Origin of the sequence: Paenibacillus humicola, from assembly GCF_028826105.1 — a bacterium.
Taxonomy (GTDB): domain Bacteria; phylum Bacillota; class Bacilli; order Paenibacillales; family Paenibacillaceae; genus Paenibacillus_Z; species Paenibacillus_Z humicola.
Genome location: NZ_JAQGPL010000001.1, coordinates 5,392,844 through 5,450,514, shown reverse-complemented (window position 1 = coordinate 5,450,514; position 57,671 = coordinate 5,392,844). Strand labels below are relative to the sequence as shown.

The 57,671-nt window shown below is 56.7% G+C and carries 52 protein-coding genes (2 of these 52 running past the window's edge); 51 read left to right on the top strand and 1 reads right to left on the bottom strand.

Annotation, left to right across the window (positions count from 1 at the left end; genetic code table 11):
* The 48 genes from PD282_RS24985 to argH form a co-directional block, all read left to right on the top strand.
* Positions 1-1,765, top strand: the 3' portion of a protein-coding gene (locus tag PD282_RS24985) for a hypothetical protein (RefSeq protein WP_274654232.1). The gene continues 839 nt to the left of window position 1, outside the view; the window shows 1,765 of its 2,604 coding nt (coding positions 840-2,604); its start codon lies off the left edge, out of view; its stop codon occupies positions 1,763-1,765.
* Positions 1,766-1,833: 68 nt separating this feature from the next.
* On the top strand, positions 1,834-2,337 hold the full coding sequence (locus PD282_RS24980; protein ID WP_274654230.1) for a hypothetical protein: 504 nt from the start codon (positions 1,834-1,836) through the stop codon (positions 2,335-2,337).
* Positions 2,338-2,424: 87 nt separating this feature from the next.
* The gene (locus PD282_RS24975) at positions 2,425-2,691 is read left to right on the top strand and encodes an alpha/beta-type small acid-soluble spore protein (RefSeq protein ID WP_274654228.1); all 267 of its coding nucleotides are present in this window, start codon (positions 2,425-2,427) and stop codon (positions 2,689-2,691) included.
* Between the two features lie 210 nt (positions 2,692-2,901).
* Positions 2,902-4,104 carry a methionine adenosyltransferase gene (gene metK, locus PD282_RS24970; RefSeq protein WP_274654226.1) on the top strand — a complete coding sequence of 401 codons (1,203 nt, stop codon included), beginning with the start codon at positions 2,902-2,904 and terminating at the stop codon, positions 4,102-4,104.
* Positions 4,105-4,318: 214 nt separating this feature from the next.
* The gene (locus PD282_RS24965) at positions 4,319-6,496 is read left to right on the top strand and encodes an Ig-like domain-containing protein (RefSeq protein WP_274654224.1); all 2,178 of its coding nucleotides are present in this window, start codon (positions 4,319-4,321) and stop codon (positions 6,494-6,496) included.
* Positions 6,493-8,691 carry an S-layer homology domain-containing protein gene (locus tag PD282_RS24960; RefSeq protein ID WP_274654222.1) on the top strand — a complete coding sequence of 733 codons (2,199 nt, stop codon included), beginning with the start codon at positions 6,493-6,495 and terminating at the stop codon, positions 8,689-8,691. Before PD282_RS24965 ends, PD282_RS24960 begins: the two co-directional genes overlap by 4 nt.
* A gap of 157 nt (positions 8,692-8,848) precedes the next feature.
* The gene (locus tag PD282_RS24955) at positions 8,849-11,575 is read left to right on the top strand and encodes a stalk domain-containing protein (protein WP_274654220.1); all 2,727 of its coding nucleotides are present in this window, start codon (positions 8,849-8,851) and stop codon (positions 11,573-11,575) included.
* A 74-nt stretch (positions 11,576-11,649) separates the two neighbouring features.
* Entirely contained in the window at positions 11,650-12,810 is a 1,161-nt protein-coding gene (locus tag PD282_RS24950) for a sensor histidine kinase (protein WP_274654218.1), read from the top strand.
* Between the two features lie 7 nt (positions 12,811-12,817).
* On the top strand, positions 12,818-13,546 hold the full coding sequence (locus PD282_RS24945; RefSeq protein ID WP_274654216.1) for a response regulator: 729 nt from the start codon (positions 12,818-12,820) through the stop codon (positions 13,544-13,546).
* A 710-nt stretch (positions 13,547-14,256) separates the two neighbouring features.
* Positions 14,257-14,904, top strand: coding sequence for a hypothetical protein (locus PD282_RS24940; RefSeq protein ID WP_274654215.1), 648 nt, complete (start codon positions 14,257-14,259; stop codon positions 14,902-14,904).
* A 413-nt stretch (positions 14,905-15,317) separates the two neighbouring features.
* Positions 15,318-17,633: a helicase-related protein gene (locus PD282_RS24935; RefSeq protein WP_274654213.1), complete on the top strand. Its 2,316-nt coding sequence runs from the start codon at positions 15,318-15,320 to the stop codon at positions 17,631-17,633.
* Between the two features lie 276 nt (positions 17,634-17,909).
* Positions 17,910-18,584, top strand: coding sequence for a ComF family protein (locus PD282_RS24930; protein ID WP_274654211.1), 675 nt, complete (start codon positions 17,910-17,912; stop codon positions 18,582-18,584).
* A 189-nt stretch (positions 18,585-18,773) separates the two neighbouring features.
* Positions 18,774-19,187 (top strand): TIGR03826 family flagellar region protein, encoded by a 414-nt coding sequence (locus tag PD282_RS24925; RefSeq protein ID WP_274654209.1) that lies wholly within the window; start codon positions 18,774-18,776, stop codon positions 19,185-19,187.
* Positions 19,188-19,348: 161 nt separating this feature from the next.
* On the top strand, positions 19,349-19,612 hold the full coding sequence (flgM, locus tag PD282_RS24920) for a flagellar biosynthesis anti-sigma factor FlgM (protein WP_274654207.1): 264 nt from the start codon (positions 19,349-19,351) through the stop codon (positions 19,610-19,612).
* A gap of 20 nt (positions 19,613-19,632) precedes the next feature.
* The gene (locus PD282_RS24915) at positions 19,633-20,130 is read left to right on the top strand and encodes a flagellar protein FlgN (RefSeq protein WP_274654205.1); all 498 of its coding nucleotides are present in this window, start codon (positions 19,633-19,635) and stop codon (positions 20,128-20,130) included.
* Positions 20,131-20,302: 172 nt separating this feature from the next.
* Positions 20,303-20,500: a cold-shock protein gene (locus PD282_RS24910; RefSeq protein WP_028599014.1), complete on the top strand. Its 198-nt coding sequence runs from the start codon at positions 20,303-20,305 to the stop codon at positions 20,498-20,500.
* Positions 20,501-20,708: 208 nt separating this feature from the next.
* Complete coding sequence (gene hpf / locus PD282_RS24905; protein WP_274654202.1) at positions 20,709-21,257, top strand: ribosome hibernation-promoting factor, HPF/YfiA family; 549 nt, start codon at positions 20,709-20,711, stop codon at positions 21,255-21,257.
* Positions 21,258-21,502: 245 nt separating this feature from the next.
* On the top strand, positions 21,503-23,035 hold the full coding sequence (gene flgK / locus PD282_RS24900; protein ID WP_274654201.1) for a flagellar hook-associated protein FlgK: 1,533 nt from the start codon (positions 21,503-21,505) through the stop codon (positions 23,033-23,035).
* 25 nt (positions 23,036-23,060) lie between these two features.
* Positions 23,061-24,017: a flagellar hook-associated protein FlgL gene (gene flgL / locus PD282_RS24895; protein ID WP_274654199.1), complete on the top strand. Its 957-nt coding sequence runs from the start codon at positions 23,061-23,063 to the stop codon at positions 24,015-24,017.
* Positions 24,018-24,036: 19 nt separating this feature from the next.
* The gene (locus tag PD282_RS24890) at positions 24,037-24,606 is read left to right on the top strand and encodes a DUF6470 family protein (RefSeq protein WP_274654197.1); all 570 of its coding nucleotides are present in this window, start codon (positions 24,037-24,039) and stop codon (positions 24,604-24,606) included.
* Positions 24,607-24,663: 57 nt separating this feature from the next.
* Complete coding sequence (gene fliW / locus PD282_RS24885) at positions 24,664-25,083, top strand: flagellar assembly protein FliW (protein ID WP_274654195.1); 420 nt, start codon at positions 24,664-24,666, stop codon at positions 25,081-25,083.
* A 2-nt stretch (positions 25,084-25,085) separates the two neighbouring features.
* Positions 25,086-25,322 (top strand): carbon storage regulator CsrA, encoded by a 237-nt coding sequence (gene csrA, locus PD282_RS24880; RefSeq protein ID WP_274654193.1) that lies wholly within the window; start codon positions 25,086-25,088, stop codon positions 25,320-25,322.
* A 114-nt stretch (positions 25,323-25,436) separates the two neighbouring features.
* Complete coding sequence (locus PD282_RS24875; protein ID WP_274654191.1) at positions 25,437-26,255, top strand: flagellin N-terminal helical domain-containing protein; 819 nt, start codon at positions 25,437-25,439, stop codon at positions 26,253-26,255.
* A gap of 109 nt (positions 26,256-26,364) precedes the next feature.
* Positions 26,365-26,667 (top strand): hypothetical protein, encoded by a 303-nt coding sequence (locus PD282_RS24870; protein ID WP_274654189.1) that lies wholly within the window; start codon positions 26,365-26,367, stop codon positions 26,665-26,667.
* Positions 26,664-28,691: a motility associated factor glycosyltransferase family protein gene (locus PD282_RS24865; protein WP_274654188.1), complete on the top strand. Its 2,028-nt coding sequence runs from the start codon at positions 26,664-26,666 to the stop codon at positions 28,689-28,691. The genes PD282_RS24870 and PD282_RS24865 overlap by 4 nt, the downstream gene beginning before the upstream one ends.
* Positions 28,669-29,025: a hypothetical protein gene (locus tag PD282_RS24860; protein ID WP_274654186.1), complete on the top strand. Its 357-nt coding sequence runs from the start codon at positions 28,669-28,671 to the stop codon at positions 29,023-29,025. Before PD282_RS24865 ends, PD282_RS24860 begins: the two co-directional genes overlap by 23 nt.
* Positions 29,025-30,416 carry a motility associated factor glycosyltransferase family protein gene (locus PD282_RS24855; protein WP_274654185.1) on the top strand — a complete coding sequence of 464 codons (1,392 nt, stop codon included), beginning with the start codon at positions 29,025-29,027 and terminating at the stop codon, positions 30,414-30,416. Before PD282_RS24860 ends, PD282_RS24855 begins: the two co-directional genes overlap by 1 nt.
* Positions 30,417-30,421: 5 nt before the next feature.
* A complete protein-coding gene (locus tag PD282_RS24850; protein ID WP_274654183.1) occupies positions 30,422-31,435 on the top strand; it encodes an SDR family NAD(P)-dependent oxidoreductase in 1,014 nt (337 codons plus the stop codon).
* Positions 31,436-31,440: 5 nt separating this feature from the next.
* On the top strand, positions 31,441-32,166 hold the full coding sequence (locus tag PD282_RS24845) for a glycosyltransferase family protein (RefSeq protein WP_274654182.1): 726 nt from the start codon (positions 31,441-31,443) through the stop codon (positions 32,164-32,166).
* A gap of 63 nt (positions 32,167-32,229) precedes the next feature.
* Positions 32,230-33,768 carry a flagellar filament capping protein FliD gene (gene fliD, locus PD282_RS24840; RefSeq protein WP_274654180.1) on the top strand — a complete coding sequence of 513 codons (1,539 nt, stop codon included), beginning with the start codon at positions 32,230-32,232 and terminating at the stop codon, positions 33,766-33,768.
* 21 nt (positions 33,769-33,789) lie between these two features.
* Positions 33,790-34,182, top strand: coding sequence for a flagellar export chaperone FliS (fliS, locus tag PD282_RS24835; RefSeq protein ID WP_274654178.1), 393 nt, complete (start codon positions 33,790-33,792; stop codon positions 34,180-34,182).
* Positions 34,183-34,536: a hypothetical protein gene (locus PD282_RS24830; RefSeq protein ID WP_274654177.1), complete on the top strand. Its 354-nt coding sequence runs from the start codon at positions 34,183-34,185 to the stop codon at positions 34,534-34,536.
* A 22-nt stretch (positions 34,537-34,558) separates the two neighbouring features.
* On the top strand, positions 34,559-34,894 hold the full coding sequence (gene flaG, locus PD282_RS24825; protein WP_274654175.1) for a flagellar protein FlaG: 336 nt from the start codon (positions 34,559-34,561) through the stop codon (positions 34,892-34,894).
* Between the two features lie 46 nt (positions 34,895-34,940).
* A complete protein-coding gene (gene pseG / locus PD282_RS24820; protein ID WP_274654173.1) occupies positions 34,941-36,044 on the top strand; it encodes a UDP-2,4-diacetamido-2,4,6-trideoxy-beta-L-altropyranose hydrolase in 1,104 nt (367 codons plus the stop codon).
* Between the two features lie 33 nt (positions 36,045-36,077).
* The gene (gene pseH, locus PD282_RS24815; RefSeq protein WP_274654171.1) at positions 36,078-36,620 is read left to right on the top strand and encodes a UDP-4-amino-4,6-dideoxy-N-acetyl-beta-L-altrosamine N-acetyltransferase; all 543 of its coding nucleotides are present in this window, start codon (positions 36,078-36,080) and stop codon (positions 36,618-36,620) included.
* A gap of 39 nt (positions 36,621-36,659) precedes the next feature.
* Positions 36,660-37,724 (top strand): pseudaminic acid synthase, encoded by a 1,065-nt coding sequence (gene pseI, locus PD282_RS24810; protein ID WP_274654169.1) that lies wholly within the window; start codon positions 36,660-36,662, stop codon positions 37,722-37,724.
* Positions 37,725-37,739: 15 nt separating this feature from the next.
* Entirely contained in the window at positions 37,740-38,678 is a 939-nt protein-coding gene (locus PD282_RS24805) for a dTDP-glucose 4,6-dehydratase (protein WP_274654168.1), read from the top strand.
* Positions 38,679-38,750: 72 nt separating this feature from the next.
* A complete protein-coding gene (gene pseC, locus PD282_RS24800) occupies positions 38,751-39,959 on the top strand; it encodes a UDP-4-amino-4,6-dideoxy-N-acetyl-beta-L-altrosamine transaminase (protein WP_274654166.1) in 1,209 nt (402 codons plus the stop codon).
* A gap of 201 nt (positions 39,960-40,160) precedes the next feature.
* Positions 40,161-42,677 (top strand): preprotein translocase subunit SecA, encoded by a 2,517-nt coding sequence (gene secA, locus PD282_RS24795; RefSeq protein WP_274654164.1) that lies wholly within the window; start codon positions 40,161-40,163, stop codon positions 42,675-42,677.
* 50 nt (positions 42,678-42,727) lie between these two features.
* Positions 42,728-43,841, top strand: a protein-coding gene (gene prfB / locus PD282_RS24790) for a peptide chain release factor 2 (protein ID WP_274654162.1) whose coding sequence is annotated in 2 segments (ribosomal slippage) — positions 42,728-42,799 and positions 42,801-43,841 — 1,113 coding nt in all. Because the reading frame shifts where the segments join, the coding sequence is not laid out codon by codon here.
* 206 nt (positions 43,842-44,047) lie between these two features.
* A complete protein-coding gene (locus PD282_RS24785; protein ID WP_274654160.1) occupies positions 44,048-44,968 on the top strand; it encodes a YitT family protein in 921 nt (306 codons plus the stop codon).
* A gap of 138 nt (positions 44,969-45,106) precedes the next feature.
* Positions 45,107-46,156 (top strand): N-acetyl-gamma-glutamyl-phosphate reductase, encoded by a 1,050-nt coding sequence (gene argC / locus PD282_RS24780; RefSeq protein ID WP_274654159.1) that lies wholly within the window; start codon positions 45,107-45,109, stop codon positions 46,154-46,156.
* Positions 46,157-46,202: 46 nt separating this feature from the next.
* Positions 46,203-47,444, top strand: a complete 1,242-nt coding sequence (argJ, locus tag PD282_RS24775) for a bifunctional ornithine acetyltransferase/N-acetylglutamate synthase (RefSeq protein WP_274654157.1) — start codon at positions 46,203-46,205, stop codon at positions 47,442-47,444.
* 46 nt (positions 47,445-47,490) lie between these two features.
* Positions 47,491-48,285, top strand: a complete 795-nt coding sequence (gene argB / locus PD282_RS24770; RefSeq protein WP_274654155.1) for an acetylglutamate kinase — start codon at positions 47,491-47,493, stop codon at positions 48,283-48,285.
* Between the two features lie 147 nt (positions 48,286-48,432).
* Positions 48,433-49,635 (top strand): acetylornithine transaminase, encoded by a 1,203-nt coding sequence (locus PD282_RS24765; RefSeq protein ID WP_274654153.1) that lies wholly within the window; start codon positions 48,433-48,435, stop codon positions 49,633-49,635.
* Positions 49,636-49,647: 12 nt separating this feature from the next.
* Positions 49,648-50,604 (top strand): ornithine carbamoyltransferase, encoded by a 957-nt coding sequence (argF, locus tag PD282_RS24760; RefSeq protein ID WP_274654151.1) that lies wholly within the window; start codon positions 49,648-49,650, stop codon positions 50,602-50,604.
* A gap of 120 nt (positions 50,605-50,724) precedes the next feature.
* Positions 50,725-51,963, top strand: coding sequence for an argininosuccinate synthase (locus tag PD282_RS24755; protein WP_274654149.1), 1,239 nt, complete (start codon positions 50,725-50,727; stop codon positions 51,961-51,963).
* Between the two features lie 365 nt (positions 51,964-52,328).
* The gene (argH, locus tag PD282_RS24750; protein WP_274654147.1) at positions 52,329-53,744 is read left to right on the top strand and encodes an argininosuccinate lyase; all 1,416 of its coding nucleotides are present in this window, start codon (positions 52,329-52,331) and stop codon (positions 53,742-53,744) included.
* A gap of 97 nt (positions 53,745-53,841) precedes the next feature.
* On the opposite strand, the gene PD282_RS24745 is transcribed toward argH, so the two are convergent.
* Positions 53,842-55,380 (bottom strand): VanW family protein, encoded by a 1,539-nt coding sequence (locus PD282_RS24745; RefSeq protein WP_274654146.1) that lies wholly within the window; start codon positions 55,378-55,380, stop codon positions 53,842-53,844.
* A gap of 304 nt (positions 55,381-55,684) precedes the next feature.
* Here PD282_RS24745 and ftsE point away from each other — a divergent pair, with 304 nt between their 5' ends.
* The 3 genes in view from ftsE to PD282_RS24730 are tightly spaced (at most 12 nt apart) and all read left to right on the top strand, a layout consistent with a single transcriptional unit that may run on beyond the window.
* Positions 55,685-56,371, top strand: coding sequence for a cell division ATP-binding protein FtsE (gene ftsE, locus PD282_RS24740; protein WP_274654144.1), 687 nt, complete (start codon positions 55,685-55,687; stop codon positions 56,369-56,371).
* Positions 56,361-57,278 carry a permease-like cell division protein FtsX gene (ftsX, locus tag PD282_RS24735; protein ID WP_274654142.1) on the top strand — a complete coding sequence of 306 codons (918 nt, stop codon included), beginning with the start codon at positions 56,361-56,363 and terminating at the stop codon, positions 57,276-57,278. Before ftsE ends, ftsX begins: the two co-directional genes overlap by 11 nt.
* A 12-nt stretch (positions 57,279-57,290) precedes the next feature.
* On the top strand, positions 57,291-57,671 hold the 5' end (the start) of the coding sequence (locus tag PD282_RS24730; RefSeq protein ID WP_274654140.1) for a murein hydrolase activator EnvC family protein. 792 nt of this gene lie beyond the right edge of the window; 381 of the gene's 1,173 nt are visible here — the first part of the coding sequence; it begins with the start codon at positions 57,291-57,293; its stop codon lies off the right edge, out of view.

Here is a 57,671-nt window from a genome sequence, read left to right as displayed (position 1 = left end):
TGATACAAATAAAGTATCATTGGCTAACGGATCGTTTGCAGTACCTGCATTAAAGCCGGTTAATTCTGCAGGCGTCGGGGAGCAGCGTATGGTCTATATCGATGGCACAACCGTTTCGACGAGTGCCGGAACAGCTTTTATTAATGTCAACGGCGATCAATCAGACGTGACGATGAATTTTGACCTGACCAATACGAGTACGTCTTCCATCGCCATGCCGGATCTGGATTTTTCGATTCGGACCAAGGATGGCGCGGAGTACCCGCTTACCTATACGAAAGAGGATGGAGCTACGCTGCTTCCGAAAATCGACACCACGATCAGTCTCACCGGTCAAATCAATGCGGCGATTGATGCCACTTCCGCTCAATTAATTGTCCGAAAATCCAAAACGGATACGGACAGCAGCTATGTACTGGGAACCTATAAATTGTCGGGCACCACCAAACCGGGAGCCATCGGCAGCTCCTACACGTATGACGACGATTATTCCGTTACGCTTAAATCCATTCAGCGTTCTCCGCTTTCGGACAGCGATATGCTTGTAGCTGAACTCGATGTAACGAATAAGAGCAATTCGTCGGTCGCAACACCGAACCTTAGCGGTTATTTCATGATTAACGGCGTTAAGGTGAATGGAGATACGAATGCGAGCGCTCTCGACGACCAATTGAATATCGATCCCAAAGGCACTTACGGCTTCGTCGTGTATACGAAAATCCCTTATACGACATCGGTCGATAATGTCAAATTTGTATTGACCGCGCCTGTCGATGATAAGACCAGCAAAACGCTTTACCAATTCAGCAGCCAAAATCTAAGCACCGTTCCGGTTTACCAAACCGATCAGCAGTACGACATTCAAAGCATCGGACATCGGACAAGCGTTAAATTGGTCAATTCGGCCATTTATACAGGTGACAAAGATAATCGTTATTTCTTCTCGGAATTTGAAGCGACCAATGAAGAAGCGCGTTCTTCCGAGCTGACGGATTTAGGTGCATACGTAAAAGATAAGAACGGTGTTATCGTCCCCATTGCGGTTTCGACCGTTTCCGATAAAGTGTCGTCCGGGGGCAAAGTTCTCATTACGGCTTGGGGCCAGCTGACCAAAAGCTTCGATACCGATAACTATCAGCTGTATGTTGGACGGGCCATTGATTCCGGTTCCACGCCGCCGGCTCAAGATTCTTCTTCAAGCGGAAGTGGCAGCGGCGGCAGTGGTGGAAACAGCGGCGGAAGCGGAAGCGGCACAGGCAGCAGCGGTGCGACCGTCGACAAAATCATCGTCGATCCGATTGCCTATGCGGCCAGCGCAAATGTCGTGAATCCGGCCGATTCGTTCACCAATTTGAAAATCGGACAAGATACGGTATCGCTCAGGAATTTCTATTTATCTTTGAATGCGACGGGTGAAACGATCGTGAGCGGGGCGAAGCTATCCTTTGATTACGATTTGACGCGCGACGATTCGTATGATTATGTAGCGGGTACGCATCAGCTGGAATTTGAAATTATCGATCAAGATTCTCAGACGGAATATACCTCGAACGTGAGCTTGGTAAATGCGGACGATTCGAATGCGAACCAGCCGGTGCTGATCGAAGGCAGCCAGCAGGACGGGGCCGTTAATTTTGACGACAGCAATCTTGACCAGAAAATTCATACGTACCAGACGTACAAATTGAACATTTACGATGTGTACGGCGATGCCAAATTGCTCGTCGCATCACGCGATCTGAAGTGGTTTACGCTTACTCCGTAAAAAAGAGTTACGATCGAACCCAAAATCTAGTAGGATAGAGCTATGTGCTAGAGAAAGGGGAAACAGATTTGGCGAAATTTGCGACCCGAATTGCAGTGTCCGTGGCGGTGCTTGCAATCGGAATATGGTTTGGCACTCGACTGACTTCGGACGCGGAGGATAATGCAGCGGCGCCCGGTTCGGTGGACGACCCCGTCGTCACAAAAAGCTATGTCGATCAGAAAATCGCTTCGCTCCAAGGCGGTTCGAACGGACAGACACCGGTGCAAACGGGAGATACGACGTCCGTCAAAATCGTGAATGTGAAGAACGGACAAATTCTGATCGGCAAAGCGGGCGCCGAATTTATCGTCCGTACCGGCAAGGCGGCTGCGTACAGCAGCGACGCGAGCGGTATCGCCGATGTCACATCGGGAAAAGATATCACGAACGGAACGCCGGTCGATAAGAATCATTTGCTGGTATTCCCAAGAGACGGACGTGGAGTTACGGCCGCATCCGGATTTTCCGGAACGATTACCGTAATGGTCCGGGGCGGTTATGTCCTTCAGGCACAGGAATCGAAGTCATAATTTGCACCTATACCCAACAACTTATCCGCGTCGAAACAGCCCTGCTTACGCAAGCTATATGTACTTTCCGAATGGAGGTGCATAACGGTGGCAAGAAGGTCATCGAACACAATCGTCGTACCGCAGTGTAAGCAGGCGCTGGAGCAAATGAAATACGAAATTGCAGCGGAGCTCGGGCTGACTGCAGCCTATCCTACCGACGTTCAAGTCGAATTTGCAGGCGAGCTCGGAACGGTGCATTCGGTAACGGGCGTCAATTGGTCCAGCGTAGCTACTCGGGAAGCCGGCTCCGTCGGCGGATCCATTACGCGCAGGCTCATCCAGCAAGCCGAACAGACGCTTAAAGGGCTATAATACCAATTGACACAAAGCGACAGATTCGGTATCATACTGTTTTAGAGAGTTCACTCAAGACCTTTTCCATTCATGGGAAAGGTTCATTTTTTGGTATCGAAACGTCAAACGTTAGATCCAAGATGCGCCGGCTTTAGATTGTGATTTTCCGGTGTGTTTTATCCCTTATACTTACCGTTATTTTTTAGTTCGTGGGAGGTTGAGAAACAGATGTCGCTTAAAGGACGTCATTTATTCACGTCGGAGTCCGTTACCGAAGGACACCCCGATAAAATTTGCGACCAAATTTCGGATGCGGTGCTGGATGCCTTTTTGGAGGTCGATCCGTATGCGCGCGTCGCCTGCGAGGTTTCCGTGGCGACGGGTCTCGTACTGGTGATCGGGGAGATCAGCAGCCGCGCGGATTATGTGGATATCCCGGCCATCGTGCGCCGCACCATTAAAGATATCGGCTATACCCGGGCGAAGTACGGCTTCGATTCGAGCACGTGCGCCGTGCTGACCTCGTTGAACGAGCAGTCGGCCGATATTGCGCAGGGCGTCAATGCCGCTATCGAATCGCGCGAGGGTAAAGATGTGCAGCAGGAAAATGAAGATATCGGCGCCGGAGACCAAGGTTTAATGTTCGGATTTGCCACCAACGAAACGCCGGAGCTGATGCCGCTCCCGATCGCATTGTCGCACCGGATCGCCCGCCGTTTATCCGAGGTCCGCAAGAACGGCAAGCTTGAATATTTGCGGCCCGACGGCAAAACGCAGGTTACGATCGAGTATATCGACGGCAAACCGACACGTGTCGATACGATCGTTGTTTCTACCCAGCATGCGGAAGAAGTCACGCTGGAACAAATCCAGACGGACATCCGTGAGCACGTCATTAAACCGGTCGTTCCGACGGAATGGCTCGATCAGGACACGAAATTTTTCATTAACCCGACCGGGCGCTTCGTGATCGGCGGCCCGCAGGGCGATGCCGGTTTGACCGGGCGCAAAATTATCGTCGACACGTACGGCGGATATGCCCGCCATGGCGGCGGCGCATTTTCGGGGAAGGATCCGACGAAGGTCGACCGTTCGGCAGCTTATGCCGCTCGTTACGTGGCGAAAAATATCGTCGCCGCCGGTTTAGCCGATAAATGCGAGATTCAGCTCGCGTATGCGATCGGCGTTGCGAATCCGGTTTCGATCAGCGTCGACACCTACGGCACCGGCAAGGTGTCCGAAGAAAAGCTGGTCGACGTCATTAAGAAAAATTTCGATCTTCGTCCCGCAGGCATCATTAAGATGCTCGATTTGCGCCGGCCGATTTACAGCAAAACCGCTGCATACGGTCACTTTGGCCGCACGGACATCGACCTTCCTTGGGAGCGCGTAGACAAGGCGGACCAACTGAAAGCCGACGCTTCCAACTAACCCTTTTGTTCACGATTTTCGTTCGAAGCCGTTCCCTTTGCGGGGAACGGCTTTTTTTGCGTCTACAGGTAAGCTTGCTTTCGCGATCGGCCTAGGGGGTAAACCGTGTTCCACAGCCAAAGGACGGTGTCAGCCGTTTCTTCTTCAAGTCTTCATTTCCGGATAAGGATGACCGACAAAAAGGTAACGAGTTCTTTACCGGGGAGTGGATCTTTTGTTTCGATCAAGATGGATGCATATTGTACTGGCGTTAGGGCTGGTCCTTCAAGTCGGACTCGGCGGATTCGGTGCGAAGCGGGTGGAAGCCGCGGCGGGCGGTCCGGTCGTGCTGGGCAAATCGCCTTCCTCCGGTTCGGCGAACGTGCCTTTACAATCGCAGCTTGTCCTCACCTTCGACGAAAATGTCGCCAAGGGCAGCGGTCCGGCTTCGATTTCGATCAAGAGGCTCCGCGACAATTCCGTATTCGAGACGTATACGGTCGCCACGGATTCGCGCGTCGCCATCAATCCGTCCAGTCATAACGTGGTCACGATAACGCCGGCCGGCAGCTTCGACGCGGGCACGGGTTACTATGTTACGATCGATTCGGGCGCGCTGGTCAATGAAAGCAACCGTGCGGTTTTTACGGGCATTTCCGATACGACGGGTTGGAATTTCACGACGGTGGCCGCTCCGGATACGGAACCGCCTATACTGTCGGACAAAATGCCCGCAGACGGCGGAACGGGGAGCATCGGGACATCGCTCAAGATGACGTTTAACGAGCCCGTATACGCGGCATCGGGCGATATCACGATTACGAATGTCAATCAGCCCTCGGACAGCCAGAGCATCGGCGCCGTTTCGTCCGCTGTCACGGGAAGCGGAACCAGGACGATTGTCATTACGCCGCCGAACGGTCTGCAGGGCAATTCCTCCTATCGGATCACCATGCCAGCGGGCAGCTTTAAGGATGGGGCTGGTAACGATTTCGCCGGTGTGGCGAGCGGAGATTGGAGCTTTACCACTCTGCCGCCGCCGCTTGGGAAGCCGGCCTTGAATCCGGCGGACAACGCGAATGGCGTCTCCGTATCGGCCAAGCTGGTGATGACGTTTCCGATTAACATATCCCCCGGCACCGGCACCATTCTCATCAAGAAGATTGCGGATAATGCCGATGCGGACGTGCTAACGGTCGGTACGTCCGATGTATCGGTTTCGGGCAATAAAGTAACCTTGACGCCGAACGGATTGCTGCCTAATACCGGCTATTACGTTCTGATCGACGTCGGTGCCTTCAGGAGCACGGACGACCCCGCTGCGCTTTACGAAGGGATTACGGATGCAACGACTTGGAATTTTACAACAGGCGCAGGGAGCGATACGTCGCCGCCGGCGATGATGGACCGGAAACCGTCCGATACGCAATCGGCGGACAGTCTCGACCTGGAGATGACCTTCAGCGAACCGGTATATCCGGGACTGGGAAACATCGTCGTCAAGACGGTTCCGAACGGTTCTGCAGCCGCAAGCATTCCGGTAACCTCGAATAAAGTAAGCGGCGGCGGAACGACAACGATCACCGTCAAAGATACCGGAACGAAGCTGGCCGGCAACACGAAGTACGAAGTGACAATCGGAAGCCAGGCGTTTCGCGATGCAAACGGCAATAACTTTCCGGGGACGCCGGACGGCCAATGGACGTTTACGGTTACGCAGGACAATACAAAGCCCTCGATCCTGGCTTTGACGCCGCAGGACGATGCGCAAAATACAGGCATATCGGGCGTTACGCTGCGGATGCTGTTCAGCGAAGCCGTTCAAATCGTCAATCCGGCCGGCGTTAAAGTAAAGCCGCTTACCGGAACGGACAAACCGGCATTGACAGCGACGCTGTCGGTTGACCCGAACAACGACCGGCAGCTGCTGATTTCCGTCAATGGTACGCTGGCTGCCGGCACGGACTATTACGTGGAAATGGCTTACGGAACGGTGTCCGATGTCGCGGGGAACAAGTTTGACGGGATATTGAACCAATATCAATGGACGTTTAAAACGGCCGTATCGCTGCCCGGAGCTCCCGTATTAACCAAGGCCGAGCTGCTCGGCTCTTCCAAAATCGCGCTTACCTATAACGAGCTTTTGGATGCGGGATCTGTGCCGGCGAATGCCAACTTCTATGCGACGGTCAACGGAGCCTCCCGGGCGGTGACCCGCGTCGCGGTAAGCGGAATGATGGCGACGCTTGATTTGCAAAGCGCCGTCGCCGCCGGGCAAATCGTCAAGCTTTCCTATTCGCCGGGCGATAACCCGATCAAGGACATCACGGGGACGGATGCGGCAAGCTTCTCGAACCGGGATGTACGAACAATCCCGACAGCACCGCCCCCGTACAAACCGCCGGCCGCGTGAACGGGAATACGATTACGCTGACGTACAGCGAGGAGCTGGAGGCGATCGATACGAGCGCGAGTACGACATTCTCGGTACAGGTGAACGGTTCGGCCCGCAGCGTATCGCAAGTGAACGGAAGCGGGAATACGGTGCTGCTGACCTTCAATGGGAGCCCGGTAACGCCAAGCGATACGGTGACGCTGTCCTACTACGGTTCCGCAAATCCGATCAAGGATTTATCGGGTAACGCCGCGGCGTCGTTCAGCGGCTTCAGCATTCAGAACGGCATCGATACGACCGCACCGCTTCTGCAAAATGGTTCTGCAGCGGGGAATAGTATTACGCTGGTGTATAATGAAGCGCTGAATCCGGCTGCCGTTCCGTCGCCCGTCGCCTATACCATACTTGTAAACGGGGCCGGACGCGCCGTATCCGCCGTCACGGTATCGGGTCCGCTCGTCAATCTGCTGCTCCCATCGGCGATCAGCGCCGCGGATATGGTCGTCGTCTCTTACACGGGCGGCGTTTTATCCGATCTGAGCGGCAACGCGGCGGCTGCTTTCAGCGCCCGGCAAATATACGCAGACGGCAGTACCGGCGCGATCGTCAATACGGGACAGCCGGCGCTTTACGGCATTTTCGCCGGCGGCAGCGCCATTACGCTGACGTTCTCGGCCCTGCTCGATTCGTCCTATACGCCTTCCTCCACGCAATTCGCCGTGAAAATCAATCAGGGAGCCAGTCCGGTTTCGGCGGTTACCGTGAGCGGGACGACCGTAAGGCTGGATTTATATACCGCGGTACAGCCCGGAGATACGGTGACGGTTTCCTATTCGCCCGACGGAATCCCGCTGCGTTCCGTAGCCGGCCTGGAAGCGCCGCCGTTTACCGACGTGACGGCCGCCAACCGGACGGCGGGGGCAGGCGGCGCTTCGGACAATGGCGTTTCCGCCGCCGACGGGGTCGAAATCGGTGCAGACGGCGTTTCGGCGGTGCCGGACATTTCGCCGGCGGGAAGCACGGCGAACCGGTATCAAATCACGTCGGACAAGCTTTACACGGCGTTCGATACCGCGCGGGCTTCCGGAGCGGCGCCGAAAGCGGTATTCACCGTTCCGGACGGAGAAAACGCCGGATTGGCTGCTTTCACGCTGGGAACTTTGCAGGAGATTCAGCATGCATCTCCGGACGCGTCCCTGAAAGTCGTTTACAAGGATGCAAGCTATGAGCTTCCGCTAAAAGCGCTTGATTATACGCAGCTCGGACAAATGATGAACGCCGCCGGTCCGGTCGGACAGCTGCTTGTCTCGATCGATACGAATGCGATCGGAAGCGGCTCCGGCTCCTTGACCGCGGCGCTGAACGGAATACCGGCGCAGCTGCTGACGCAGCCGGTAAGCTTCGAGCTGGCCGTCAGCAGCAACGGAGTGACGAAGCCGATCGACCATCTGAACGCATACTCGACGAGAACGATTCGATCGGAGACGGCGGTCGATCCGCGGCAGACCGCGGTCGTCTGGTTCGATCCGCAGGCGGGCAGGCTGTCTTATGTCCCGACTCATGTGCAGCAATCGGGCTCCGAGTCCGTCATCACGTTTCAGCGCAACGGCAACAGTGTCTATGCGGCTGTAAAAGGCTCGGTAGATTACGCCGATATCGGCAGCCATTGGGCCCGAAACGACCTGCTCCTGCTGGCGAATAAATTTATCGTCGAGGGCCGTTCCCCAGGCAGATTCGAGCCGGACAAAACGATTACGCGAGCCGAGTTCGCGTCGTTCATCGTGCGCGGCCTCGGATTGTCCGGCAATGTCCAAGCGGCCGCGAAGTTCTCCGACGTCGATGCCTCATCGACGGCCGCAGCATCTATCGGAGCGGCGGTGAACGCGGGTATTGTGCAGGGCATGCCGGACGGCACCTTCAAGCCGGCAAGCCCGATTACGCGCGAGCAGATGGCTTCGATGATCGTGCGCGCTTCGGCGGCAGCGGGCAAGAGCCTTGGCTCCTCGCAGCGTGATGCCGATCTTTTGAAGCGGTTCAAGGATGCGGCCAAAATCGGCGCCTGGGCGCGTGGGGATACCGCCGAGGCTGTCGATGCCGAAATCATTAACGGGCTGACGTCCGATACGTTTGCTCCGAAATCGAATGCAACGCGGGCGCAGGCGGCGGTTATGATCAAACGTCTGCTAAGCAAGCTGCAATTTTTAGACGAATAAGTCAAGGAAGCTCAGGGAAGCTGTCCGTCGAATCATGTCGGATAGCTTTTTCTTTTCGGTTGGGACCTGGTGATTATAGTCTTCTATCACACGTAACTTTTCCTATCGATCGATAGTCTATACCTAATAGATTTCGAGATGGGAGAGTTGTCGGAATATGCGAAAAAGAAACAAACGAAACCGAAAACACGCGAATAAGAAAAGAAATGCCTCTCAAAAACTATTGACGGCGGCGCTCGGCGCGTCGCTATTTATGCAGCCGCTCTCGATCGGCATGCCGGCGGCCGTCTCAGCAGCGGCGGCGGATACCGGACAAGCGGGCTCGACCGCTTCGACTCAGGCGCAGATGCAGCAGCTGACGAAGATTTACGAGGAAATGATAACGTCCGGCGCGAAGCGTACCGACTATAAATGGCTGAGCAAGCCCGGAGACGGTGCGGAGACGTCGATCGTGCACGTCATTGAAGTCGATCTGACCAATCCGTACGTCAAGCTTGGCGTCATGAACGGAACTCCCGGTTCCGTTACGGGCGTCGGCTCCGTCGGCAGTATGGTAAGCAGCAGCGGGGCCGTTGCGGGCGTTAACGCCGATTTCTTCGACACAACGGGCAAAGGCGTGCCGCTCGGCGCCGAAGTGAACGACGGTGTGCTGCAGGAGAGCCCTTCCAAGCTGAAGGGGATGTATGCCTTTGCCGTTACGAAGGACCGCAAGCCGATGATCGACCTGTTCGATTTCAGCGGTACGGTTACCGCCTTGGACGGTACGACCTTCCCGCTTGCTGGGATCAACAAAGCGGCGTACCGGACCGAGCCGGATAATGGATACAGCCACGCAAACGCGATCTATATCTATACGAGCGCATGGACGGCGCCGCGTCCCGACGTAAGCGACAGCTCGACGACGCCGACCGAGGTGCTCGTGGAGAACGGGATCGTCACGCAAATCGTCCAGAACGGCATGATTCCCGGACCTGTGCCGGCGGACGGCTATATTTTGCGCACCCACGGAACGGCGGCGCAGTTCGCCCTGCAGCATCTGCAGATCGGCCAGCCTGTAACGGCGAATTATACGCTCGTATCGCAAACAACCGGTCAGCAGGTGGACCCGTCTACGCTGCAAATGCTTGTCGGCGGCCATACGATTCTGGTCGACGGCGGCAAGGCGGCTGCTTTTTCGCGCGACACCCGAAACATCAGCGGCTCGGCGGACCGGGCGCGGACAGCCGTCGGTTACAGCCAGGACGGCAAGAAGGCGTATATTATGACCGTCGAGAACAGCGACAACAGCGAAGGCGTCACGCTGACCGAGCTGCAAAAAATCATGATCCAGCTCGGCATATGGAAAGGCGTCGATCTGGACGGCGGAGGCTCGACGACGATGATTACGCGGCCGCTCGGCGAGTTCAATACGACGCTCACCCACGATACGGAATACGGCACGGTGCAGCGCAAGGTGGCCAGCGGTTTGGGCGTTTTCACGACGGCTCCCCAAGGGCCGATTAAAGGCATTACGATCAGCGGTCCCGATGTGCTGTTTATCGGGGAGCAGGCGGACTATGAGATGAAGGCTTTCGACACGTATTATAATCCGGTCGATCCGGGCGCCGCTGCGCCGGTCTGGAAGGCGGCCAGCCCGCTCGGCTACTTCGGCGGCGGCACGTTCGCGGCCGTGAAGCCGGGCAAGACGACGATTACGGTGAAATCGGGCTCGGCCAGCGATTCGATGCCGATCGAAATTATCGGAGGCGATCAAATTGCCCAGATGAGCATTGATGCCAGCTCGCCGGTGTTGGAAGCGGGCAAATCGATAGCCGTGCCCGTGAGCGTCACGTTAAACGACGGGCGCCGGCTGGACGTACCGGCATCTTCGTTGAAGTGGGAGCTGCACGGTTTTAGCGGAACGGTACAGGACGGGACGCTGACGATCAATTCGATCGATCCGAATGCGACGACCGGCTATGCCATCGCCCGATATGACGGTTTTTCCGCCGTTGCCGTGCTGGGGACGGGAACCGACAAGCTTTTTGAAAATTTTGAGCAGCCGACGTACCCAATTTCGTTCCAGAATACGAATGGTGTGAAGGGGTCTGCATCGATCGTTTCGGGACTTCAGGACCGTCCGGCTTCCAGCGTCCTGCAGCTTCAGTATGATTTTACCGGCGGAAGCGGGACGAAAGCTGCGTATGCGGTCCTGGGCGGAAGCGGACGCAAAATCGACGGCGCTCCATCAGCCATGACCGTCGACGTGCTGGGCGACAACAGCCTCAACTGGGTGCGCGCGGAATTCGTCGACAATAAAGGCAAATCGCAGCTCGTGACGCTCGCCGATCAAGTCGATTGGAGCGGCTGGAAGACGATCAAGGTCAATCTGCCGTCAACCGCGGCTTATCCCGTCACGCTGAAGCGGCTGTATGTCGCATCGCTCGCGGAAGGCCAGGATGAACGGGCGCTTACCGGACAAATCGATTTCGACAATATCAGCTTCCAATATGCGGCGTCGATTGCGGAGCCGCACCGGGCCTCTATTATGCTGACGATCGGCTCCAAGACGGCGAAGGTCGACGGCCAACCGTACAAGCTGGACGTTACACCGCTTCTCGTGGACGGAACGACCTATTTGCCGCTCCGGTTCGTTACCGAGGCCATGGGCGCGCAGGTCGGCTATGAGCCGGTAACGAAACGGGTCTCGGTGCTGCGCGGCGACAAGCTGCTGGAGCTGCGGATCGGGCAGAAGGACGTGATTTCGAACGGAATCCGGCTTCAATCGGAGGTCGCTCCGATGCTGAAGGGCGGGCGTACGCTCGTACCGATCCGGCTCGTTTCGGAGCAGCTTGGATTCAAGGTGAGCTGGGACGGGAAACTGGACAGGATTACCGTCCAATGACATAGCCACAGGGCAGGCGGATGTATGATATAGTAAAGGAAGCATTCTTTCAGAGAAAGCGAGCCGATCTGCCCGTGGACTACCGGATTAACGATATCGACCGCGTCATCAAGAACGCCGTCGACGTGATGGAAAATAGCAGGCTTCAAATCTACAGCATTTGCGAGTCGGCCCGTAAAGAGATGGTCAATCTCTCCCAGGAGCTGAACCAGCTTTTGGCCGAGACGGCCGACATTATCGACAAGGTCGACAAGCTTGAACAGGAATACCGGCGGGCGCGCATCCGGCTTACGGAAGTAAGCCGGGATTTCGTCCGTTACAAGGAAGAAGACATTAAGAATGCCTATGAAAAGGCGACGCAGATCCAGATGGAGCTCATGGTTCACCGCGAAAAGGAAGGGTACGTTAAGGCGCGGCGCGACGATTTGCAGAAAAGAGTGCGCAACGTCGAGCAGTCGATCGAGCGGGCGGAGACGATCGGTTCGCAGATTAACGTCGTGCTTGAATACTTGTCCGGCGACCTGAACCAGGTGACGCGTATTCTCGAATCCGCCAAAAATCGACAACAAATCGGTCTTAAAATCATTTTGGCTCAGGAAGAAGAGCGCAAGCGGATCGCCCGGGAAATCCACGACGGTCCTGCTCAGTCGCTTGCAAATATAGTTCTTAGGACGGAAATTGCGGAAAGAATGCTTGGAAAGCAGGAATTTCAATTAGTACAAGAAGAATTATTAGACTTGAAGGGTCAAGTTCGCTCCGGTCTCGAGGAAATCCGCAAAATTATTTTCAATTTGCGCCCAATGGCATTGGATGACCTTGGACTCGTACCCACCCTGAGAAAATATGTTCAGGATTTCGAGGAGAAAACCAGGATTCGGACGACTTTCGACACAATTGGAAAAGAAATGCGATTGCCCTCCGCCATGGAGGCGGGGATGTACCGGCTTGTACAGGAAGCGTTTACCAATGCGCTCAAGCATGCGGAGGCGTCCTATGTCGCACTCGAGCTCACCTATCAGGCCCAAATGGTGAAAATTGTCGTGAAGGATAACGGCGTCGGTTTCCATGTCGATCTCATTGAATCCCGGGCAAAAGACAGCGCCCATTTCGGACTGATCGGAATGCGCGAAAGGGTCGAGCTACTGGAAGGGAGGATGGAGATCGAATCCGAAATAAAACAAGGGACGAAGATTACGATCCATATCCCCATCAACGCGGAGCAAAGAAAGGAGTAAATTGACGATGGATTTGAAAACGCCAGCCGGCAAACAGAAGATCAAAGTGCTGCTTGCCGACGATCATCAGCTATTCCGCGAGGGGCTAAAGCGGATTTTGAATATGGAAGACGATTTGGAAGTCATCGGCGAATGCAACGATGGCATTCAAGTGCTGGAATTCTGCAACCAGATGAAGCCCGAGGTCGTGCTGATGGACATTAACATGCCCGTCGAAAACGGCGTTGTGGCAACGGAGAGACTGCGTGACATTTTTCCGGACGTGAAAGTCATCATTTTATCGATCCATGACGATGAAAGCTACGTGTTCGAGACGCTGCGCAAAGGCGCGTCCGGATATTTGCTCAAGGATATGGAAGCCGAGGCGCTTATCAATGCGATTCGCTCCGTCGTGAGCGGTCACGCTTATATCCACCCGAAGGTGACGGGCAAGCTGATCAATCAGCTCCGCCGCATGACGTACCTGGACGAAATCGGAGCCGTATCCGGGGCGGCAGCCAGCCGCGAGGCGGGCGTAAAGTTCATTGCCGGCGAGAACAACCCGCTTACGCGTCGTGAGGCGGAAGTACTGCGGCTAATGGCTGAGGGCAAAAGCAACAAAATGATCGGCGAATATTTGTTTATCAGCGAGAAGACCGTTAAAAACCATGTAAGCAGCATTTTGCAAAAGATGGAGGTTGACGACCGCACCCAAGCGGTCATCAATTCGATTAAGTTCGGCTGGGTGACGCTTTAAGCGCCCGGACCGCAAGGAAAGAGCGAGCAGGAGCTTCCGCCGTTGGCGGAGGCTCTTTTTTTGTGTTATCAGGTCAACCAGAGCTTTCTGGTTGGCCTTTCTTTGTCATCGTTTTACGATGGCGGCGGCCAGAAGAACGTGGATTTTTATGGGGTTCGACCCCGTCACAAAAACTGTTCTCCCACGCGAATGACGAACATCGGAAAACCGGATAAATGAAAGCCACACGTCGGTTTGACTAGGAGGCAGAGTGCGCTGCATTTTTCGGCAGAACGGGGAGGGAGAGGGCGAATGAAGGCAAGAAGCGCCCTTTTTCTCGACTTGTCCGTTCGTGTCCGGCACCCATGGGCGGCATATGGCATATGATGTTGCATACGTACGGTTTCCTGCGAAGAACCTCTGCAGATCAACGGAGACTTGCAGCATTTTACAAGATGTTCAGTGAAGGTAGGATGCTGCGCGGGAAGCTGTATAAAATCTTTCCGGCCGATGATTTCGGTATGATTTCGAAACGAGTTTTTGTTTACAGGGAAGTTAAATAGGAAGTTGCACAAAAACTTTTTAGCGGATGCTTACGAAGCAAGTTTTTGTTTGCTGAGAGGTTAAGCAGGAAGTAGCACAAAATCCTTTTAGCGTATGCTTACGAAGCTAGTTTTTGTTTGCTGGGACGTTAAACAGGAAGTGGCACAAAAACTTTGAGGAGGTGCCGTATGCTTATTGTGCTGGCGATTATTTGCAGTTATGCACTGGCCGCGGCGGCGGTTCATGCAGCCTCCCGTTTTGCCCCGAAACGCGAGCCGAAGACGGAGCATTTTGTGTTGATCGCCGAAAATCATCAATCGCAAATCGAATGGTATTTGCGCATGCTGCAAAAGCATGAGGAGCGGTCGGGCAAGTCCGTGCGGGTAACGCTCGTGAGCCGGGGCTCCAAGGACGACACGGTGGCGATTGCACGCCTGTTCGCCCGGTCGGGCATGAATATCTCCATCCAAGACGAAGTGTCCTTTCCGGTGAAAGCGGGAGCGCCGGAATCTTCAGCTCGCTCAAACGGAACTGATACGGCCCTCGAAGCCGATACGCCGCCAAATGAACGGCCAAGGTTGAAGCCGCGTTCGAAATGGCAACGCTTTCGAATCCGGCTCGGGGGACGCCCGGCTGCGGCTGGAAGCGTCAAAGCGGAAAACGGCGTCAACCGATCGAAAGCCGGCCAGACCGGCACTGCCGATGAAGAGAAGGATTCCGCGCAGCAGCCGACCCATTTGTATTGGATGACGCCGCCGGAAGCCTCGGCTGACTGCGAGCGGGCGGTGCTCGTCGATTTGCGGGATCCCGGTCATTTGTCGAAGCTGCCGCTGTAATTTTCGATATGCCTGGGATGGCTCGACCGTCGGGAACCTCACTCACTGACATCGATTCAGAGGATTTGCTTGATATGGATTTCATCGTGCGCTGAAAGATTCACAGAATAACGGGAAGGGCTTTTATGAGCGGAGCTTGATTTTCACGCCTTGGTTTTCTTGTTTCGCGTTACAGGTTCTTGATCTCATCGCATCGTTCCGGATACCCGGCCGCTGCATTCGCATTTTAGGTTGAAACGAGGGAGGAGACGCGGTATAATCGGTACAAATCGATGGACGGACGAGTGAAGCACACCCGTTAGCCGCAAGTATGCGGCTTCCGGTGTGCTTTTTTCTTTTTGCGTGAGAAGAGGCTAGCCGGGCTGCGGGGCAATTTCAGGTCGTCTTTGCGCGGTGAGGGGGAATTGGAGGGGATGAAGGTATGGTTATACGTGCTTCAGGCCGAAGATGGACTACACATGCGGTGGAGCATCGCTCCGGAGGTTGATTTTTCCTTTTGGCTGGATTCCGGCTTCCGGGAGCAGTCGATTAAGTCTGCTTATGGTATGAACGCAACCGAAGCGTTCCATGACAACCGGCTAAGCAGCGGGCGCTGCTGCGTTTTATGGTCGGTGCCGCTGCCGCTCGGTATTGCGTCCGCCGCTGTGGAGCAATGGCGGACAGAATCCGGGCTGCGCCTGAACGAGGCCGACGTGTGCGCAAGGATAGAACATCTGGTGCGTCTCGTATGTGCGGACGACCGTCAGGTGGGCGGAGAGCCGTATGACGCGGCGGGGCGCCCGGTCGTTTGCCGGAGCGGCCGCGCATGCCGCGTGGCTGCCGGCGGAGGGCCGCGCCTGCTTCTCGGCGCGGACGCGCAGGCGCTGGCGGCGGAAGCCTGCCGCGCCGCTGCGCTGCTGCAGGGCCGCGCGCTGCTCGCCGGCGAGGCGCTCGCCCTGCTCGCCGCCGCCGGCTCGGGCGGGGCCGCGCCGCCCGGCGGCGCGCCGCAGGAGCCCTGGAGCGCGGCGGCTCCCGCGCTCCAGCTCGCGGCGCTGCTCGGCCGGCTTCGCCTCGGCCGAGCGCTTGCCCCGCAGGCGCGGCAGGCTGCGCCTGCACTGCCGCGCCTGCGGGGGGCGGCGCCGCGCGCCGCCGCGCTCCGCTGCATGCGCTGCGGCAGCGGAGCGGCGCGCATGCGCCGCACGCCATGCGCCGCGTGCGGGCGCATGTGCGCCTACTGCGAGGCATGCCTCGCCATGGGCCGCAGCCGCGAATGCGGACTGCTCATCCTCGGCCTGCCGGACAAGCCCCTGCCGCCGGCCGTTACGGCAGCGGAGCCCGCGCAGAAGCCGGGTCCGCCGCAGCCCCGCGCCGACAGCGCGGCAATTCGCGCGCGTCTGGCGCCCTGGAAGCTGAGCGCGGCGCAGGAAGCCGCCGCCGCAGCGGCTCTCCGCTACATCGAGTCGGACGATTTCCCGGTAGACGGACGCAACGGGTTTGGAAGCAGGTTTTCCCGCCGCTTTCACGCTCTGGCCGCGCGGGCGGAGGAGGGCCCGCGAGTCGGCACGAGAGCGTCTGAATTACCGGTCCCCGGTACAAAACAATCCTCCCGGCTTTCCGCGTCATCTTCTTCGACGGCCTCGCGCGGATTGCGTGAACTCGCTCGTCCCCTGATTGCCGCATGGCGGTCCGCTGTCGCCGGCTGCGCCGCAGCGCTAACGGCGGCTGGTCAGACCGCGGACCGGACCGGGCGCCCGAAGCGCCGGTTTTTGTTATGGGCTGTCACGGGCGCCGGAAAAACAGAAATGATGTTTCCGCTTATCGAATCGAGCATCCTGCGCGGCGGGAGGGCGCTGATTGCCACGCCGCGGCGGGACGTCGTGCTGGAGCTGGAGCCGCGGATCCGGCGGGCGTTCCCGGACCGTTCCGTCACCGCCTTGTACGGCGGCAGCCCGCAGCGCTGGGACAACGGCGAGATTACGCTCGCGACAACGCATCAGCTGCTTCGTTTCGCCGGTGCATTCGACCTCGTCGTTATCGACGAGCTCGATGCGTTTCCATTCCACGGCGATCCGATGCTTCATTATGCCGCGGAAAAGGTATGCGCACCGGACGGCGTCACGGTGCTGCTTACCGCCACGCCGCCGGCGTCGTTAAGACGCGAGGCGGAAAAGGGCAGGCTGGCGCATGCGCGGGTTCCCGTCCGGTTCCACCGCCACCCTCTTCCGGTACCCGTCACGCTGCGGCTTCCTCCGGTTCAGGAGCTGCTTCGCCGCCACAGCCTGCCCCGGCCGTTCTCGAAGGCGATTCGGTCGTCCGTTGACCGCGGAGCACAGTTATTTGTATTCGTGCAGAAAATTGCCCATATCGATTCGCTGGTGAAACGGCTTAGGCAGCTGCTTCCGGATGTGCCGGTCGGAGGAACGTCGTCCAAGGACGGAGAGCGCCGCGACAAAGTGCTGCAGTTTCGCGACCGGACCATCCGGGTGCTCGTCACGACGACGATTCTCGAACGGGGCGTCACCGTGCCGAAAAGCGATGTCTTTATTTTGGACGCCGACAGCCAGCAGTTTGACGACGCCGCGCTCGTTCAAATGGCGGGAAGGGCTGGGCGAGCCAAAGACGATCCGGCGGGAAGCGTCTATTTTTGCGCACCGGCGCGCACCCGCTCTCAGCGGCTGGCGATCCGTCAAATCCGCCGCATGAATGCTTTGGCGGCCCGAAAAGGCTACTTGCATCCGGCCAATTCGTGAGGGAGACCGCTACAACAATACGGCTCAAGATCATTTATCACAACCCGGTTCCACTTCGCGTTCGGGATCGTTTGCAATCGGAAGGAGAGCGGCAAATTGTCAGGTATATGGCAAGTGTTGAAAACGTCTTACCCGAAGCTGCTGCATTCCGCCGCTGGCCTTCTATCTCCGGCGCCGCATGTCTGCCTCGCATGCGCCCGAGAATACCGCCGAAAGCCGGACGTTTACGCTGCCGGCATGGGGCTGCGCGGACTATGCTCAGAATGTGCCGCGCAGGTGCCATGGATTACGCGGATCGAGTGTCCCGTTTGCGGGCGGCCCGAAGCGTGCGGAGACTGCCGGCGGCGCAGCGACGCCGCTTTCGTGCTGAGCCGCAGCGCAGTGCGCTACAATGCGTTCATTCGCGGGCTGCTGGCGCTGTACAAATACCGCGGGCACGAAGCGCTCGCCCCGCTGCTAGGCGGCATGATGCAGGTCGCTTATATCCTGATGCTTGCCGAGCTCGGCGGCCGCGATGCTTCGTTCGGCTTCGACGCCGTCGTTCCCGTGCCGCTCAGCGCCGAGCGGCTGGCCGAACGGGGCTTCAATCAGGCGGAAAGGTTTGCTGTTCATATTGCCGGACTTTCCGGGATCCCGGTCGTAGAAGCGCTTCGCCGCACGAGGCATAGCGCCAAGCAAAGCTTCAAAACGAGAGGAGACCGGCTGCGCGATACCAGAGATTTATTCGAGGCGGATCTCGCTGCTTACGATCAGCCCAACGTCCGCGAAATCCGAAACGGGGCGGGAGTAACCGCCGATTTCCGCGGTACCGGCCGGATGAGGATCCTGCTGGTTGACGACATCTATACGACCGGCGGCACGGTCAACGCCTGTGCCGCGGCGCTCGCCGGCACCCCCGGTCTTCGCCGCTTCCGCCCGGAAATATACGTCCTCACTCTCGCGCGTTCCTAAGCTTTCCCGAGAAGGAGGCATCGCTTTTCAGCCGCGCCTCCTTGCCGCCTCTCCACGACACGTCTAGACCGCTTCCGATGCCGGGGCGAAGCGCAGCTTCCCGGATTGGAAAAAATGATGAAAATTGTCGGACAATCCAGTACAATAAAGCTACTGATAAGCGAATGGGAGAGAGAGGGGGGGCCAGGCATGAATGTCGATAACTGTCCTCGTTGCGGAAAGCTGTTTACCAAAAATTTTCGGGACGTCTGTCCGGCTTGCATCAAAGAAATCGACCGCGAGTATGCGCTGTGCGCCGACTATTTGCGCAGGAACAGAGGCGCCACGACGCAGGAGCTGTCCGAGGCAACGGGTGTTTCGGCGAAGCAGATAACACGGTTTATCCGCGAGGGGCGAATATCGCTGGTCGGCGCGCCCAATCTCGGGTATCCTTGCGAGCTTTGCGGTACGCTCATTCGGGAAAGCCATATTTGCGCAGATTGCCGCAATAAGCTTGCCAAGGACACGGACCGGCTCCGGAAGAACATGGTATCCGAGGCGGAGAAATCAAGGGAACAGGGTCAAGGGTCCTATCAGATCAAAGACCGGCTGTGGGATAAATGAGGAGGAAGTCCTTTTCATTCGGGCCGGGAGGTCTATAACATTTATAGCGAAAAGGCCGATAATACTTGTAAAGGGTCGGTTTTTTGATTTCTAGGGAAACCAAGTTGGAGCATCGGATAAAGCGGTTTGACTTTTCGGGTCAAATAAAGAGGTGAAGCCAAATGAAAATAAATGAACCGTCCCGCGTGAGCGCCGTCAATTCGTACCAGAAGCAGACCGAAAGCCGCTCGCCCGGCACGAGCCGCAAACGGCAAACGGATCAGGTGCATATATCGGCGGAGGCGCAGGAAATGCTTTCGACCAGCCAGGCCGGCAAAGACGAGCGGATCAGCAGAATCAACGAGCTGAAGAAGGAAGTCGCATCGGGCACCTACTACGTCGACGCCGGCAAAATCGCCGAGAAGGTTTGGCCTTTCATTAAATAACGGGACAAGGGTGAGCGTTAATGGACAGCCGAACCATCGCGGATACGCTGCGGGAGCAGCAGGAGCTGGTTGAACGTTTGCTGGAGACGGCCAACCAGAAAACGCCCGTTCTCGTCCATAACGATATCGAGCGGCTTAGCGCCATTACGCTCAAAGAACGCAAGCTGGTGCAGCAGGCGGAAGAGCTGGAGCGCAAGCGGATGACGCTGGCGAACCTGTATTTTTCGAAAATGGGTTTCCGGACGCGCAACGCCAAACTAAGCGACATGATCCGGACCGTCTCGAATCCGCAGGAGAAGACCGTGCTGCTGGAGCTGCAGCGCGGGCTGGCCGATAAGCTCGCGAAGCTGAAAAGCGTGAACGAGCTGAACCAGCAGCTCATTTCGCAATCGCTTCGTTTTATTGATTATTCGATCGATCTTCTGGTTGAAAAACCGCTTGAGGATATCGTGTACCGGCATCCGATGCAGCACAGCGGCGGGAACCGCCCGACGGGTTGGTTTGACAAAAAAGCGTGACCGGCCGCGCCTCATCCTGAAGATCAGCATCGTGCCCGGATCAGGCGGTCCGCAGGGTATGAATTCGCTTACATAAAAAAGTTGACAATTGTGTGACGCCGATGGTATAGTCGATTTGTGGGCCACGCTATTGTGAACTCGCAGCTATTTGAAGATGAAGGGAATGTTCTGAATGCAAGGTAAAGTAAAATGGTTTAACGCTGAGAAAGGTTATGGATTCATCGAGACGGAGCAAGGCGGCGACGTATTTGTTCACTTCTCCGCAATCCAATCCGAAGGTTTCAAGACGCTCGAAGAAGGCCAATCGGTCGAGTTCGACATCGTGGAAGGCGCACGCGGTCCACAAGCTGCAAACGTAGTCAAACTGTAATCATCGGCTGGCTCAGCCACACGATAGATGGTTCACAATTGACCAACAATGCATGTTTCAAGCCCCGGTTATTCGGGGCTTTTTGTGTGTTTATAAACGATAAACGACGTGAAACATTAATTGTCTAAAAATTCAAAAGAAACAGAAAATAATTTGGGCGAGCCTCTCTGAGTATGGTATAATAAGGCCATGTAAAGGAGGAATGCTCATGAAATACAATATTCGAGGCTCACACATTCAGGTGACTGACGCAATGCGCGATTATGTCGAGAAAAAACTGAACCGCCTGGACAAGTATTTTGAAGCACCAATTCCTTCCGAAACAAATGTAACGATGTCGGTAACGAAGGGCAAGCATGCGGTGGAGGTTACGATTCCGCTGCCGGGCGGCGCCCTGCTGCGCGCTGAAGAGAAAAAGGATGATATGTACGCTTCGATCGACCTGATTGTCGACAAACTGGAACGGCAAATCCGCAAGCACAAGACGAAGCTGAACCGGAAGGTTCGGATGGAAAGCGGAATACGTACACTGTTTAAGGACGAAGGGACGGCCGTGCGCACTCTGGAAGAAGAGGACGAATTGGAACTCGTGCGGACGAAAAGATTTAAGCTGAAGCCGATGGATGTGGAAGAGGCGATTCTCCAGATGAATATGGTCGGACATTCGTTTTTTGTCTTCGCCAATTCCGCCACCAAGGAGGTTAATGTCGTTTATAAACGAAACGACGGCAAATACGGACTTATCGAGCACGGTTAATCCATAAACGAGCAAACGGCAGGGCGGGCTTCTTCGGAAGCGCCGCCCTTTTGGCGTTTTTAAATAAGCAGCTCCATAAAAGTCACTAACGCCTTGCTATAACAATTCGCAAAATGGAATCCGATAACAGATTACAGAATGATTTTCAACGTCGGCAACAATGGAATTATCCAATCAAGCAACCTGCGCAGGCGATGCGCCCGTTCAGTCACCATTTCGCGTTAGCCTGGGGAAAGAGGTCATTTATGAGGTCAACCTTTCACGGCTTAGAGGTAGCCAAAAGCAGCCTGTTGACGCAGCAAGCAGCTTTGAACACGACAGGCCACAACATTGCCAATGCGAACACCGAAGGATATTCCAGGCAGACCGTGAACATGACGGCGGCCCGATCGCTCGAAGCTTTCGGCATGTCGCGGTCGAATACACCCGGTCAAATCGGGATGGGCGTCGAGTTTGATTCTATTACAAGAATCAGGGAGCAGTTCCTCGACGACCAGTTTCGCGGCGAAAACAAAAATCTCGGCGACTGGTCCGTTCGTGCGGATACGCTATCCAAGCTGGAAGGGATCGTAAACGAGCCCTCCGACTCCGGCTTCCGGACCGTTCTGGAGAAATTCTGGTCCTCCTGGTCCGATCTCAGTAAAGATCCGGAAAACGAATCCGCCCGTAAAATCGTGCGCGAAACCGCAAGCGCGCTTACGGACGCGCTGAATCATACAAGCAAACAATTGTCGGATTTGAGCGGCAGTCTCACGCAGGATATCGACGTCAAATTAAGCGATGTAAACTCCAAGCTCAGTATGATTTCGTCGTTAAACCAAGCAATTCAGCGGGTAGAAAGCCTCGGCGACGACGCCAACGATTTGCGGGATCAGCGCGATCTGCTGACGGATCAAATTTCAAAAGCCATTAATATAACCGTAACCGATACGCCTCAAGGCTACAATATTTCGATGGGCAATGCGAGCCTGCTTCAAGGGACGGCCGTCGTTCCGCTTACCGCCGCGGCTGCCGCAAACGCAATGAACTCGGGCGATTTGAACGCCGGGGAAATTCACGGCCTGTTCGTCTCAAGAGATCAGTATGTAGCCGATTACAGCCGGCAGCTGGACACACTCGCCAACACGCTTGCCAACGGGCCGTTCCAGGTGACGATACCGGCCGGTTCGGTACTGCCCGGCCAGACGGTACCGCTGGCGGCGGATACCGTCATGACGGTTAACGGGATTAACGGCCTGCACAAGCTTGGTTATACGCTGAAGGATCCGGCGACGGCGGGGCTGGATTTTTTTACGGCCGGTTCGCCAGGAGGCGTTATTACGGCGGGCAATATTCAGCTTAATGCGGCCATTGCCGCCGACGATTCGCTGATCGCGGCTTCCATGCGCACGGAGACGACGTCAGGCGGGACGACGGTGATCAAAGGCAACAATACGCTCGCGCTCCTTATGGCCGATGCCGGCAACGCCGTGATGACCATCGACCAGACGGCAAGCGGAAAAGGGATTGCGAATGCGACGCTCGGCGACTTTTACCAATCGATCGTCGGCGCGCTCGGCGTACAGTCCGGCGAAGCCAGCCGTCAAACGGATAACGCGCAGGATTTGGTCGATCAGGCGGATTCGAGAAGGGCCTCCGTAAGCGGCGTATCGCTCGACGAAGAGATGTCGAATTTGATTAAATTCCAGCACGCCTACAGCGCGGCGGCACGATTTATGACCACCTTCGATCAGGTTCTCGATAAACTCATTAACGGAACCGGCCAAGTCGGGCGTTAAAGCCAATTAGGGAGGTTAAAGGTTTATGTCCTTACGTGTAACGCAAAGCATGGTACAGTCCCAGCTGCTTCGAAATATTAGCAGCAATATGAAGCGAATGGCATACAATCAGGACGTCCTTTCATCCAATTCGAAAATATTAAAGCCTTCGGACGACCCGGTAGGCATTACCTATGCTCTACGGTATCGCAGCGAGCTGGCGCTTAACGACCAATATAAGAAAAATGTAGACATGGCCAAATCGATGCTCGATCACACCGATTCCGTCATGGAGCAGATTAACTCGCTCATTCAACGCGCCAACGAGCTAACGGTCCAGGGGACGAACGGAACGAATACCCAAACGTCGCTTGACGCGATCGCCCAGGAGATGGGCCAGCTTTACGAGCAGGCGGTAACCTTGGGAAATGACCAGCTTAACGGCAAATATATTTTTAACGGGCAAAAGACCGACCAGAAGCCCTATTCTTCGTCCGGGGCCGCTGCGGCTTTGAACCCGAACGGACAGATTGCCCTGAATGGCAGCGGGAGTGTGGCAACGCCAGGCGAGAGCTCGGACGATCAATCGGTACTCTACCAGTTGTCGGACGGTGTGACGCTGCCGGTTAACGTTACGGGTCAGGACGTTTTCGGAGGCGGAAGCGATACGGACAACTTGTTCACCGTGCTGAAGGGCTTGCAGACCGCATTCGCGAACGGCGATCAGGCTTCGGCCGGCACCCTGCTCGGAAGCCTGCAGAGCCGGTTTAATAAATTTCAGGATGTCCGGTCGGAAGTGGGCGCCAGATCCAACCGCATCGATTTGATCGACAGCCGCCTCCAGGCGCTGAATCAGAACCTGACGGCGATGGATTCCAGCGTGGAGGACGCCGACATCGGCTCCGTAATTATTAAACTAAAAAGCGACCAAAACGTTTATCAAGCTTCATTATCGGCCGGAGCCAAAATCATTCAACCCAGCTTGATCGATTATTTGCATTGATTTCCGGAGAGAACCGGGTATGAACGATTTCAGGTTATCCATCCGGCAGACGTATGCGCAAATCGGGATCGAGACTCATCAGGCAAGCCAGGATATGCACGCTCCGCTCGGCGATCAATCGATCGAGCAGCCGCAGGCAAAGCTGGAGATTCGTCAGCCGACAGGGGTGTTGACCATCGATTCCTCCGCGGCATGGACAGGTTTAGGTCAAGGTCCACATCTCGAATGGCTGAACTCGATTTATAGTCAGGAGAAAACGATTATTTTGCAGGTCATTGCGAAAACGGTGGAGGACGGCAACCGAATGGCGCAAATCACCAATCCGCAGGATGCGTTTGCGGATATTGCCGGCAATGTTTTACCGTTGGAGCCTTCGCCTATCCAATATGTCGGGGAGGCGTCAAGCTTGAATGTCAAAATCGATTATCAGCCGCGCGAGCCTGAAATCGAGGCTGTTCCGCAATATCCCCGTATCCGCTACATCCCCCGAAAACCCGAAATCCAAACCAATCCGGGGGCGGTCGACATCTATTTGAAGCAGCGGAATTCGATCGATATTCAGGTCAGCCGCTATAACCTTTATCAATAATAACGACAGATGCTATAGCGAAGGCTATAGCATTATGTGTTTAGGAGAGGATTGTTCATGCTGCAGCTGCATGGGAAAGTGATACAATTGAACGGAAGCCTGCTGGGGTTGGAAGCTTATGATGCATTTCTGGTTTCGGTCGTCGATCCCGAAGGTCCTTACGCGTATTTGCAAAGCCTGCAGGAGGAGAAGATCGGATTTTTGGTGGTGACGCCGTTTTTATTTTATTCGGAGTATACGTTTGAACTCGACGAGAAAAATAAGCTGCTGCTCGACTTGAAATCGAAAGAAGAAGTGCTCGTATTAAACACGGTAACGATCAGGGAACCGTTCACCCAATCGACCGTCAATTTACTGGCGCCGATTGTGGTCAACCTCAGGAACGGACAAGCCAGGCAAATCGTGCTGCCTCCCAAGACCCAATACGGGACTACAGAGCCCCTTTTTCGAGACGCGGCTGAAGAAAGCGGTGAATAAAGATGCTGATCCTGACCAGAAAGAAAGGCCAGTCCATCATTATCAACAATAATATCGAGATCGTCATTTCCGCCATTGACGGCGATCAGGTGAAAATCGGCATTAATGCGCCGGAAGAAGTCAATATTTTGCGCAAAGAAGTTTTCGATGCCGTGCAGCAGAGCAACAAAGAAGCCATTCACCCCAAATTCGATCCTCAGGCGATCAAAAACTTGCCGAGCCCTAAAAAATCGCCTTAAGCCGTTTGAAAAAGCTATAAACTGAATCGTGTTCGCGACCGATATAAGGTGTGTAAGGCGAAAAGCCTGCTCCACAAGGAAGTGGATATTTAACATTCAAGGAGGAAACAAGCAATGATTATTAACCACAACCTTCCGGCGCTGAACACGTACCGAAACATGGGGATGAACACCAACGCGACGTCCAAGGCGATGGAGAAGCTCTCGTCCGGTCTCCGCATCAACCGCGCCGGCGACGATGCCGCAGGACTGGCAATCTCCGAGAAAATGCGCGCTCAAATCCGCGGTCTCGACCAAGCGTCCCGGAACGCGCAGGACGGCATCTCCCTGATTCAAACCGCTGAAGGCGCGCTCAACGAAACCCAATCCATCCTGCAGCGTATGCGCGAGCTGGCCGTACAAGCCAACAACGACACGTACACCACGACCGACCGTGCAAAGCTTGGCGCAGAAGTAACGCAGCTGGAAAAGGAAATTAACCGGATTGCTTCGCAGACGGAATTCAACACGAAGAAGCTGCTGAACAGCGGAGTCTCCGTCACGTTCCAGGTAGGCGCAAACTCCGGTCAAACGATCGGCATGTCGATCAACGTCATGGACTTTTCTTCCTTGTACGGTGCCGCAGCCGTTGGATCCACCTTCAGCACGGCAACGAACTTCTCTTCCATCATCGCGAATATTAACAGCGGCATCAACTCGGTTTCCAAAGAGCGTGCAAACCTGGGCGCATACCAAAACCGCCTGGAGCACACGATCAACAACCTGAACACCTCTTCGGAAAACCTGACGGCTGCCGAGTCCCGCATCCGCGACGTCGACATGGCAAAAGAAATGATGAATTTCACGAAGAGCAACATTCTGAACCAAGCGGCACAAGCGATGCTTGCGCAAGCGAACCAGCTGCCGCAAGGCGTTCTGCAGCTCCTTCGTTAATAATGGCTTCAACGTAAAGATTCGATTCGAGAAAAAGTCAACCTTTTTGTACGGGTTGGCTTTTTCTTGAACATGCAGGTCTGTGATGGTGCATCGAGGGGGCGGCAGCATGGTCATGAAAAAACTTGAAGAAATAGAACGGATCGTCGATCAGATCGTTTATGCATTTTACCGTTACGAAATCAAGAGCGGCATGAACAAGCTTGATCTGCTCATTCCGGAAATGTCCGGGCTGATGACAAAGGAACCGATGAGCGGAAGCCGGCGCCTGGAATACAATCCATTGCTGGAAATGCTGGCGACCGCCGTGGAGAAAAAGGATTATTTAATCGCCGCCGACCTGTTGAAGTACGAGCTGCTGAAAAGATTGAAAAGCACGTTCGGACCGGCCGGCATTGGAGAAACGATATGACCTACTTGCATACGAATGCACCGTATTTGTCGGAATATAACGAATGGCTGATGGAGCGGCTCAAGACGATCGACAGCAGTTCGGTCGAAGCCGTGCGCGCCGGCGGTGACGTATTATTCAAGCTGGCCGATGAAGAAGGAAATGAATTTTATACCGCAAGCGTGTATGACCCGAAGTATGAAGCCGAGCAATTCCTGGACGGCGTCAATTTTGACAACACCGGGTTTATTCTCATCGGCATGGGCTCATCCGCAATCGTCAAATCGATTCTTGAACATAAAACCGAGACGGCATGGGTTTTAATCATAGAGAAAGATACGGCACTTGTGAAAAAGTTTTTGGAAGAGGTCGACTTATCGCCGTATTTGGAAGGGAAATTGCAGCGGATCATCATTTTAACCGATTTTGTCGGGGAGCTGTCTGAAGTTCTGAATACCTATATAACCTCGATGATCGGGTATTACTTCTTGCGGACGGATATCCTGCGCACTTTCGCAAGCTATCGCCGCGATGCCGCATTTTACGACCTTATGACCGATACGATTATCAATCATTTGCGCACGCATATGACCGCAATGGGCAATTCCCTGGATGACACCTTGAAAGGCATGACCAATGAGCTGAGAAATTTGCCCGTTGCGTTGAACTCTCATAAATTAAGCGATTTACGGAATGCGTATAAAGGAAAGCCGATTATTTGCGTCGCTTCGGGACCTTCGCTGGATAAACAGCTGCCCCTGCTGAAAAGGGCAAAGGGCAAAGCTTTGATTATATGCGCGGAGTCGGCGTTTCGCGTACTGCTGAAAAACGGGATTTCGCCGGATATTGTCTGTATCTTGGAACGCGGCGAAAATTCGTACGAGCTAAGCATCAAAGGCGCGGACATTCCGGCGGATACCGCTTTGATGGGGCTGACGCTCATGGATCCCCGAATTCCGCGCGGCTGGAATCCGTACGTCATTCCCGTTTTCAAGGAAAATATCGTGCACAGCCGTCTGATGAACCATTCGCTCGGAGATAGGGGAACGCTGTACAACGGCATTTCGGTCGCCCATTTGAACTATTCGCTGGCGCAATATTTGGGCGGATGCCCCATTGTGTTTATCGGCCAGGATTTGGCCTACTCGGACGACGGCGAAACGCACAGCAAGCACAGCTTTTATGCGGACGATTCCGATATGGATATTAGCGAGGAGCAGCGCAAGCAGATTCACAACAGCCTGAAGGAAGATACGGCTTTCTTCAATAAAACCGTGTACCTGGACGGATATTACGGCGGGAAAGTCAAATCGAGAGAGCTGTGGAGGCAGTTTTTATATTGGATGGAGCATCTCATTCACTATCTTCCGGCTCCGCTTGTCATCAACGCGACCGAAGGCGGCGCAGATATCCGGGGAACGATCAAAATGCCGTTTCAAGAAGTGGTGGAACGGTATTGCAAGGACAAGACCACCTCGATTCCGGAGCTGTTTGCCGGACTCCCGCCGATCGATTCCGCAGCGGAGACCGAATCGCATGTCCGGAGTATGCTTGACTTTTTTGGCCGCCAGCTGGGGGATATGTCCCGGGTAAGCGAACATGCCGAAGAAGTGCTTGGCGCGATACGTCAGCTGCAGGATGAGCTGGCGGAGCATCCGGACGGCGGGATTGATTTTCTCGCTATCAAAGCGGGGCGCGTACTGCGCAATGTCGAGCTGCTGCTTAAGGATGTGCTGAAACAACCGTTTCTGATCTTCTTTTTCCGGCCACTTATTTCCAACTATCACGTCAAAATGAATCCGATATCGCGGGTCTCGTCGATCGATCGGCTGCAAGCGATTTTGACGCATCAATCCTATCTGCTGCGGCGAATTGTGGAAGGAACCAGGCAGGTTGCCGATGTTTATACGGAGGGGACACGGGAAGCGATACGCGACCTCGGCCTCGACTGCCAACAATTTGAGCTGGACATTCAGGATACATGGGCATTGCCGGATCTGGACATAGGGGAGGAGCTTGACGATGCAGCAGGAAATCATTGTTGAAACGCTTGAGAGTATGAAGGATTATGTGCCGAAGCTCGTTGCGGCTTCGGAGAAGCTGGCCAACGACATTCAGTCGCACGAAGGGGGCTGGCCGGATTATTTACTGGCATATTTGGACGGAATCGACTGGTTAACCTCGGCTTTCGACGGCATTCAGCGGCTGGACGGCGAAATATTGTCTCCTTTTAAAATCGATTCGTTGCGACTGCTGATCGATCAATTGAGAATGGCGCTGGAGCAGCAGGATTTCGTATCGATTTGCGATCTCCTGCAGTACGAAATGAGCCCGCTGCTGCACACCTACGAGGTGGAACTGAAGGAAATGGTTCATTAATGAGGAAGCTCCGCTTCATACAGCCGAAAAGCGAGATTCGATGGCCGGGACCGGCTGTGGACCTCGACCGGGCCGCCAACGGGACGTGGACGGCGTCGATTTCCGCAGGCGAAGGCCGGCCGGTTTACCTTCACAGCCGGTATGACCCGGAGGCGGAGGCGGAACGATTTGCTGCCGCGCAGCTGCGGAACATCGGCGGGGACGAGCCGGAATGGTTCCTTATATACGGTCTCGGGTGCGGGCATCACATCAGAGCGGTTTTAAAGCAGACGGCGGCCGGCAGGGCGGACGTCGAAGTTTGGGAGACGAACGTCGCCGCCTTTTACCGGATGGACGAGCAAGGAGTATTGAACGATTTGATGGATGACCAGCGGTTTCGATGTATCGTTTCCGACGATATGAATCTCTTTTCCGCCCGCCTGAAGGAAAGGGAGGGAAGCCGTCTGCACCTGATCGTACATGAGCCGTCCCTGAAGGCGGTACCTGAAGGCCTGCGCGCTTTAAAGCAGCTCTTGCAGGAGTATCAAATGAAACAAAACAGCGCGCTTCTCCATCTTCAGCTGCTGCGGGAGAACTTTAACCGGAATATGCGGCAGAAACGGCCTTCGTTATCCGCCTTTCGAGGACTGCCTTCCGCACCGGTTATTCTGATCAGTGCAGGTCCCTCGCTCACCCATTCCCTTCCCGGCCTGGCCGACGCAGCCAAACATTGTTTATTGGGTTCGGTAGGGACGGCCGCTCCCGTGCTCCGCCGCTGCGGCATTCAGCCTGATTTTGTGGTCATGACCGATCCGCAGCCAAAGATGCTGGAGCAGCTGGAAGGCTGGGACACGAAGAACATCCCTTTATTTTTCCTGAGTACGCTGTTCGCGGGAGTGGTCGAGAGGTACCCGGGCCCGTCCTTTATTCTGTTCCAGGAGGATTTTGACGGCTCCGAACAAGCGGCCGCCCTCAGGGAGGAACCGCTTGTCCCTACCGGCGGCTCGGTGTCCACCACGATGTTTTCGCTCGCGCGTCTGCTCGGCCTCGGTCCGATCTGCTTGGTGGGGCAGGATTTGGCTTATACCGATAACCGCACCCATGCGGAGGGGGCGCACCTCTACCGGGAGTGGGGGCACGCTGCAGCGGGAGAACGCGTACGGTCGGTCGACGGCAGCGGAACGGTCGCAACCTCGCGCAATTTTCTTCTCTATAAAAAGTGGTTCGAAGCGCAGGTGAGAGACGTCCCCGAAACCTGCTATAACGCGACCGGGAGCGGGGCCGACATCGAGGGCTTCGAACATCTTACGCTTGCGCGTTTTTTGGCGAAGGTGAGCGGGCATGATGCGGCGGCAGCGCGGACACAGTTTCAGCGGGCGGTACGAACGGCATCCGGAATGGACTTGGAGTGAGCGGAATGAATTATGAAGGAAAACGAATTTTGATCATAGGCGGCACGGGATCGCTCGGACAACCGTTAACCCGCCGCCTGCTGCGGCACAATCCGAAGGTCATCCGGATTTTAAGCCGCGATGAATATAAGCAATTTGAAATGCAGCGGGAATTCGCCGAACACCAGTCGAAATTGCGTTTTTTAATCGGCGATATCCGGGATATCCAGCGGTTGAACCGGGCCATGGAGGATGTGGACTATGTCTTCCATCTAGCGGCGATGAAGCACGTCCCGTTCTGTGAATACAATCCGTTCGAAGCCGTGCAAACGAACATTCTCGGCACGCAAAATATGATTCAGGCAGCCATTCACAACGGCGTTGAAAAGGTGCTTTTTACCTCTACGGACAAGGCGATCTCGCCGACCAATACATACGGGGCCTCCAAATTGATGGCGGAGCGGCTGATTGCGGCGGCGGAATATCAGAAGGGACCCAAACAGACGAAATTTGCCGCCGTGCGCTTTGGCAACGTAATGGGATCGAGAGGCTCCGTTATTCCGCTGTTTTACAAGCAAATCCTGAACGACCGGATGCTGACGGTAACGGATTTACAGATGACCCGCTACATGATGACGACCACACAGGCGATCAGCTTAATGTTAAAAGCGAACGACATCTCGTTGGGCGGGGAAGTGTTCGTTCTGAAAATGCCGACGATTGTTCTCGAGGACCTGGTGGACGTGCTTATCGACGAGGTGTGCAAGAAGCACAGCATTTGGGATGATATTGCGCGCAAGGAAATCGGGCTGCGGGCGGGAGAAAAGCGGTACGAAGAGCTGATGACCGAGGATGAAATCGGAAACGCCTGGGAAACGCCGGACATGTACATTTTGCCCTCGCCCTTCAAGGAGCATCTGCCGGAATTTCCTTATCCGGAAGCGAGAAAAATGCAGTCGAAGACGGTATGCTCCAGCCAAGAAACGCCGATTGGCCGCGATACGCTCAGACAGTGGCTGCTAGAGGAAAGGCTGGTATAACGGAAATGAAAATTGCCGCCATTATTCAGGCCCGCATGGGGTCCACCCGGCTTCTGGGCAAAGTGCTTCGAATGCTGGGCGACAAAACCGTGCTTGCGCATGTGGTCGATCGGCTGAGAGCGGTACCGCAGGTGGATGAAGTGATCGTCGCGACGACGGCTGGCAGCCGGGACGAGCCCGTCGCGGAAGAGGCGCGGCGTATCGGAGCCGCGTGCTTCCGCGGAAGCGAGGAGGACGTCTTGTCGCGCTATTACGAAGCCGCCAAGCAAGTGCAAGCCGATGCGGTTGTACGGATTACATCCGATTGTCCTCTGCTCGATCCGGAGGTTTCGTCGCTTGTCATTCGGTCGTATATGGAGGCTCCGATGTGCGATTACGCGAGCAATACGCTGGTTCGTACTTACCCGCGCGGACTGGATACGGAAATTTTTTCGTTCGAATCACTGGAAGCCGCATTCGCGGAGACGCGGGAAGCCTATGACCGGGAGCACGTCACGCCTTTTATCTATCGGCATCCGGAACGGTTCGTATGCAAATCGGTTACGAGCGGGATTCCCGTGCCCGATTACCGCTGGACGCTCGATACGCCCGAGGATTGGGAACTGATTCGCCGTTTATATGATGCGCTCTACGTGCCCGGACAGCGTTTTTCTTGGCACCAGGCGGCGGCATGGATGAACGCGAACCCCGAGTTTCACGCGATTAACGCTCACATTAGGCAAAAAACATAAACTATACGGCAAATGTTGTCGATATAGGTAGTACATTACGACGGTGTGAAAGGCGGCATTCTCATGACGATCAGAGTTAGCGGATTAGGCACCTCCGGGCTGGACATCGATTCGCTTGTCAGCCAGATGATGCAGGCGAAGCAGGTTCCCATCGATCAAATGATTCAGAAAAAGACGTATTTGGAATGGCAGCGCGACGCTTACCGCAGTATGAACACCGATGTTTCAAGCTTTATGAACGAAGCGCTGAAACTGACTTTGCAGAGCACCTTCCAAACGAAGGAAGCGAGCATGTCGGAAACCGATGACGACAAAGTGCTTGTCTCGCCTACGGCCAGCTCCTTTACCGGAAACTTTACGCTCAAGGTGACTCAGCTTGCGAAGTCGGCGCAGCTGACCAGCAGCGCTCCGCTCGGCGTGTCCTCGAATCCGGGCCAGGCACTGGCGGCGGCAGACGCAACTCTGCAAATTACCGGAGCGACCGGGACCACCAGCGTGTCGGTTTCCAGCGGGGACAGCGTCGTTCAAATCGTATCGAAAATTAACGCCCAGTCCGCTTCTACAGGCGTTAAAGCGGTTTACGACCAGGTGTCGGATAAATTGTCTTTTGTCAGCAGCGCGACGGGCTCGGCGGCTTCCATCCGAATTCAAGAAACGACCGCCGTTCCGACCGGACTCCTCAATAATAAGCTGAACGTCGCACCGGCCGGGACGCCGACGGACACGGGCGTTATCCAGGGACAGGATGCGATTGTCAACTTCAACGGTACGGGCGATGTCACGGTAAGCTCCAACTCCTTCAAAATGAATGACATCAATTTCACGCTGCTGGAGGACCCTTCGGGCACCCCGTATACGATCAGCGCGTCCAATAATATCGACGTGGATTCCGTCGTCTCTACCATTAAAGGCGTGTTTGACAAATACAACGCGTTAATCGACGAAGTGAACACGAAGTTGAATGAACCCAAATATCGCGATTACCTTCCGCTTACGGATACCCAGAAGCAGGACATGAAGGACTCGGATATTACGCTCTGGAACCAAAAGGCGCAGTCGGGCTTGCTCAGTAACGACAGCATCCTGGGCGCCGGGCTGACGAAGATGCGGAACAATATTTCCGATCCGGTTTCGGGTCTTCCCGCCGGCCTTTATCAGTCGCTCGCGGACATCGGCATTACGACGGCTCCGCCGGGGAATTCGCAGGCGTATACGGAAAATGGAAAAATTTATATTGATGAAGATAAATTGAGGACCGCGCTGACGAATAATCCGGATCAGGTGGCTGCGCTTTTTACCCAGAACGGCGCACGCGATGCGAACGGCAATTTGACGGTCTGGAGCGACGCCGGAGTCGGGACGCGTCTTTACGAAACCCTGAACAAGTCGATTGTGAGCGGACTTACCCAAAAAACGCAGATCGTGCCGTCAAAAAGCTTTCTCAATATTCAGATCGACGATTATGCCACCCAAATCACGGAAGCGCAGTCGGGCTTATCCGATTATGAGCAGCAATTATACAGCCAGTACGCCAGTCTGCAAACCGCGCTGGATAATTTGAACTCGCAGAGCACCTACATCGCCAGCTTATTTCAAAAGTAAATCCGCGTCTGGAGGGACGTTATGATCCAGCCATCCATTCAAAGCTACAAACAGAATCAAGTGGATACGGCTCCGCCGGAGGAGCTGACGCTTATGCTGTATAACGGCGCCGTTACGTTCATTAAACGTGCGAGACAGGCGATCCTGAAACAGGATTTTAACCAGGCGCACCATTACAATACGCGGGTACAGGATATCGTCGATGAGCTGATTATTACGCTGGACCGGAAATATCCGATTGCCGGTCAGCTGATCCCGCTGTACGATTACTTGAAAAGAAGACTGATCGAAGCGAATATTTCGAAGAGCGATGCGATTTTGGAGGAAGTCGAAGGATTTTTCACCGAGTTTCGAGAGACGTGGAAGCAGGCGATCTTACTTGCCCGCAGCTCCAAACAACAGGGAGAAGCATGAATGATCGAAGCCCAATTCCAACAATTGGCCGAGCAGACGGAACAGCTGCTGCGTTTGTTCCGGCAGTCGCCGCCTGTCGATTTCAATGAAGCGGACCGGAGATTCGAAGCAAGGGAACGGCTGCTAGCGGATTTGAACGAACAGCTGCGCGGGTGTGCGAATATCGAGGTTTACCGGGACTTATTCGAATCCTGGCAGCGTTTCGAATCGGAGCTTAACGGGCAAATTCGGCAGTCGCTTCTGGAAACGGCGAATAAAATCAATAAGCTGAAGCATGCCCGAAACGCTTCCGATCAGTACAACTCCTACATGCGGCAGATGCCGTACGGCGCGTTTCTCGATCAAAAGAAATAGGCGAAACGGAGGAAGAAGGAAGATGGAGGTCCAACCCGCAAGCGAGAAGACATTATCCTTTGAGCAGCCAGGCGTACGGAAAAGGGCGGAGCAGGAACGAGAGCCGGTCGAGGATAGACAGCAGCATTCCTATTCGAAGGCGGATATCGCCAAAGAAATCGGCCATCTGAACAAAATGCTCGAATCGAAGGACTCCCATCTTCATTTCGTCCTTCATGACAAGCTGAATGAATATTATGTCCAAGTCGTCGATGACAGCACCAATGAAGTCATTAAAGAAATTCCGTCCAAGAAGGTTATGGATATGGTGGCCGGCTTCTATGAAACGCTGGGTATTATTGTAGACAAAAAAATATAAAGCCCCGGGTACGTGGGCTTTTTCCTTTCCCGGGAGGGCTTGGTGTATGCGAGTGGTTTTTCGGGTCGACGCGTCCGTAAGGATCGGAACCGGTCATGTCATGCGATGTTTAACGTTGGCCGGCCGGCTTAGGCAGGCAGGGGCGGCGGTGCAATTCGTCTGCAGGGAGCACCCGGGACATCTCTGCGGGCTGATCCGGGACCGGGGATTTTCCGTTCATCGGCTGCCGTCCCCTTTCGATCAAGCGGAATCGGGAGAAGCCGAAACGCTTTACGAACAATGGCTGGGCGAGAGACAGGAAATAGACGCCGCCCAAACGGCAGCATGGATTCAAGCTCAAAGCGAGCCGGTCGACTGGCTCATTGCGGACCATTACGCCATTGATATCCGGTGGGAGCGGCTGGTTCGTCCACAGGTGCGGCGCATCATGATCATCGATGATCTGGCCAACCGCACACATGATTGCGATCTGCTGCTCGATCAAAATCTGTACGATAATAGGACGATCCGGTACCATAAACTTGTTCCCGCCGCCTGCAGGCAATTGCTTGGTCCCCGTTATGTCCTGCTGCGCGAAGAATTTCAAGCTGCACGGCGGCGCGCTAAGGTGAAGGACGGAGCGGTTTGGCGCCTGCTCGTGTTTTTCGGCGGAAGTGACCCGACGAACGAGACGGAAAAAACGCTCAGGGCCATCGAGTCATGGGGAAGACACGATATTGCGGCCGATGTCGTCGTAGGTCAATCCAATCTTCACAGGGAGCGGATTGCCGAGCTATGCTCGGCAATTCCGAACGTCCGCTATTATTGTCAAATCGATCACATGGCCGAGCTGATGCTGGAGGCGGACCTGGCGATCGGAGCGGGCGGCTCGTCAACGTGGGAGCGGTGTTTCCTCGGCCTGCCGGCGATAACCGTGACAACTGCCGATAATCAAACGGAGATCGCCAAAGCCGTTTCGAATGCAGGCGCCGTTCTTCATTTGGGCCATTGGGACGAGGTAACCTCGCCCATGATCGTTTCCGCGCTTGAGCAGCTTCCGCAAAGCCCGGACTCGCTGGCAAGCATGAGCCGTGCGGGGCTGGAACTAATGGGAGATCAAGGCGTCAGCGGCGCGGACGGCGTTACCGGCATTCTGTTTGAACGGGCTTAAACTTCAACCTTATTAACGATTGAGGGACAGGGCATGCAGCTGATAAAAGATTACGCGATTCGAGCCCTCCTGGAACCCGATTTGCCGACTGTTTTGAATTGGCGCAATTCGGAACGGATCCGAAGAACGATGTACTCGGACGAGCGGATTACTTGGGAAAATCACGCCGCTTGGTTTGAACGTCTGCAAGGCGATCCGTCGCGCCGGTTTTATATAGTCGAATGGAAGGGCCGGCCGGTCGGGACCGTCAATTTTACGGGTATCGATAACAAGCACCGGACATGCGACTGGGGAATTTACCTCGGTGAAACGGACGTTCCGAGAGGAAGCGGGACGGCGCTGGGGCTGCTCGGATTAGAGACGGCGTTCGAGCGGTTGCAGATCCGTAAAGTGTGCGCGGAAGTACTCGCTTTCAACGAGGCCAGTCTCCGTTTTCACCGGAGGCTGGGGTTCGAGCAGGAAGGGCGTTTACGGCGTCATGTATGGAAAAACGATCACGATGAAGATGTTTGTTTATTCGCGTTCTTCTCCGACCAATGGCCGGAGGTCCGGCAGAAGCTGACGGTTCATTTTTAATGAAGACCTAAAGACGGACATACGCCGCAGAGGTGAAGCATGAATCAAAATAGCGAAATCATCATCGGTACCCGAAAGATCGGCCCGGAGCACCCGCCGTTCATTATCGCCGAAATGTCGGGCAACCATAATCAATCGCTCGAACGGGCGCTCGAAATCGTCGAGGCTGCCGCCAGAGCGGGTGCGCATGCCTTGAAAATTCAAACCTATACCGCGGATACGATGACGATCGAATCCGACCGGTCCGATTTTTTTATCCGCGACACCGAAAGCTTATGGAAAGAACGGTCGTTATACGACCTCTATCAGGAGGCCCATACGCCGTGGGAATGGCATCAGGCGATCTTCGACCGCTGCCGCGAGCTGGGCATGATCGGGTTCAGCACCCCTTTTGACGAGACGGCCGTCGATTTTCTCGAATCGCTGGACGTGCCCTGCTATAAGATCGCTTCCTTTGAGAATACGCATCTTCCTTTGCTGCGAAAAGTCGCTTCGACGGGCAAGCCGATCATCGCATCGACCGGGATGGCCAGTATCGCCGAATTGGACGAGCTGGTCGGAACGGTTCGTGCGGCGGGCTGCAGCGATTTGGTTTTGTTGAAGTGTACAAGCTCGTATCCCGCTTCGCCCATGAACTCCAATATTCGCACGCTCCCTCACCTGCAGCAGCTTTTTCATACCCTTGTCGGACTGTCCGACCATACGCTCGGCATCGGAGTCGCCGTAGCCGGCGTTGCTTTGGGCGCGTCCGTGATCGAAAAGCATTTTACGCTCAGCCGGGCCGACGGCGGGGTCGATGCGGCTTTTTCGCTGGAGCCGGAAGAGATGCGGCTGCTGGTGGAGGAAACGGAACGCGCATGGCAGGGGCTTGGCTCGGTCTCGTACGGAGCGACCGAAGCGGAGAAGAAATCGAAGGTATTCCGCCGCTCCCTGTATGCGGTCAAGGATATAAAGGCGGGAGAATCGTTCACGGAACAAAATTTGCGCATTATTCGTCCCGGTTACGGACTTCCCCCCAAATATTTGGATCGGCTGCTTGGCCGTGCGGTAAAAAAAGATATTCCGCGGGGCACGGCCATTACGATGGACCTTATGCTGGATTAGAAAAGGATGGGGAATATGAATGTGCTCGTTACCGGCGGCGCCGGTTTTATTGGCAGATGGGTTGTGAAACGTTTATTGGAGGACGGGCACCGCGTTACGGTATTGGACGACTTGTCAAACGGTGCGGAATCGAATATCGAAGCATTCAAGGCGCATGAAGGCTTCCGGCAGTTTATTCGGGGCGATATCAAGGATGAAGCGCTGCTGGACGAAGTGTTCAAGCATCCGTTTCAGCTTTGCTACCATCTCGGTGCCAGCATCAATGTACAGGACAGCATAGACGACCCCGGAACGACATTCGATAACGATACGGTCGGCACGTTCCGCCTGTTGGAGCGGTGCCGCCTGCACCGGGTGAAAATCGTATTCATGAGCACCTGCATGGTTTACGACCGCTGTCTCGATGAATCGGGGATTACCGAAGCGCATCCGGCCAAGCCCGCTTCGCCGTATGCCGGAGCAAAAATAGCGGCCGAAAATATGGTGCTGTCCTATTATTATGCTTACGGTCTGCCCGCGGTTGTCGTTCGTCCCTTCAATACATACGGTCCTTTTCAGAAATTCGGCGGCGAAGGCGGCGTGGTTGCCATCTTTATCAAGAAGAAGCTGCAGGCCGAAGACCTTCAAATTTACGGGGATGGGACCCAGACACGGGATTTGCTTTATGTCGACGACTGCGCGCGGTTCGTCGTTCAAGCGGGCTATTCCGACCGGGCGGACGGGCAGATTGTGAATGCGGGCTTCGGGCGCGATATCTCCATCAACGATTTGGCGAAGCTCATCGCCGGCGGCGAGAGCCGGATCCGGCACGTGGAGCACATTCACCCGCAGAGCGAGATTCAAAAGCTGCTTTGCGATTATTCCAAGGCGCGGCGGCTGCTCGGATGGGAGCCGCAAGTGACGCTGGAGGAAGGACTGAAGAAAACGGAGGATTGGATTCGAACGATCCTTTAATCCGCGCGGGCCGGTACGGCATGCGTCCTTGCAGGGCAGCCGGCTTATTGAGACCTTAATGGGGGCGTACAAATGGCCAAATTGAAGCATCAGCAGCTTGCTATTTTGGGCGGCGAGCCGGTTCGCGAAACGCTCCTGCCTTACGGCAGGCAGTGGATTGACGAAGCCGATATCGAAGCGGTCGTCGAGACGCTGAAATCGCCTTTCCTGACGCAGGGACCGAAGATCAAAGCGTTCGAAGAAGCGGTGGCCGGCTATGCGGGCGCCAAATACGCCGTCGCCTTCTCGAACGGCACGGCCGCGCTGCACGGGGCATGCTTTGCCGCGGGAATCGGCGAAGGCGACGAAGCGATCACGACGCCGATGACGTTTGCCGCAAGCGCAAACTGCGTCCGGTACTGCGGAGGAAACGTCGTATTTGCCGATATCGAGCCCGATACGTACAATATCGACGTCAATCGAATGAAGGCTTTAATCGGCAAACGGACAAAAGCGGTCATCCCGGTCGATTTTACCGGGCAGCCCGCCGATCTGGATGAGATTATGGAAACGGCCAAAACGCATAATTTGATCGTGATTGAGGATGCGGCCCATTCTATCGGAGCGGTCTACAAAAATCGAAGGGTGGGCTCCATCGCCGATATGACGATGTTCAGCTTTCATCCCGTCAAGCATGTCACCTCCGGCGAGGGCGGCGTTATCGTGACCGACTCGGAGCATTTCTATGAACGGCTGCTGCTGTTTCGCAGTCACGGCATTACCCGAAACCGGGACATGATGCACAATACCGGCGAGGGCGAGTGGTATTACGAGATGCATGAGCTTGGTTTCAATTACCGGATGACGGACATTCAAGCGGCTCTCGGTCTGTCGCAGCTCAGGAAGCTGAACGAGTTCACAGCCCGCAGACGGCAAATCGCCAGCCGATATACGGAATTGCTGAGCTCGATTCCCGGCATCGTCCTTCCGTACCAAAAGCAGGACCGTCAATCCAGCTGGCATTTATATATCATCCGGCTCGAGCTGGACCGGCTGTCGGCGGACCGGAATATGATTTTTGCGGCGCTGCGGAAAGAAAATATCGGAGTGAACGTGCATTACGTCCCCGTGCATTTGCATCCTTACTATAGAAGACTGGGCTGCGGAAAAGGGCTCGCTCCTGCAGCCGAATCCGTTTATGAGGGCTTCATCACGCTGCCTTTATTCCCGGCCATGACCGAAACGGACATTCTGGACGTTGTATCCGCCGTCGAAAAAGTGATCGGCCATTATGCCAAATAAATCCTCGTTCGCTGTTAAAGGACTCCCGCCAGGGAGCCTTTTTTTCGTTCCTCGCTCCACGCCTGCCGGCTGATAGAACGCATTTCTGCCCTTCCAAAACGGTTCTGCTCGCGGTTCCGGGCAAACTCGGCTCTGCGTTGCGGTTCATGACGCAAACTGTTACAATTTATGCAATAGGCGTATTGATGAAAGGGGAAGACCATGCTCGGACTTGTTAAAAAAATATTCGGTGACGCCAACGAACGCGAAGTAAAGCGTCTGATGCGTACCGTGGAGCAGATCAACGATCTGGAAGCCGAGATTTCGGCGCTTTCGGATGAGGCGCTTCGCGGCAAGACGGATGAGTTCAAAGCCCGTCTGGCAAGTGACGAAGAAGAGCTTGACGACATTCTGCCCGAGGCGTTTGCCGTCGTTCGCGAAGCTTCCAAACGGGTGCTTAACAAGCGTCATTTCGATGTCCAGCTGATCGGCGGTATGGTGCTTCACGACGGGAAAATATCGGAGATGAAAACCGGTGAAGGGAAGACGCTTGTCGCCACCCTGGCGGTTTATTTAAATGCGCTGCTCGGCAGAGGCGTCCACGTCGTCACGGTCAACGATTATTTGGCCCAGCGGGACAGCGAAGAGATGGGGCAAATTTACAGATTTCTCGGCCTTACGGTCGGCTGCAACCTGAACGGACTTTCGCACGAGGAGAAGCAGGAGGCGTACGCCTGCGACATTACGTACGGAACGAACAATGAATTCGGCTTCGATTATTTGCGCGACAACATGGTTCTGTATAAAGAGCAAATGGTGCAGCGGCCGCTTTATTACGCGATTATCGACGAGGTGGACTCGATCCTCATCGACGAAGCGCGCACGCCGCTCATCATTTCGGGACAAGCCGCCAAATCGACGGAGCTGTATTACGCGGCGGACCGTTTTGCCTCCCGGCTGAAGGAAGAGGAGGACTACACCGTCGACATCAAGCTGCGCTCCGTGACGCTGACGGAAGACGGCGTGGAGAAGGCGGAAAAGGCGTTCGGCATCGAAAACCTGTTCGATCACGCCAACGTGACGCTGAACCATCACGTCCAGCAGGCGCTGAAGGCGCACGTCATTATGAAGCGCGACGTCGATTACGTCGTCCAGGAGGACGAAGTCATCATCGTCGACGAATTTACGGGCCGCCTGATGGCCGGCCGCCGGTACAGCGACGGGCTGCACCAGGCGATCGAAGCGAAGGAAGGCCTGAAGGTGCAGAACGAGAGCATGACGCTCGCGACGATCACCTTCCAGAACTACTTCCGAATGTACCGCAAGCTGGCCGGGATGACCGGTACGGCGAAGACGGAGGAAGAGGAGTTCAAGAAAATTTACGGCCTGGAGGTTGTGCAGGTCCCGACGAACCGGCCGAATATCCGTCAGGATATATCGGACGTCGTCTATAAAACGGAGAACGGCAAGTTTAAGGCCGTCGTCGAGGAAATCGTGGAGCGGCATAAAAACAACCAGCCCGTGCTTGTCGGCACAGTCTCGATCGAGAATTCCGAGCGCCTGTCGGACATGTTGAAGAAACGCGGCGTCCAGCATAAGGTGCTGAACGCGAAATATCATGCCGAGGAAGCGGAAATCATTTCGCGCGCCGGCCAGCCCGGCTCTGTGACGATCGCGACGAATATGGCGGGGCGCGGCACCGATATTTTGCTCGGCGACGGCGTGCCCGATCTCGGCGGACTGCACATTATCGGCACGGAGCGGCACGAAAGCCGCCGCATCGATAACCAGCTGCGCGGACGCTCGGGCCGGCAGGGGGACCCGGGCTCGTCCCAGTTTTATTTGTCTCTCGAAGACGAGCTGATGCGACGCTTCGGCTCCGAAAACATCATGGGTATGATGGAGCGCCTCGGCTTCGAGGAAGACCAGCCGATCGAAAGCCGGCTCATCACCCGAGCGATCGAATCGGCGCAGAAGCGCGTCGAAGGGAACAACTTCGATTTGCGGAAGGTCGTCCTGCAGTACGACGACGTCATGAACCAGCAGCGCGAAATCATTTATAAGCAGCGCCGCGAAGTGCTGTATTCGGACAATATCCGCGAGATCGTGCTCGAAATGATCAAGCCCGTTATCGAGCGCATCGTCGAGGCGCATTGTCCGGGCGACGAAATTCCCGAGAACTGGGAGCTGCAGGAAATCGCCGATTATGCGCAGGGTACGTTCCTGAACGAGGGCATGGTGACGAAGGACGATCTGTGGGGCAAGGAAAAAGAAGAGATCGTCGAGTTTTTGTGCGAAAAGGTAACCGCGCTTTACGACGAGCGCGAGGAGCATATCGGAGCGGAAACGATGCGCGAGTTTGAGAAGGTCGTCGTGCTCCGCGCGGTGGACAGCAAGTGGATGGATCATATCGACGCGATGGATCAGCTGCGTCAGGGCATACACCTGCGCGCCTACGGCGGTACCGACCCTTTGCGCGAATACCAGTTCGAGGGCTTCGAGATGTTCAAGGAAATGGTCGAGCATATCCAGGAGGAAGTCACGAAATATATTATGAAGGCGCACGTGGAGAACAACCTCGAGCGTCAGGAAGTGGCCAAGGGCCAGACGGAATCCGGCGGAGGCGGCGAGCCCCAGGCGAAGCGCCCGGCAAGGCGCGTTCAGCGCGTCGGCCGCAACGATCCCTGTCCGTGCGGCAGCGGCAAGAAATACAAGCAGTGCCACGGACAGCACGAATAATTGCCGCATAAGGTAAAGGCAAACTACGATTTTGAGGTGAAGCGAACGCCATGATCGATATAACGGTCAAACAGGATTTGCGCGAAACGGCGAAGCGGCTCCAAGAACTCAGGGGGTCTCTTTGACTTAGATCTCAAACAGGAGATCATCGCAAACTATGAGGAGAAAATGACGGCACCCGATTTTTGGGACGATAACGACCGCGCGCAAAGCATCATTGCCGAGCTTAATGCGGTGAAATCGGTCGTCGAGCAGTACGAGAAGCTGTTTGCGGAGCAGGAAGATTTGACTGCCATGCTGGAGCTGGCGGAGGAAGAAGGCGACGAATCGATCGAAGCCGAGATCGCCGGCGGGGTGCAGGAGCTCGTGCGCAAGGTGAACGAGTTCGAGCTGCAGCTGCTGCTGAATCAGCCGTACGACAAGCTGAATGCGATTTTGGAGCTTCACCCTGGCGCGGGCGGCACGGAGTCACAGGACTGGGCACAGATGCTGTATCGGATGTATACGCGCTGGGCCGAGAAACGCGGCTTCAAGGTCGAGGTGCTCGACTTTTTGCCAGGGGACGAAGCGGGCATCAAGAGCGTGACGATTTTGGTCAAGGGATACAATGCCTACGGGTATTTGAAGGCGGAGAAGGGCGTTCACCGTCTGGTGCGCATTTCGCCGTTCGACGCTTCGGGCCGGCGCCACACGTCGTTCGTATCGTGCGACATCATGCCGGAAATTTCGGACGACATCGAAATCGAGATCCGGCCGGAGGACCTGAAGGTCGACACGTACCGCTCCAGCGGCGCGGGCGGCCAGCACGTCAACAAGACGGAGTCGGCGATCCGCATCACGCATATTCCGAGCGGCATCGTGGTTGCCTGCCAAACGGAGCGCTCGCAAATTCAGAACCGCGAACGGGCGATGAAGATGCTTCGCTCCAAGCTGTACGAGCGCAAGATCGAAGAGCAGCAGAAGCACCTGGCGGAAATCCGCGGCGAACAAAGCGATATCGCCTGGGGCAATCAAATCCGCTCGTACGTGTTTCATCCGTACAGCATGGTCAAGGACCATCGCACGTCGGTGGAAACGGGCAACGTCGGCGCGGTTATGGACGGCGATCTGGACAGCTTTATCGACGGTTATTTGCGCAGCCAGATTCGGCACGATCCGGAATAAACGCCCATGCGGATGCATAGGCAGCGGGAAGAGTTCTTACACTGTATAGAGGTGTAGGGACTCTTTTTTTGTGATTGGGGGCCGGTGGCCGTTAGCGGCATAAACATTTTACCGTTAGAAACATTTATGCCGTCGGGCCGGTGCCGGCAGTGCAGGTACAGATACATGGGTTTCTTCAATAATGAGACGGAAAGGGGGCGGCGGGAATGAAGCATCATCGGGGCAGCTTGCTTGCGGGAGCAAACCGTTACGGAAAGCGGCGCAGACGCCGCACCGGGAATGAAACGCCGGGACCGCGTGCCGAGGCGGCTCGGAGCCTGCTTTTTCTGCTCGCAGGCTCATTCCTGATCGCGGCCAGCTTCAATCTTTTTCTCGTCCCGCTCGGTATCGCTTCGGGCGGCGTCTCGGGCATTTCCATTCTCGTTCAGCGCGTGACGGGCATTCCGCCGGCTTATACGCAGTGGGCGCTGAACATCCCGCTGTTTTTGCTCGGCCTGTGGCTGCTCGGCAGGCGCTTCGCGCTCAGCACCGCCATCGGTTCGTTCGTGCTGCCGCTGTTTGTGCTGCTCACCTCGCATTGGCCGGCTCCGACGGGCAATCCGCTGCTTGCCTCCATATACGGCGGCATCGGCGTCGGCGCCGGGCTCGGCCTCGTGTTCCGCGGCCGCGGCTCGACCGGCGGCCTCGATCTGGCGGCACAGCTGGTGCACCGCTTTACCGGCATCCGGCTCGGGCTTGCCGTTGCGATGTTCGACGGCTGCGTCATAGCAGCCGCAGGCATCCTGATCGCGCCGGAAAACGCCCTGTACGCGCTTATCGGCCTATTCGCCACGAGCAAAACGATCGATTTTGTCCAGACGGGCCTGGCGGTGTCGAAAGTAGCGTTCATCATATCGCGCCGGCCGGACGATATTGCGATGGCCGTGCTGCATCAGCTTGACCGCGGGCTGACGAAGCTTGACGGGGAAGGCGGTTATACCGGGGAAGCGAGACAGGTGCTGATGGTCGTCGTCGGGCGGGGCGAAGTCGCCCGGCTCAAGCAGCTTGTGCGGGCCGCGGACGAGGATGCGTTTGTCATCATCAGCGATACGGCGGAGGTGCTTGGGGAAGGCTTCAGTCTGAAATGAAAGCGGCGGAAAGAGGCGCGGACAATTTTAAGGATTGTATTTATATGAATACGACCGTATAATAATACATAGTTTAATCTAACGTCCGGTTCGTGTAAAATGGATAGTTAGGAAAGTTCACGGATGGGAGAGAACAGTATGGCTTCGAAAGTAAATGTGGCGATCGTCGGATCGACCGGCTACGGCGGCGTGGAGCTGATCCGGCTGCTGGCGTCGCACCCGTACGCGGAGGTAACGTCCGTCGTGTCGTCCTCGAGCGCGGGGTCCCCGATTGCCGAAGGGTATCCGCATTTGACCGAAATACGCACCGATGTGCTTGACGACGTGGATCCCGCGCTTCTGAAAAGCAAAGCGGACGTCGTCATTACCGCGACGCCGGCGGGCGTTGCGTCCAAGCTGGCGCCGTCCTTGCTGGAAGCGGGACTGAAGGTGATCGATATGTCCGGCGATTTCCGGCTGAAATCGCGTGAAGTATATGAGCGATGGTACAAGAAGGAGCCGGCCGAGCAGCGCTATTTGGACAAGGCTGTGTTCGGCCTTGCGGAAGTGTACGGCGATGCGGTGAGGGGCGCCGATTTCATTTCCAACCCCGGCTGCTATTCGACGGCGTCGCTGCTCGGTCTCGTCCCGGCGGTAAAAGAAGGCTTCATCGACCCGTCAACGATTATCATCGATGCGAAGTCGGGCGTCTCCGGGGCGGGCCGCGGCGTCAGCCTCGGCAATCATTTTTCCGAAGTGAACGAAAATTTCAAGGCGTATAAAATCAACCAGCACCAGCATATCCCGGAAATCGAAATGGTGCTTTCGGACGCGGCCGGCAAGCCGGTGACGACGACGTTTACGACACACCTCGTCCCGATGACGCGCGGCATTATGAGCACGATTTATGCATCCGTTATAGGCGGCCGGACCGAAGAAGATTTTATCGGGCTGTACCGGCATTATTACGAAGGGCGCCGCTTCGTGCGCATCCGGCCGAAGGGTATATGGCCCGCGACGAAGGAAGTATGGGGCTCCAACTACACCGACATCGGTTTTGCCGTCGATGAACGGACCGGGCGCGTCACGATCGTGTCCGTCCTCGACAACCTGGTGAAAGGCGCAGCCGGCCAGGCGATTCAAAATTTGAACCTGATGATGGGCTGGGACGAAACAACGGGTCTGAATTTCGTGCCGGCGTACCCGTAAACGGCGAACGTCGAAGCCGAGATCAAGAAGGAGACAGGAACGAACAATGGGACAGGGGAATGTTACGGCTTCATTTACGATCGTGCCGGACGGTTCGGTCACGACGCCCAAAGGCTTTAAAGCCGGCGGTCTTCACTGCGGGCTGAAAAAGACTTCGCGCCACGATCTCGGCGCGATCGTGTGCGAGGTGCCGGCCGCGGCGGCGGGCGTCTACACGACGAACGTCGTCCAGGCGGCGCCGATCAAGGTGACGCGCGAGAGCATCGGCGCCGGAGGCGTGCTGCGCGCCGTGATCGTCAACAGCGGCAACGCCAACGCCTGCACGGGCAGGCAGGGCGAAGACGACGCCTACGAAATGCGCGGCCGATTCGCCGAAGCGCTCGGCGTACCGGCGGAGCAGGTGGCCGTCGCCTCAACTGGCGTCATCGGCGAGCTGCTCAAAATGGACCGCGTGCGCGGCGGCATTGCCGAGCTGCCTGTGCGGCTCGGCTCCGCGTACGAAGCGGCGGACGATTTCTGCCAGGCGATTCTGACGACCGACCTGGTGAAGAAAGAGGCCTGCGCATCGGTTGTTGTTGATGGAAAGACCGTTTACGTGGCGGGCGCGTCGAAAGGCTCCGGCATGATCCATCCGAATATGGCGACGATGCTCGGCTTCCTGACGACGGATGCGAGCATCGGCAGCGAGGCGCTGCAGAAGCTGCTCCGCGAGGCGACCGACCTGACCTTCAATATGATTACGGTGGACGGCGACACGAGCACGAACGATATGCTGGTCGCGATGGCGAGCGGCCTCGCGGGCAACCGCAAGCTGAACGAAGCGCATCCGGACTGGCCGGCATTCGCTGCCGCCGTCCGTTACGTATGTGAATCGCTGGCCAAAGCGATCGCGCGCGACGGTGAGGGCGCAACGAAGCTGGTGGAGGTGCAGGTGTCCGGCGCGGTTTCGGACGAGGCGGCGCAGGCGATCGCGAAGACGGTCGTCGGCTCCTCGCTCGTGAAATCGGCGGTGTTCGGCGCAGACGCGAACTGGGGCCGGATTATCGCGGCGGTCGGCCGCGCGGGCCGGCCGGTCGATCCGGAGACGGTCGATATCCGGATCGGCGAGATCGTTACGCTGACGCAGTCGCGCCCGGTTCCGTTCGATGAGGAGGCTGCGCTGGACTATTTGAAGGGCGATACGGTCGTCATCCGCGTCGACCTGCATATGGGCGAAGGGGCCGCGACCGCATGGGGCTGCGACCTGACGTACGATTATGTCCGCATCAATGCGGCGTACCGCACCTAAGAGCGGTTTTGGATTCGATTAAAGGCTGCGAGGAGAACGGATGAAAATGGAACAGCAGCGTTTTGTGATGAAATGCGGAGGAAGCACGCTTGCCGCGCTGCCGGCTTCCTTCTTCGATGATTTGCGAGGGCTTCAGGAACGCGGGGTGCGGCCGGTCATCGTGCACGGCGGCGGCCCGGCGATATCCGGAACGCTCACGAAGCTCGGCATCGAGAGCGGGTTTGTGAATGGCCTGCGCGTCACGACGGCCGAGGTGCTTGACGTTGTCGAGATGGTGCTCGCCGGCGGGATCAACAAGGAAATCGTGCGCAAAATCCAGCTGAGCGGCGCGAAGGCGCTTGGCCTGTCGGGCGTCGACGGCCGGCTCATCGAGGCGAAGCCGGTGGCGAACGCGGCGGAAATCGGCTTTGTCGGCGACGTGACGGACGTGAATGCCGAAGTGATCGAAGGCGTAATGGCGATGGGATACATCCCGGTCATCGCCCCGATCGGCATTGATGCGGCAGGTCAGCGCTACAACATTAACGCCGATACGGCAGCCGGGGCGGTCGCCTCGCATCTCGGGGTCGAGCGGATGATCGTCGTCACCGATGTGCCCGGCATTTTGAAGACGGACGAGAGCGGCGCGAAGCGGGTTCTGCCGTCCGTCACGTTCCCCGAGATCGAGGCGATGATCGCAAGCGGCGAGATTTACGGCGGCATGATCCCGAAGGTGCGCGCGGCGATGCAGTGCGTTCAGGGGCGGGTCCGCGAGGTCGTGATCGTCAGCGGCGACGAGCTGAATGTGCTGAGCAAAGCCGTCATGGAGGGCAATATCGGCACTCGCATCGTGCAGGCGTAATTCGCCATGAGGCCGGATGACCGGAGAGGCGAAACGGCTGGGGGCAGCGCGATTTTACGCAGGGAATAGCCGCCAAGCGGCGTATCCCGGCAGGTATATTTTCACGTTAGCATCGGCATTTAAATGACAGGGAGAGGTGAAAGGGCGATGAGCGCAAACGGCATGCAAAACGGCGGCGGTTCGCTGTTTCCGACCTATGCGAGATATCCGATCGCGCTGGTGAAGGGGCAGGGCAGCCGGCTGTGGGACGATCAAGGCAAGGAATATTTGGATTTTATGAGCGGCCTGGCGGTGACTGGCCTCGGCCACGCGCCGCAGCGGGTCAAGGACGCGCTCGTGAAGCAGCTTGACGAGCTGTGGCACGTGTCCAACTTGTTCCGCATTCCGAATCAGGAGGAAGCGGCGAAGCTGCTGACGGACAACACCTGCGCGGACATGGTGTTTTTCTGCAACTCCGGCGCGGAGGCCAACGAAGCGGCGATCAAGCTGGCGCGCAGGTATCACCAGAAGGTGGCCGGAACGGGCCGCTATGAAATGATTACGTTCGAGCAGTCGTTCCATGGGCGGACGCTGGCGACGCTGACCGCGACGGGGCAGGAGAAGGTGAAAGAAGGCTTCGGCCCGCTGCCGGAAGGCTTCCGCTACATTCCGTTCAACGACATCGAGGCGCTGGAAGCCGCGTTGACGGACCAAACGGCGGCGGTCATGCTGGAGACGGTGCAGGCCGAAGGCGGCGTCATTTTGGCGGACCCGGCGTTCGTGAAGCATGCCGCCAAGCTGTGCAAAGAGCGCGGCATTCTGCTCATCGTGGACGAAATTCAAACCGGCATGGGACGCACCGGCAAGCTGCTGTCGTTTGAGCATTACGGCATCGAGCCGGACATTTTCACCCTCGCCAAAGGGATCGGCAGCGGCTTCCCCGTCGGCGCAATGCTGGCGAAAGGGTATCTCGCGGAAGCGTTCGGCCCGGGCAGCCACGGCTCCACGTTCGGCGGCACGCCGATCGCGACGGCGGCCGTGAAGGCGACGGTCGAAACGATCGTCGGCGACAGGCTGCCGGCGCGCGCGGAGGAGATGGGCGATTATCTGATGGCCGAGCTGCGCGAGAAGCTGGGCGGCCACCCGCTCGTGACGGAAATTCGCGGCAAAGGACTGCTGATCGGCATTGCGTGCAGCGAACCGGCCGGGGCGTTCGTTACGGAAGCGCAGAAGCGCGGCCTGCTCGTCGTGACGGCGGGACCGGACGTCGTCCGCCTGCTGCCGAATCTGCTCGTGACGAAGGAAGAAATCGATCAGGCCGTTTCGATTCTGGCCGCAATTTTCGCTGAACGGACCGTATCGGCGCAATAAGGAGGGCATTTCATGCAATCGACCGTAAACGAAGAATTGGCGCTCAGCCTGAAAGGCCGCGATTTTATCGCGCTTACCGACTATACGCCGGAGGAAATCCGTTATCTGATCGATCTGGCGATCGAGCTGAAGAAGAAGCAGAAGGCGGGGGAAACGTTTCACCCGCTGAAAGGCAAAACGCTCGGCATGATTTTCGAAAAATCGTCCACGCGCACCCGCGTTTCTTTCGAGGTGGGGATGTACCAGCTCGGCGGACAGGCACTTTTCCTGAGCCGCAACGATCTGCAAATCGGCCGCGGCGAGACGGTTTGGGATACCGCGCAGACGCTGTCCCGATACCTGGACGGCATCATGATCCGCACGTTCGCCCACCGGACGGTGATCGAGCTGGCGCGCGGCGCGACGGTGCCGGTTATTAACGGGCTGACCGACACGAACCATCCGTGCCAGGCGCTGTGCGATTTTCAGACGATTCTGGAGCATAAGGAACGGCTGAAAGGCATGAAGCTCGCTTATATCGGCGACGGCAACAATATGGTGCATTCGCTCATGATGGGCGCCGCCAAGCTGGGCGTGCATATGTCCGTGGCGACGCCGGAAGGTTATGCGCCGGATGAAGATATCGTGCGCCAAACGGTCGAGGCCGCTTCGGAGACGGGCGCGCGCATTGTGGTGTGCCGTGATCCGAAGGAAGCGATCGAAGGCGCGGACGTCGTCTACACCGACGTATGGGCAAGCATGGGCTTCGAATCAGAGCAAAAGGAACGCGAGATTGCGTTTGCGGATTACCAGGTGAACGAGGAACTGACGAATCGCGCAAAGCCCGATTTCCTGTTCATGCACTGTCTGCCGGCTCACCGCGGCGAAGAGGTCAGCGAGGGCATCATCGACGGGAACCACTCGATCATTTTCGACCAGGCGGAAAACCGGCTGCATGCGCAGAAAGCGATTCTGGCCGCAATCATGTAATTTCGCGGAGCTGCCGAAAGCTTCGATCACGTATAAACCGGCGTGCTGCTCGCGCCTTGGCGTGAAGGCCGGCAGAGCGGCAAACGCCGATCCTATTGGACAAGGAGCGTAAGACACACGATGGCAAAGGAAAAAATCGTACTGGCCTACTCGGGCGGTCTGGACACGTCCGTTATTTTAAAATGGCTTAAGGAAACTTATGACGCGGACATTATCGCGTTTACCGCCGATATCGGCCAGAAAGAGGAGCTCGACGGGCTCGAAGCGAAGGCGCTGGCGACGGGAGCTTCGAAGGTGTATATCGACGACCTGCGCGAGGAATTCGCGAAAGATTTTATCTTCCCGATGTTTGAGGCGGGCGCGATGTACGAGGGGCAGTATTTGCTCGGCACGTCGATCGCGCGCCCGCTGATCGCCAAGCGGATGGTCGACATCGCCCGCGCGGAAGGCGCGACGGCGATTGCCCACGGCGCAACCGGCAAAGGCAACGACCAGGTGCGCTTCGAGCTGACGGCGGCGGCGCTCGCGCCCGACATTAAAGTGATCGCCCCCTGGCGCAGCGAAGCGTTCCGGGATCAGTTCCCGGGCCGCGCGGAAATGATTGCGTACGCCGAGAAGCACGGGATTCCGGTCCAGGCGTCGGCGGCCAAACCGTATTCGATGGACCGCAACCTGCTGCATATCAGCTTCGAGAGCGGTATGCTCGAGGATCCGTGGTTCGACCCGAGCGCCGAATCGAACCGCGACATGTACGTACTTTCGGTGTCGCCGGAGGAAGCGCCGAATCAAGCCGAATACGTCGAGCTGACGTTCGAAGCGGGGCAGTGCGTCGCGGTAAACGGCGAGAAGCTGAGCCCGCTCGGCGTCATGGAGAAGCTGAACGAGCTGGGCGGCAAGCACGGCATCGGGCGGGTCGACATGGTCGAGAACCGCTTCGTCGGCATGAAGAGCCGCGGCGTATACGAGACGCCGGGCGGCACGATTTTGTTCGCGGCGCACCGCAAAATGGAGTCGCTCACGATGGACCGCGAGGTTATGCATCTGCGCGATTCGCTCATTTCGAAATACGCGTCGCTCGTGTATAACGGCTTCTGGTTCGCGCCGGAACGGCTGGCGCTGCAGGCGCTCGTGACGGAAAGCCAGAAAAATGTCACCGGCGTCGTTCGTCTCAAGCTTTACAAAGGCAACGTGATCGGCGCCGGCGTGAATAGCCCGGTCAGCCTGTACAACCCGGACATCGCGACGATGGAGGCCGACCCGTCCCAGGCGTACGATCAGGGCGACGCGACAGGGTTCATCCGCCTGAACGCGCTGCGGCTCAAAGTTTCGTCCGGCGTCGAGCAGAGCAAGAAGCAGTAGGCGAAAGCGAAGCGCCCGCCGCTGCTGCCGGAGGCGGTTTCCTGGGAAGAAAAAGCGCGCCGCGCCGATGACGGTTTGCCGTTAAAAGACGCCATTCCGCGCGGCGTTTGCGCTGCGTCTGGGCGGGAACGGCACAAGGACAGGCCTATGACGGGTCGGGCATTTCCGCACGGGCGGAAACGGCCCGGCCCATCGCGCGTTGATTGGCGCGCGGCGGATTAATGGCTTCCGAAGCGAGTTTTTCACTTGCGAGGAAGTTTGTTCAAGAAGTAAGTGAAAAACAGAGTCTATGCTTCCGAAGCGAGTTTTTCACTTGCGAGGAAGTTTATCAGGAAGCAGTGAAAAACTTTTAGGAGCGTGCATCCGTGAGCAAATTATGGGGCGGTCGGTTCACGAAAAAAACCGACCAGCTGGTTGAGGAATATACGGCGTCCATCATGTTCGACAAGGAGCTGGCCGAAGAAGACATTCAGGGCAGCCTGGCGCATGTGACGATGCTCGGGAAGCAGGGAATCCTGACAGCCGAGGACGTGGAGAAGATCAAGGACGGACTGCTTCGCGTCCAGCATAAAATCAAACGCGGCGAGATCGAGTTTTCGATCTCCGACGAAGATATCCATATGAACATCGAGAAATCCTTGATCGACGACGTCGGCCCGGTCGGCGGCAAGCTGCATACGGGCCGCAGCCGCAACGATCAGGTAGCGACGGACATGCACCTGTATTTGCGCAAGCGGGTCGTCGAGTTCGTCGACCTGCTGCACAAGCTGCAATCGGCGCTCGTTGAGCAGGCGAAGGCGAATTTCGACACGATTTTGCCGGGCTACACGCACCTGCAGCGGGCGCAGCCGATCCTGTTCGCCCATCACCTGATGGCGTACGTGTCCATGTTCGGTCGCGATATCGAGCGGCTGCAGGACAGCTACAAGCGGATCAATACGCTGCCGCTCGGCGCAGGGGCGCTGGCCGGGACGACGTTCCCGATCGACCGTCATTTCGTGGCCGGGCAGCTTAAATTCGACCGCGTTTACGAAAACAGCCTCGATGCGGTGAGCGACCGCGATTTCATTCTCGAGTTTTTGTCGCATGCGTCGATCATTATGATGCACCTGTCGCGCCTCAGCGAAGAGCTCATCCTGTGGTCGAGCACCGAGTTTCATTTCGTCGAGCTGGACGATGCGTTCTGCACGGGCAGCAGCATTATGCCGCAGAAGAAAAACCCCGACGTGCCGGAGCTTGTCCGCGGCAAGACGGGCCGGGTGTACGGCAACCTCGTCGGCCTCCTGACAGTGCTGAAGTCGCTGCCGCTGGCGTACAACAAGGACATGCAGGAAGACAAGGAAGGCATGTTCGATACGGTCCGTACGCTTCAGGGCGCGCTACAGCTGTTTGCGCCGATGATCGCCACGATGAAGGTGAACCGGGACCGGATGCGCCAGGCGGTGAACCAGGATTTCTCCAACGCAACGGACATCGCCGACTTCCTTGTGGGCAAAGGGCTGCCGTTCCGCCAGGCGCACGAGGTTATCGGCAAAACGGTACTGTACTGCATCCAGCAGGGCAAGTATTTGCTCGATCTGACGCTGGAGGAATTCAAGCAGTTCTCGCCGCTGTTCGACGACCGCATCTACGCGGTGCTGCAGCCCGAGCAGGTCGTGAACGCCCGCAACGTTTACGGCGGGACCGCCCGCGCCCAGGTGGAGCAGGCGGCGGCGCGCGCCGAAAGCGAGCTAGAGCGGACGGCCGCATGGGTTGCCGAATACAGCGAGCGCAGCCGGTAAGAAAGACCCGCCGAGAAAATCGAAACTTTCGCCAAGCCGCTGCACGAAGCGGCGTTCAAGCCAGCCGGATCGATCCGGCTGGCTTTTTCGCGCTTTATTATTCCCCGATGCCGTCCTCGATCAGCTCTTTCTTGGGCCGCGTGCCGCCGCCCGGCGGCAGTCCCGGCGTGCCCGGAGCGACGCGGTATACCGCGGGCTGCGCCTTATACGTGTCGCGCGAAATCCGCGTGCGCGATACCGCTTTGCCGTTCACGAGCTTCGTCCGGTACGTCTCGACGACGTAGCCCGGCTTGCCGCTCGATACGAGCTGCTTCGAGCCGCTCGGAACCGCGTTCGACGCGACCTCCTTGATCGGCGGATCGAGAACCTGAACCGTTTTCGAATCGAGCGCGTAGCTGACGTTCGCCGGCATCGAGCCGAACAGCTTGACGGTCAGCTTGCGTCCTTCGACGACGGTCCGGATGATCAGATGCCTGCCGGTCGTATTTTTGAACCGGAAGTTAATGGCCCCTTCCGCGAAGGTGGCGTCGCGCCCCATCGGCAAATACGAGACCGGCAGCGAATGATTGCGCCGCTCGGTCATGTCGAGGCCGATCAGCAGCGCCGCGTTGTACAGGGTGCTCGACACCTGGCAGATACCCCCGCCGATGCCGGGCGTCAGCACGCCATTGACGATGACCGGCGCCTCGCGGTAGCCGTAATGCTCGGTCGTCAGCTCGATGACCTTGCCGAAATCGAACGTCTCGCCCGGAGCGAGGTCCCAGTCGTTCAGCGTTTTCGCCGTCATCGTCACGTTATACGCCCGCCCGGCGCCGCTGGCGCTGAAATCGGTCGTGAACGCGGCGATTTTCCGGTCCACGCCTTCGGCCTTCAGCCGCGCGAGCGTCACGTCGGGATGAACGACCCGGAGCGCCACCGGGATCCGGATCGACGGCACCGGAGGCGATCCGGGCTCCGCAGCGCCGGAGTCTCCGTCGCTACCGTCCCCCCACTGCCCGCCGGGCGCTGTATAGGCGTCCACGGCCTCCACCGTGCTTGCGAACATGGCATCCTCGTCCAGCCGGTAGGCGTCCGAGCCCGGCCGGTAGACGATCTTGTCGTCGCTTGTAATGATGCGCGCGGCATTGGCCGGTTCGTTCGCATTCAAATACCCCCAGCCGCTGCGCACCTTTTGAACGAATGCCGGCTTGCTCCAGCCGACCGAAAACGGCAGCCGCCCGGAGAAATGGAACCGGGTTTTCGCCCGCTGCCATACGCTCCCTTCGCGCAGCTTCGCCAGTTCCGCCGCCGCCTTCCCGACATCCGCCTTGACCCCGAGCTCGGCAAGCGTCCACGTTTGATTTTGAGTGTTCGTATCGTTTGCTGCGAACGTGACGGGCAGCGATTCGAGCTGCGAAGCGCGCCGCTGAAGCAGACGGACGGCATCGTCGATGCGCAGCCCGCCCACGGCGATCGGCCGGAGTCCGCCAAGCTTAATCGTGCTGTTGCTGCCCGAAACCTCCGCGTTTCCCAAGGCGACCGTGCCCTTCGGCACCGTATCGCGCGAAGCGTATGCCCAGACAAGACCCCACCCGGCGGCTCCGGCAAACAGGATCCCGGCGATGAGCATCCAAACAACGTGCAGACGAATCTTCACGCAGGTTCACCTCTTTTTTTGAACGACTACTTTATGTATATGGATGCCCGTCCGGATTCTTTCCTTCGGTTGTCCGGCATTAGCCGAGCATTTTGGAACGAGCGTCCGTGACCGCAGCCGGGATGGGCCTCGGGGAGGGGCTCCGGGCAGCCGAGCCGGTGTCGAAAAACATGATCCGCGGGCCGAAGGCGTCGATCGGACGCATCATTAAAATTATGAGAATTGCGGATATCCGGGATTGGTAGAGGATTTCCCGGTTTTCTGTCGAATATCTAAAGGCTGACTACGCACAGGATGTGATATCGTGATTGAAATGCAAGACGTCTGGAAAACGTACGCAGACGGCACCCATGCGCTGCGCGGCGTATCCGTTCTCATAGAACGCAACGAATTCGTTTATCTGGTCGGCCCGTCCGGCGCCGGCAAGTCGACCTTCATGAAGCTGATCTACCGCGAGGAGGTACCGTCGAAGGGGCAAATATCGGTCAACGGTTTCAACATCGGCAAGCTGAAACCGCGCAAAATTCCTTATGTCCGCCGAAATATCGGCGTTATTTTCCAGGATTACCGTCTTCTTCCGAAACTGACCGCCTATGAAAATATTGCGTTCGCGATGGAAGTAATCGAAGCCCCGCGCCGCATCATTAGGAAGCGCACGATGGAAGTGCTGGAGCTCGTCGGCTTGAGGGCCAAGCATTCCAGCCTGCCGCAGCAGCTGTCCGGCGGCGAGCAGCAGCGCGTCGCCATCGCGCGGGCAATCGTCAACAATCCGTCGGTGATCGTCGCGGACGAGCCGACGGGCAACCTCGACCCGGAGACGTCGTGGGGCATTATGAATTTGCTCGAGGAAATCAATTTCCGCGGTACGACGATCGTCATGGCCACCCACAACAAGGAAATCGTCAACACCCTTCGCAAACGCGTCATCGCGATCGAGAGCGGCGTGATTGCCCGCGACGAAGTCAGAGGGGAGTATGGCTATGAAGCTTAGCACGCCGCTGCGCCATATGCGCGAAGGGATTAAGAACATCGCCCGCAACGGCTGGATGTCGTTCGCTTCACTCAGCTCCATCGTCATTTCGCTTTTTATTCTCGGCGTGTTCATGCTGCTGGCGCTTAATGTCGATAAGCTCGCCGACCAGATCGACAGCCAGGTGCAGATTCGGGTCATGCTGCAGCTTGACACCCCGCAGACGAAAATCGACGAGCTGCACACCGCGATCGGCAATATTCCGGAAGTAAGCAAAGTCGAGTTCGTCTCGAAGGCGGACGGGTTCGAAATGCTGAAGAAAAGCATGGGAGCCGACGGCGCGGAGCTGCTGGAGGGCTATGACAAGGACCATAATCCGCTGCCCGATTCCTTTACCGTCGAAGTGTTCCAGCCGCAGACCATCGCCTTTGTCGCCAAAAAAATCGAGGCGCTCGGCGATAACGACCCGTCGAAGCCGATTGCGAGCGTCAAATACGGCAAAGGCACGGTCGAAACGCTGTTCAAAGTAACGAACGCCGTCCGCAATATCGGTCTGGTTATCGTGGCCGGCCTTGCCGTCACGGCGATGTTCCTGATCTCGACGACGATCAAAATGACGATCCTGGCCCGCCGGCGCGAAATCGGCATCATGAAGCTGGTCGGGGCGACGAACAATTTTATCCGCTGGCCGTTTTTCATCGAAGGCGCTCTCATCGGACTGATCGGATCGGCCATCACCGTCGCGCTGCTGTTTTTCGGCTATTCGCAACTCATTCAAGCCTCGCAGTTCGATCTCGGGCTGATGCTGATCAAGCTCGTCACGCTGAAGGAAGCGGGGCCGCCGGTAGCGGGGCTGCTGCTTGGGCTCGGGACGATTATCGGCGTTTGGGGAAGCACCTTATCGGTGCGGAGATATTTGAAAGTGTAGGTGAAAGAAAACGTGAGAAAAGGGATTGCACTTTTGGCAGTCGTCATGCTGGCCGTTTTCGTTCTTCGTCCGACCGGAGGCGAAGCCGCCTCGCAGGCGGATAAAATCGAGCAGGAGCTGGCGAAAGTACGCAAGGAAATGAGCGAAGCGACGCATAACCGCAACCAGGCCGACAAAGACCGCCAATATGTGCTTCAGATGAAGGCGCAGACGGCTCAGTCGATTACCGAGGTTCTGCAGCAAATCGATAGTGTCGGCAGCCAGCTGGACAGCGTACAATCGCAGATCGACGATACCGAGGCCAAGCTTGAGCAGGCCGGAGCGGATCTCGACGCCGCACAGAAGCGGCTCGCCGATCAGGACAAGCTGCTGCAGTCGCGTATCCGGCTCATG

What these genes read in the sequence shown, in the direction of transcription:
- metK (WP_274654226.1), top strand. Translation starts at nt 2,902, where the DNA reads ATGTCGCTTAAAGGACGTCATTTATTCACGTCGGAGTCCGTTACCGAA.
- PD282_RS24955 (WP_274654220.1), top strand. Translation starts at nt 8,849, where the DNA reads ATGCGAAAAAGAAACAAACGAAACCGAAAACACGCGAATAAGAAAAGA.
- PD282_RS24945 (WP_274654216.1), top strand. Translation starts at nt 12,818, where the DNA reads ATGGATTTGAAAACGCCAGCCGGCAAACAGAAGATCAAAGTGCTGCTT.
- PD282_RS24940 (WP_274654215.1), top strand. Translation starts at nt 14,257, where the DNA reads ATGCTTATTGTGCTGGCGATTATTTGCAGTTATGCACTGGCCGCGGCG.
- PD282_RS24935 (WP_274654213.1), top strand. Translation starts at nt 15,318, where the DNA reads ATGAAGGTATGGTTATACGTGCTTCAGGCCGAAGATGGACTACACATG.
- PD282_RS24925 (WP_274654209.1), top strand. Translation starts at nt 18,774, where the DNA reads ATGAATGTCGATAACTGTCCTCGTTGCGGAAAGCTGTTTACCAAAAAT.
- flgM (WP_274654207.1), top strand. Translation starts at nt 19,349, where the DNA reads ATGAAAATAAATGAACCGTCCCGCGTGAGCGCCGTCAATTCGTACCAG.
- PD282_RS24915 (WP_274654205.1), top strand. Translation starts at nt 19,633, where the DNA reads ATGGACAGCCGAACCATCGCGGATACGCTGCGGGAGCAGCAGGAGCTG.
- PD282_RS24910 (WP_028599014.1), top strand. Translation starts at nt 20,303, where the DNA reads ATGCAAGGTAAAGTAAAATGGTTTAACGCTGAGAAAGGTTATGGATTC.
- hpf (WP_274654202.1), top strand. Translation starts at nt 20,709, where the DNA reads ATGAAATACAATATTCGAGGCTCACACATTCAGGTGACTGACGCAATG.
- flgK (WP_274654201.1), top strand. Translation starts at nt 21,503, where the DNA reads ATGAGGTCAACCTTTCACGGCTTAGAGGTAGCCAAAAGCAGCCTGTTG.
- flgL (WP_274654199.1), top strand. Translation starts at nt 23,061, where the DNA reads ATGTCCTTACGTGTAACGCAAAGCATGGTACAGTCCCAGCTGCTTCGA.
- PD282_RS24890 (WP_274654197.1), top strand. Translation starts at nt 24,037, where the DNA reads ATGAACGATTTCAGGTTATCCATCCGGCAGACGTATGCGCAAATCGGG.
- fliW (WP_274654195.1), top strand. Translation starts at nt 24,664, where the DNA reads ATGCTGCAGCTGCATGGGAAAGTGATACAATTGAACGGAAGCCTGCTG.
- csrA (WP_274654193.1), top strand. Translation starts at nt 25,086, where the DNA reads ATGCTGATCCTGACCAGAAAGAAAGGCCAGTCCATCATTATCAACAAT.
- PD282_RS24875 (WP_274654191.1), top strand. Translation starts at nt 25,437, where the DNA reads ATGATTATTAACCACAACCTTCCGGCGCTGAACACGTACCGAAACATG.
- PD282_RS24870 (WP_274654189.1), top strand. Translation starts at nt 26,365, where the DNA reads ATGGTCATGAAAAAACTTGAAGAAATAGAACGGATCGTCGATCAGATC.
- PD282_RS24865 (WP_274654188.1), top strand. Translation starts at nt 26,664, where the DNA reads ATGACCTACTTGCATACGAATGCACCGTATTTGTCGGAATATAACGAA.
- PD282_RS24860 (WP_274654186.1), top strand. Translation starts at nt 28,669, where the DNA reads ATGCAGCAGGAAATCATTGTTGAAACGCTTGAGAGTATGAAGGATTAT.
- PD282_RS24855 (WP_274654185.1), top strand. Translation starts at nt 29,025, where the DNA reads ATGAGGAAGCTCCGCTTCATACAGCCGAAAAGCGAGATTCGATGGCCG.
- PD282_RS24850 (WP_274654183.1), top strand. Translation starts at nt 30,422, where the DNA reads ATGAATTATGAAGGAAAACGAATTTTGATCATAGGCGGCACGGGATCG.
- PD282_RS24845 (WP_274654182.1), top strand. Translation starts at nt 31,441, where the DNA reads ATGAAAATTGCCGCCATTATTCAGGCCCGCATGGGGTCCACCCGGCTT.
- fliD (WP_274654180.1), top strand. Translation starts at nt 32,230, where the DNA reads ATGACGATCAGAGTTAGCGGATTAGGCACCTCCGGGCTGGACATCGAT.
- fliS (WP_274654178.1), top strand. Translation starts at nt 33,790, where the DNA reads ATGATCCAGCCATCCATTCAAAGCTACAAACAGAATCAAGTGGATACG.
- PD282_RS24830 (WP_274654177.1), top strand. Translation starts at nt 34,183, where the DNA reads ATGATCGAAGCCCAATTCCAACAATTGGCCGAGCAGACGGAACAGCTG.
- flaG (WP_274654175.1), top strand. Translation starts at nt 34,559, where the DNA reads ATGGAGGTCCAACCCGCAAGCGAGAAGACATTATCCTTTGAGCAGCCA.
- pseG (WP_274654173.1), top strand. Translation starts at nt 34,941, where the DNA reads ATGCGAGTGGTTTTTCGGGTCGACGCGTCCGTAAGGATCGGAACCGGT.
- pseH (WP_274654171.1), top strand. Translation starts at nt 36,078, where the DNA reads ATGCAGCTGATAAAAGATTACGCGATTCGAGCCCTCCTGGAACCCGAT.
- pseI (WP_274654169.1), top strand. Translation starts at nt 36,660, where the DNA reads ATGAATCAAAATAGCGAAATCATCATCGGTACCCGAAAGATCGGCCCG.
- PD282_RS24805 (WP_274654168.1), top strand. Translation starts at nt 37,740, where the DNA reads ATGAATGTGCTCGTTACCGGCGGCGCCGGTTTTATTGGCAGATGGGTT.
- pseC (WP_274654166.1), top strand. Translation starts at nt 38,751, where the DNA reads ATGGCCAAATTGAAGCATCAGCAGCTTGCTATTTTGGGCGGCGAGCCG.
- secA (WP_274654164.1), top strand. Translation starts at nt 40,161, where the DNA reads ATGCTCGGACTTGTTAAAAAAATATTCGGTGACGCCAACGAACGCGAA.
- PD282_RS24785 (WP_274654160.1), top strand. Translation starts at nt 44,048, where the DNA reads ATGAAGCATCATCGGGGCAGCTTGCTTGCGGGAGCAAACCGTTACGGA.
- argC (WP_274654159.1), top strand. Translation starts at nt 45,107, where the DNA reads ATGGCTTCGAAAGTAAATGTGGCGATCGTCGGATCGACCGGCTACGGC.
- argJ (WP_274654157.1), top strand. Translation starts at nt 46,203, where the DNA reads ATGGGACAGGGGAATGTTACGGCTTCATTTACGATCGTGCCGGACGGT.
- argB (WP_274654155.1), top strand. Translation starts at nt 47,491, where the DNA reads ATGGAACAGCAGCGTTTTGTGATGAAATGCGGAGGAAGCACGCTTGCC.
- PD282_RS24765 (WP_274654153.1), top strand. Translation starts at nt 48,433, where the DNA reads ATGAGCGCAAACGGCATGCAAAACGGCGGCGGTTCGCTGTTTCCGACC.
- argF (WP_274654151.1), top strand. Translation starts at nt 49,648, where the DNA reads ATGCAATCGACCGTAAACGAAGAATTGGCGCTCAGCCTGAAAGGCCGC.
- PD282_RS24755 (WP_274654149.1), top strand. Translation starts at nt 50,725, where the DNA reads ATGGCAAAGGAAAAAATCGTACTGGCCTACTCGGGCGGTCTGGACACG.
- ftsX (WP_274654142.1), top strand. Translation starts at nt 56,361, where the DNA reads ATGAAGCTTAGCACGCCGCTGCGCCATATGCGCGAAGGGATTAAGAAC.